General features: G+C 64.5%; 53 protein-coding genes, 1 other RNA gene and 1 pseudogene (2 of these 55 cut by a window edge). 44 read left to right on the top strand and 11 right to left on the bottom strand.

Going from position 1 to position 56,854, the window contains the following annotated elements:
- On the bottom strand, positions 1-297 hold the beginning of the coding sequence (locus LB538_RS03255; RefSeq protein WP_224522879.1) for a hydantoinase B/oxoprolinase family protein. The gene continues 3,336 nt to the left of window position 1, outside the view; only the first 297 of its 3,633 coding nucleotides appear in the window; its start codon is at positions 295-297; its stop codon lies beyond the left edge, outside the window.
- 175 nt (positions 298-472) lie between these two features.
- Between LB538_RS03255 and LB538_RS03250 the strand changes: the two genes are divergently transcribed.
- From LB538_RS03250 to LB538_RS03220, 7 genes are all read left to right on the top strand, one after another.
- Positions 473-685 (top strand): hypothetical protein, encoded by a 213-nt coding sequence (locus LB538_RS03250; protein ID WP_095768981.1) that lies wholly within the window; start codon positions 473-475, stop codon positions 683-685.
- Between the two features lie 131 nt (positions 686-816).
- Positions 817-1,536, top strand: a complete 720-nt coding sequence (locus LB538_RS03245; protein ID WP_224522878.1) for a J domain-containing protein — start codon at positions 817-819, stop codon at positions 1,534-1,536.
- Positions 1,533-2,300 (top strand): N-acetylmuramoyl-L-alanine amidase, encoded by a 768-nt coding sequence (locus LB538_RS03240; RefSeq protein WP_224522877.1) that lies wholly within the window; start codon positions 1,533-1,535, stop codon positions 2,298-2,300. Before LB538_RS03245 ends, LB538_RS03240 begins: the two co-directional genes overlap by 4 nt.
- 185 nt (positions 2,301-2,485) lie before the next feature.
- Entirely contained in the window at positions 2,486-3,187 is a 702-nt protein-coding gene (locus tag LB538_RS03235) for a lytic transglycosylase domain-containing protein (RefSeq protein WP_224522876.1), read from the top strand.
- Between the two features lie 136 nt (positions 3,188-3,323).
- Positions 3,324-3,720, top strand: an RNA gene (gene rnpB / locus LB538_RS03230) — RNase P RNA component class A.
- Between the two features lie 155 nt (positions 3,721-3,875).
- Complete coding sequence (locus tag LB538_RS03225; protein WP_224522875.1) at positions 3,876-4,151, top strand: type II toxin-antitoxin system ParD family antitoxin; 276 nt, start codon at positions 3,876-3,878, stop codon at positions 4,149-4,151.
- Positions 4,148-4,444 (top strand): type II toxin-antitoxin system RelE/ParE family toxin, encoded by a 297-nt coding sequence (locus LB538_RS03220; RefSeq protein ID WP_224522874.1) that lies wholly within the window; start codon positions 4,148-4,150, stop codon positions 4,442-4,444. Before LB538_RS03225 ends, LB538_RS03220 begins: the two co-directional genes overlap by 4 nt.
- 5 nt (positions 4,445-4,449) lie before the next feature.
- Here the strand turns inward: LB538_RS03220 and LB538_RS03215 are convergent, their stop codons facing one another.
- Positions 4,450-5,565, bottom strand: a complete 1,116-nt coding sequence (locus LB538_RS03215) for a cystathionine gamma-lyase (RefSeq protein WP_224522873.1) — start codon at positions 5,563-5,565, stop codon at positions 4,450-4,452.
- A 388-nt stretch (positions 5,566-5,953) separates the two neighbouring features.
- Between LB538_RS03215 and mraZ the strand changes: the two genes are divergently transcribed.
- The 21 genes from mraZ to LB538_RS03110 all read left to right on the top strand — a co-directional run bounded on the left by mraZ (position 5,954) and on the right by LB538_RS03110 (position 31,949).
- Positions 5,954-6,412, top strand: a complete 459-nt coding sequence (gene mraZ, locus LB538_RS03210) for a division/cell wall cluster transcriptional repressor MraZ (RefSeq protein ID WP_140839693.1) — start codon at positions 5,954-5,956, stop codon at positions 6,410-6,412.
- Positions 6,409-7,425, top strand: coding sequence for a 16S rRNA (cytosine(1402)-N(4))-methyltransferase RsmH (gene rsmH / locus LB538_RS03205; RefSeq protein ID WP_224522872.1), 1,017 nt, complete (start codon positions 6,409-6,411; stop codon positions 7,423-7,425). The genes mraZ and rsmH overlap by 4 nt, the downstream gene beginning before the upstream one ends.
- Positions 7,426-7,429: 4 nt before the next feature.
- Entirely contained in the window at positions 7,430-7,825 is a 396-nt protein-coding gene (locus LB538_RS03200) for a hypothetical protein (RefSeq protein WP_095768987.1), read from the top strand.
- Complete coding sequence (locus tag LB538_RS03195; protein WP_224522871.1) at positions 7,822-9,543, top strand: peptidoglycan D,D-transpeptidase FtsI family protein; 1,722 nt, start codon at positions 7,822-7,824, stop codon at positions 9,541-9,543. The genes LB538_RS03200 and LB538_RS03195 overlap by 4 nt, the downstream gene beginning before the upstream one ends.
- Positions 9,544-9,597: 54 nt before the next feature.
- Positions 9,598-11,052 (top strand): UDP-N-acetylmuramoyl-L-alanyl-D-glutamate--2,6-diaminopimelate ligase, encoded by a 1,455-nt coding sequence (locus LB538_RS03190; protein ID WP_224522870.1) that lies wholly within the window; start codon positions 9,598-9,600, stop codon positions 11,050-11,052.
- Entirely contained in the window at positions 11,049-12,482 is a 1,434-nt protein-coding gene (locus LB538_RS03185) for a UDP-N-acetylmuramoylalanyl-D-glutamyl-2,6-diaminopimelate--D-alanyl-D-alanine ligase (RefSeq protein WP_224522869.1), read from the top strand. The genes LB538_RS03190 and LB538_RS03185 overlap by 4 nt, the downstream gene beginning before the upstream one ends.
- A gap of 26 nt (positions 12,483-12,508) precedes the next feature.
- The gene (gene mraY / locus LB538_RS03180) at positions 12,509-13,591 is read left to right on the top strand and encodes a phospho-N-acetylmuramoyl-pentapeptide-transferase (RefSeq protein WP_095768991.1); all 1,083 of its coding nucleotides are present in this window, start codon (positions 12,509-12,511) and stop codon (positions 13,589-13,591) included.
- Positions 13,592-13,601: 10 nt separating this feature from the next.
- On the top strand, positions 13,602-15,002 hold the full coding sequence (gene murD / locus LB538_RS03175) for a UDP-N-acetylmuramoyl-L-alanine--D-glutamate ligase (protein ID WP_224522868.1): 1,401 nt from the start codon (positions 13,602-13,604) through the stop codon (positions 15,000-15,002).
- Positions 15,002-16,153 (top strand): putative lipid II flippase FtsW, encoded by a 1,152-nt coding sequence (gene ftsW, locus LB538_RS03170; RefSeq protein ID WP_140674748.1) that lies wholly within the window; start codon positions 15,002-15,004, stop codon positions 16,151-16,153. Before murD ends, ftsW begins: the two co-directional genes overlap by 1 nt.
- A 6-nt stretch (positions 16,154-16,159) precedes the next feature.
- A complete protein-coding gene (gene murG / locus LB538_RS03165; RefSeq protein WP_224522867.1) occupies positions 16,160-17,284 on the top strand; it encodes an undecaprenyldiphospho-muramoylpentapeptide beta-N-acetylglucosaminyltransferase in 1,125 nt (374 codons plus the stop codon).
- Complete coding sequence (murC, locus tag LB538_RS03160; protein WP_140839709.1) at positions 17,281-18,687, top strand: UDP-N-acetylmuramate--L-alanine ligase; 1,407 nt, start codon at positions 17,281-17,283, stop codon at positions 18,685-18,687. The genes murG and murC overlap by 4 nt, the downstream gene beginning before the upstream one ends.
- A complete protein-coding gene (murB, locus tag LB538_RS03155; protein ID WP_095768996.1) occupies positions 18,684-19,649 on the top strand; it encodes a UDP-N-acetylmuramate dehydrogenase in 966 nt (321 codons plus the stop codon). The genes murC and murB overlap by 4 nt, the downstream gene beginning before the upstream one ends.
- 311 nt (positions 19,650-19,960) lie before the next feature.
- The gene (locus LB538_RS03150; RefSeq protein WP_224522866.1) at positions 19,961-20,887 is read left to right on the top strand and encodes a D-alanine--D-alanine ligase; all 927 of its coding nucleotides are present in this window, start codon (positions 19,961-19,963) and stop codon (positions 20,885-20,887) included.
- Positions 20,875-21,819, top strand: a complete 945-nt coding sequence (locus LB538_RS03145; RefSeq protein ID WP_224522865.1) for a cell division protein FtsQ/DivIB — start codon at positions 20,875-20,877, stop codon at positions 21,817-21,819. Before LB538_RS03150 ends, LB538_RS03145 begins: the two co-directional genes overlap by 13 nt.
- A complete protein-coding gene (gene ftsA, locus LB538_RS03140; RefSeq protein ID WP_224522864.1) occupies positions 21,816-23,123 on the top strand; it encodes a cell division protein FtsA in 1,308 nt (435 codons plus the stop codon). Before LB538_RS03145 ends, ftsA begins: the two co-directional genes overlap by 4 nt.
- Positions 23,124-23,190: 67 nt before the next feature.
- Complete coding sequence (gene ftsZ, locus LB538_RS03135) at positions 23,191-24,852, top strand: cell division protein FtsZ (protein WP_224522863.1); 1,662 nt, start codon at positions 23,191-23,193, stop codon at positions 24,850-24,852.
- Between the two features lie 357 nt (positions 24,853-25,209).
- The gene (lpxC, locus tag LB538_RS03130) at positions 25,210-26,157 is read left to right on the top strand and encodes a UDP-3-O-acyl-N-acetylglucosamine deacetylase (RefSeq protein ID WP_224522862.1); all 948 of its coding nucleotides are present in this window, start codon (positions 25,210-25,212) and stop codon (positions 26,155-26,157) included.
- Between the two features lie 203 nt (positions 26,158-26,360).
- Positions 26,361-27,230, top strand: a complete 870-nt coding sequence (locus tag LB538_RS03125; RefSeq protein WP_095769002.1) for an outer membrane protein assembly factor BamD — start codon at positions 26,361-26,363, stop codon at positions 27,228-27,230.
- A gap of 8 nt (positions 27,231-27,238) precedes the next feature.
- Complete coding sequence (recN, locus tag LB538_RS03120) at positions 27,239-28,912, top strand: DNA repair protein RecN (protein WP_224522861.1); 1,674 nt, start codon at positions 27,239-27,241, stop codon at positions 28,910-28,912.
- A gap of 137 nt (positions 28,913-29,049) precedes the next feature.
- A complete protein-coding gene (gene ligA / locus LB538_RS03115) occupies positions 29,050-31,257 on the top strand; it encodes an NAD-dependent DNA ligase LigA (RefSeq protein WP_224522860.1) in 2,208 nt (735 codons plus the stop codon).
- Positions 31,257-31,949 (top strand): DUF2461 domain-containing protein, encoded by a 693-nt coding sequence (locus LB538_RS03110; protein WP_140839724.1) that lies wholly within the window; start codon positions 31,257-31,259, stop codon positions 31,947-31,949. The genes ligA and LB538_RS03110 overlap by 1 nt, the downstream gene beginning before the upstream one ends.
- A gap of 24 nt (positions 31,950-31,973) precedes the next feature.
- Here the strand turns inward: LB538_RS03110 and LB538_RS03105 are convergent, their stop codons facing one another.
- Positions 31,974-32,732 carry an SDR family NAD(P)-dependent oxidoreductase gene (locus LB538_RS03105; protein ID WP_224522859.1) on the bottom strand — a complete coding sequence of 253 codons (759 nt, stop codon included), beginning with the start codon at positions 32,730-32,732 and terminating at the stop codon, positions 31,974-31,976.
- Positions 32,733-32,910: 178 nt separating this feature from the next.
- Here LB538_RS03105 and LB538_RS03100 point away from each other — a divergent pair, with 178 nt between their 5' ends.
- From LB538_RS03100 to LB538_RS03050, 11 genes and pseudogenes are all read left to right on the top strand, one after another.
- The gene (locus LB538_RS03100; protein ID WP_224522858.1) at positions 32,911-34,320 is read left to right on the top strand and encodes an aldehyde dehydrogenase family protein; all 1,410 of its coding nucleotides are present in this window, start codon (positions 32,911-32,913) and stop codon (positions 34,318-34,320) included.
- Positions 34,298-35,137 (top strand): N-formylglutamate amidohydrolase, encoded by an 840-nt coding sequence (locus LB538_RS03095; RefSeq protein ID WP_224522857.1) that lies wholly within the window; start codon positions 34,298-34,300, stop codon positions 35,135-35,137. Before LB538_RS03100 ends, LB538_RS03095 begins: the two co-directional genes overlap by 23 nt.
- Positions 35,138-35,208: 71 nt before the next feature.
- Positions 35,209-35,793, top strand: coding sequence for a helix-turn-helix domain-containing protein (locus LB538_RS03090; protein WP_095769008.1), 585 nt, complete (start codon positions 35,209-35,211; stop codon positions 35,791-35,793).
- A 199-nt stretch (positions 35,794-35,992) separates the two neighbouring features.
- Positions 35,993-36,658 (top strand): annotated as a pseudogene (locus LB538_RS03085) (ABC transporter ATP-binding protein); the annotation flags it as partial.
- 42 nt (positions 36,659-36,700) lie between these two features.
- Complete coding sequence (locus tag LB538_RS03080; RefSeq protein WP_224522855.1) at positions 36,701-37,855, top strand: ABC transporter substrate-binding protein; 1,155 nt, start codon at positions 36,701-36,703, stop codon at positions 37,853-37,855.
- A 16-nt stretch (positions 37,856-37,871) separates the two neighbouring features.
- Positions 37,872-38,576, top strand: a complete 705-nt coding sequence (locus LB538_RS03075) for an ABC transporter ATP-binding protein (RefSeq protein WP_224522854.1) — start codon at positions 37,872-37,874, stop codon at positions 38,574-38,576.
- A gap of 6 nt (positions 38,577-38,582) precedes the next feature.
- Entirely contained in the window at positions 38,583-39,482 is a 900-nt protein-coding gene (locus LB538_RS03070) for a branched-chain amino acid ABC transporter permease (protein WP_224522853.1), read from the top strand.
- Between the two features lie 15 nt (positions 39,483-39,497).
- The gene (locus LB538_RS03065) at positions 39,498-40,595 is read left to right on the top strand and encodes a branched-chain amino acid ABC transporter permease (protein ID WP_224522852.1); all 1,098 of its coding nucleotides are present in this window, start codon (positions 39,498-39,500) and stop codon (positions 40,593-40,595) included.
- Between the two features lie 22 nt (positions 40,596-40,617).
- The gene (locus LB538_RS03060; protein WP_224522851.1) at positions 40,618-42,012 is read left to right on the top strand and encodes a glutamine synthetase family protein; all 1,395 of its coding nucleotides are present in this window, start codon (positions 40,618-40,620) and stop codon (positions 42,010-42,012) included.
- A 223-nt stretch (positions 42,013-42,235) separates the two neighbouring features.
- Positions 42,236-42,964, top strand: coding sequence for an AzlC family ABC transporter permease (locus LB538_RS03055; RefSeq protein WP_095769034.1), 729 nt, complete (start codon positions 42,236-42,238; stop codon positions 42,962-42,964).
- Positions 42,961-43,257: an AzlD family protein gene (locus LB538_RS03050; RefSeq protein ID WP_140806929.1), complete on the top strand. Its 297-nt coding sequence runs from the start codon at positions 42,961-42,963 to the stop codon at positions 43,255-43,257. The genes LB538_RS03055 and LB538_RS03050 overlap by 4 nt, the downstream gene beginning before the upstream one ends.
- Before the next feature lie 447 nt (positions 43,258-43,704).
- On the opposite strand, the gene LB538_RS03045 is transcribed toward LB538_RS03050, so the two are convergent.
- The 3 genes from LB538_RS03045 to LB538_RS03035 all read right to left on the bottom strand — a co-directional run bounded on the left by LB538_RS03045 (position 43,705) and on the right by LB538_RS03035 (position 47,184).
- Positions 43,705-45,549 carry an aminopeptidase P family protein gene (locus LB538_RS03045; protein WP_224522850.1) on the bottom strand — a complete coding sequence of 615 codons (1,845 nt, stop codon included), beginning with the start codon at positions 45,547-45,549 and terminating at the stop codon, positions 43,705-43,707.
- Between the two features lie 98 nt (positions 45,550-45,647).
- Complete coding sequence (locus LB538_RS03040) at positions 45,648-46,520, bottom strand: 50S ribosomal protein L11 methyltransferase (RefSeq protein ID WP_224522849.1); 873 nt, start codon at positions 46,518-46,520, stop codon at positions 45,648-45,650.
- Between the two features lie 79 nt (positions 46,521-46,599).
- Complete coding sequence (locus LB538_RS03035; protein WP_224522848.1) at positions 46,600-47,184, bottom strand: SCO family protein; 585 nt, start codon at positions 47,182-47,184, stop codon at positions 46,600-46,602.
- Positions 47,185-47,413: 229 nt separating this feature from the next.
- On the opposite strand from LB538_RS03035, the gene LB538_RS03030 reads away from it, so the two are divergent.
- The 3 genes from LB538_RS03030 (at position 47,414) to LB538_RS03020 (ending at position 49,368) form a co-directional block, all read left to right on the top strand.
- Positions 47,414-47,842: a CreA family protein gene (locus tag LB538_RS03030; RefSeq protein ID WP_224522896.1), complete on the top strand. Its 429-nt coding sequence runs from the start codon at positions 47,414-47,416 to the stop codon at positions 47,840-47,842.
- A gap of 64 nt (positions 47,843-47,906) precedes the next feature.
- Positions 47,907-48,575, top strand: a complete 669-nt coding sequence (locus LB538_RS03025; RefSeq protein ID WP_224522847.1) for a DapH/DapD/GlmU-related protein — start codon at positions 47,907-47,909, stop codon at positions 48,573-48,575.
- A 298-nt stretch (positions 48,576-48,873) separates the two neighbouring features.
- Positions 48,874-49,368, top strand: a complete 495-nt coding sequence (locus LB538_RS03020; RefSeq protein WP_224522895.1) for a low affinity iron permease family protein — start codon at positions 48,874-48,876, stop codon at positions 49,366-49,368.
- Positions 49,369-49,376: 8 nt separating this feature from the next.
- Here the strand turns inward: LB538_RS03020 and LB538_RS03015 are convergent, their stop codons facing one another.
- Positions 49,377-50,243 carry an SDR family NAD(P)-dependent oxidoreductase gene (locus LB538_RS03015; RefSeq protein WP_224522846.1) on the bottom strand — a complete coding sequence of 289 codons (867 nt, stop codon included), beginning with the start codon at positions 50,241-50,243 and terminating at the stop codon, positions 49,377-49,379.
- 171 nt (positions 50,244-50,414) lie between these two features.
- Here LB538_RS03015 and LB538_RS03010 point away from each other — a divergent pair, with 171 nt between their 5' ends.
- The gene (locus LB538_RS03010) at positions 50,415-50,696 is read left to right on the top strand and encodes a hypothetical protein (protein ID WP_140626825.1); all 282 of its coding nucleotides are present in this window, start codon (positions 50,415-50,417) and stop codon (positions 50,694-50,696) included.
- Between the two features lie 3 nt (positions 50,697-50,699).
- Here LB538_RS03010 and LB538_RS03005 read toward each other — a convergent pair whose 3' ends face one another.
- Positions 50,700-51,275: a TMEM175 family protein gene (locus LB538_RS03005; protein ID WP_140839754.1), complete on the bottom strand. Its 576-nt coding sequence runs from the start codon at positions 51,273-51,275 to the stop codon at positions 50,700-50,702.
- Between the two features lie 137 nt (positions 51,276-51,412).
- Between LB538_RS03005 and LB538_RS03000 the strand changes: the two genes are divergently transcribed.
- A complete protein-coding gene (locus LB538_RS03000) occupies positions 51,413-52,621 on the top strand; it encodes an MFS transporter (protein WP_224522845.1) in 1,209 nt (402 codons plus the stop codon).
- 31 nt (positions 52,622-52,652) lie between these two features.
- Here LB538_RS03000 and LB538_RS02995 read toward each other — a convergent pair whose 3' ends face one another.
- The 3 genes from LB538_RS02995 to LB538_RS02985 form a co-directional block, all read right to left on the bottom strand.
- Positions 52,653-54,125, bottom strand: coding sequence for an MATE family efflux transporter (locus LB538_RS02995; protein WP_224522844.1), 1,473 nt, complete (start codon positions 54,123-54,125; stop codon positions 52,653-52,655).
- 118 nt (positions 54,126-54,243) lie between these two features.
- On the bottom strand, positions 54,244-55,719 hold the full coding sequence (locus LB538_RS02990) for an esterase-like activity of phytase family protein (protein WP_224522843.1): 1,476 nt from the start codon (positions 55,717-55,719) through the stop codon (positions 54,244-54,246).
- Between the two features lie 273 nt (positions 55,720-55,992).
- Positions 55,993-56,854 carry the 3' portion of a LacI family DNA-binding transcriptional regulator gene (locus tag LB538_RS02985; protein ID WP_224522842.1) on the bottom strand. The gene runs 164 nt beyond the window's last position, so only the last 862 of its 1,026 coding nucleotides appear in the window; its start codon lies off the right edge, out of view — the gene reads right to left on this strand; it ends in the stop codon at positions 55,993-55,995.

The raw sequence follows: 56,854 nt of genomic DNA, 5'->3' as shown, positions 1-56,854 counted from the left end.
CCCCTTGGTGATGAGCAGCAGCACACGGTCGCCCTTGCGCTCGAGCAGCGCATTGGTGGCTACGGTCGTGCCCATTTTGACGTCGCCGATCGCGTCGGCGGAGATGGCAACGCCGGCTTTCAAACCCAACAGGTCGCGGATGCCCTGGATGGCGGCATCCGCATACGCCTCGGGATTTTCGGACAGGAGTTTTCGGGGGTGCAGCCGACCTCGCGGATCACGGCCGATGATGTCGGTGAAAGTGCCGCCGCGGTCGATCCAAAAATCCCATTTCCCAGTTCCTGCGGCTGCCGGCATTCTGCTTATCCATAATCTCTTTGGGCGTATGTTGTGTTAGTTCGCGATTTCGGCGCCAGCAATCGCAAGTTGATGTTACACGTGGAAATGCAACGTTACGAAACCGGCAGATGGCTGATGCATTTCCCCTGCGACCGCTCACCGAAATGTGAGCGTCTGTCGAAGGAGAGATAGCATGAAGAAGCTCATTCTGGCGTCGGTCTCGGCGCTCGCCCTGCTGGGAGTCGCGGCTTGTAGCGACAGTGGCACCGGCACTGACAATACCACCACCCAGAGCACCAATCCGCCGGCCAACGAACAGCCGATGAAACCGGCTTCGCCCGACGCTTCGAAGCCTGCTGAACCGGCTCCGGCAACAAAACCGGCTCCTACCGCGCCTGCGCAGTAAGGGCCGTCCCACAATCGAAGAAGGCCGGCACTGCCGGCCTTCTTTTTGCGCCGTCGATCCCGCGCATCGCCGGTCAACTGCGGCATCGTCCCGGCTTGATAGAACCGCCCGGTTCGCTCTATGAAGCCGACATGTCGATTTGGGACCGCCTTGGCGACTTCATCGCTCGTGTTTCGTCGTCGGCGTCCTCGGGTGTCGCGGACGTCGTTGAAGCTGTGCGCACCGTGTTTTCCGGCGATCCGGACTTGCGCCGGCGCGTAGCCTTTTCGGTGGCGATGATCGCGCTCTCGGCCAAGATGGCCAAGGCCGACGGCATCGTCACGCAGGACGAGGTGCGCGCCTTCCAGGAAATCTTCGAGGTGCCGCCGAGCGAGACGCGCAATGTGGCGCGGCTTTACGACATCGCCAAGCAGGACGTCGCCGGGTTCGAGACCTACGCCCGGCGCATGGCGCAACTCTGCGGTTCCGGCCATGCCAACTGCATGATGCTGGAAGACATACTCGACGGCCTATTCCATATCGCCAAGGCTGACGGCCTGATCCATGAGCGGGAAGGGCAGTTCCTGCATCGGATTGCGGAGATCTTCCGGATCGATGAGGCGCATTACGAGACGATCCTGTCGCGGCACGTCAATCTCGGCGCCGCCGATCCTTACGTCGTGCTGGGCATCGAGCGCGGCAAGCCGTTCGAGGAAATCAGGAAGCGCTACCGCAAGCTGATCTCGGACAATCATCCCGACAGGTTGATCGCACGCGGCTTGCCGCAAGAATTCATCAAGATCGCCACGACCAGGGTCGCGGCGATCAATGCCGCCTATGAAATGATCGAGCGGGGCCTCAGGCACGCATGAGCGGTTTCCTGCCCGACCAGCCAGGTGCCGAGGTCCGGGTGTCGCCGAATTTCGGTCCGCGCCGCGAGACGCTGCGGCCCGACATGATCGTGCTGCACTATACCGGCATGGCAACCGGCGCCGGCGCCGAGGCGTGGCTGTGCGATCCAGCAAGTGAAGTGTCCTCGCATTATCTTGTCCACGAAGATGGCCGCATCATCCAGATGGTGCGCGAGAGCGATCGCGCCTGGCATGCCGGCAAGAGCTCCTGGCTCGGGCGCACCGACATCAATTCCTGCTCGGTCGGCATCGAGATCGTCAATCCCGGGCATTCACTGGGCTACAAGGCCTTCCCGAGGCGGCAGATCGATGCCGTGATCGATTTGTGCGCGGGCATCGTGGGCCGTTATTCCATCCCAGCGACAAGGGTGCTTGCCCATTCCGACGTGGCGCCGGGCCGCAAGGTCGACCCGGGCGAAAAATTTCCGTGGAAGGTTCTGTTCGCGGCCGGTATCGGTCACCTCGTACCGGCGGCGCCGATAAAACCGGGCGCCGCGTTGAAGGCCGGCGACACCGGCTCCGACGTCGAGGCGCTGCAGTCGATGCTGGCGCTCTATGGCTATGGTATTGAGATATCGGGTATTTACGACCGGCAGACGGAAATCGCGGTGGCGGCGTTCCAGCGGCATTTCCGGCGGCGGCTGGTGGATGGCGTGGCCGACAATTCGACGATCCGCACGCTGCAGAGGCTCCTGACTTCCGTCGCGGCAGCCTCTGCCAAATAGTCGCGATAAGGTCATTAAATTACAACCTGTTATTTAAAGTGAATTGCGCCGCCTTCATTGCCGCCAATTCCGCCGCCAAATGCCTCTCCCGCAAGTTGTTGGACGTCTAGCCCCTCTGATGCTCCGATGTTGAATTGACACAACTGCGCGAAGTTCTTCGCGCGGTTCTAACAGAACAGGATTACATGCAGAAATTGACCGTTGTAGCGGCAGCCGTTGCTGCCGGAGTAATAAGCTTTGCCTTCAGTCCGGCAAACAGCGCCCCCTTAAGCCTCAGGGCAGACAATGGCCTTGCCGTCGCCCCTACGACCAAGGCTGCCCCGGCGAACAAAGCGCCAAAGATCAAGAGAGCCCCGGCTAAGGTGCAGAAGGCCGCCGCGACCAGGGCGGCGAAATCGACGGCCAAGCGCGCCAAGCGCGTCAGAAAGACGATCGATCTCACCCCGACAGCCTCGATCCCCACGGGCAAGATCGCTCTGGCGACATCCGCTGCACCCGGCGGCGGCCAGTATTCGTCGATCATTGCCCGCTATGCCGCGAGCTACGGCGTGCCGGTGTCCCTGGCCAGCGCCGTCATCAAGATCGAAAGCAACTACCGGCCGAACCTGGTCGGCAGCGCCGGCGAGATCGGCCTGATGCAGATCAAGCCGGCCACGGCGCGCATGATGGGTTACACTGGTTCGGCCAAGGGACTGTTCGATCCCGACACCAATATCAAATACGGCATGAAGTACCTCGCCATGGCGCAGGGTCTCGGCGGTGGCACCACCTGCGGCACGATCCTGAAATACAATGCCGGCCACGGCGCGACGCGGATGAATCCGATTTCGGCTGCCTATTGCAGCAAGGTGAAGGTGCAGATGGCAGCGCTGGGTTCGCCGGCCTAAGCCTGTCCGGCGAAGCGGATTTGGGCGACGCGTGTCTGTTTCAAGCGCGTCGTTGTCCCAAACCGCTGCGCATTTGGGGGACGGCAACAGCTTTTTCGTTTGCGTTTTCAGGCGGGAATCCCTTTATACGCCCTTGTCAGCTGGCCGGGCGGCCGCGCCCGCGCGTGCCGAAAGGTTGCGGGTGAGGAAAGTCCGGGCTCCATGGAGACACGGTGCCGGCTAACGGCCGGCGGGGGCAACCCCAGGGAAAGTGCCACAGAAAGCAAACCGCCGCGGCTTCGGCCACGGCAAGGGTGAAAGGGTGGGGTAAGAGCCCACCGCGCGACTGGCAACAGAAGCGGCAGGGCAAACCCCACCGGGAGCAAAACCGAATAGGGGCGGTGCGAGGGGAAACCTTCGAGGGCTGTTTCCGGCCCACCGTCCGGGTAGGTTGCGTGAGGCGCGTGGCAACATGCGCCCAAGATGAATGGCCGCCACGTTCTCGCCGCGAGGCGAGGGCCATACAGAACCCGGCTTACAGGCCAGCTGGCATTTTTCTCGTAGCGATAGCTGAACGGGATCGGGAGGTTACGCCGACAGGCGTATCTTCCGATTCAAGCATTCTGCAAGACAGCTTCCGCGGCGTGGTCGAACCTGTCCTTGAGCTGGTGCGATTAAATCGTACCACACGGAAGAGCAGGAGTGCATCATGAGCCAGGTGGGTAAACGCAGTATCACGCTTTCACCGGAACTGGCGGCCGCGGTCGACGATGTCGTCGCGGCGGGCGAATACGCCTCGGCCAGCGAGGTGATCCGCGATGCGCTCAGGCAATGGAAGGAGCGGCGCGACTTGTTCGGCTACAGCGTCGAAGAGCTGCGGAAACTGGTGCAGGAGGGGATCGACAGCGGGCCCGGCCGGTTCGAATCTATGGAAGAGATCAAAGCTGAGGCGCGCAAGCGATTTCGGTCTGGCGGAGCGGTATGACACTTGCTGCGCATCGTTCGAACTTCGTACGCCGAAGAGGATTTGATTGCATCTGGCAATATGTTGCGCGTGATAGCGAAGCCGCAGTGGACCGACTGCTCGATCGCATCGAAAACCGTTGGCAACTCGCCATCTATCCGTCATCTGGTCCCTTACGCGACGATATCACTCCGGGCATTCGCCATCTCATCGTCGGCGAATATCTAACCTTTTACCGCATTGGAGAGGATGCGATCGAAATCCGCGTGCTGCACGGCCGGCGCAAGATCGAGGCTGACGATCTGATTAAGTAGGCGGACTAGGCGCCGATCTTGTCCAGAGATTCCTCGATCGCCTGCCAAAGCTCCTCGACCGGCTCGCAGCCGATGGCCAGGCGAACGAAGCCCGGCGGAACGGCGTCGCCGCGTTTCGAGCGCCGCTCGGCCGATGTGTGCACGCCGCCGAAGGACGTTGCCGATTCGATCAGCGCGCAACCGTCGATGAACGCCTCTGCCTGTTCTTCGGAGGCCAGTTCGAAGGAAATCAGGAAGCCGAAGCGCTCCATCTGAGCGCGCGCCAGATTGTGCGAGGCATCGCCCTCGAGCCCGGGAAAGCGCAGGCCGCTGACGGCGCAATGACCCTTCAGCCGCCGCGCGATGGTTTCAGCCGACGAACACATGCGATCGAAGCGCACTTCCAGCGTTTCGAGGCCGCGATGAACGAGCCATGCTTCGAACGGACCGGGGATGCCGCCGGCCGTCTCGCGCCAATCCTTCACCCTGGCGACAATGTCGGGATCGCGGCTGGCGACATGGCCGAAGAGAACGTCCGAATGGCCATTGATCGCCTTGGTGTCGGCCGAGACCACGATGTCGGCGCCAAGATCGAGCGGGCGCTGGCCGAAGGGCGTCATCGTCGTGTTGTCGACGATCAGGGTTCCGCCCTGCGCATGGACGGCGTTGGCGACGGCGGCGATGTCGCAAATGTCCAGTCGCGGGTTCGACGGACTTTCAACGAAAACCGCCCGGTAGCCGGCGAAGCCGCCATCGAGCATGCTTGCCGTCGGCCTCACGTCATAAGCGACGCCGAGCGGTTTCAGAAAACGTTCGGCCAAGGCCCGCGTCGTGTGATAACCGTCCGACGGCAAGAGGATACGGTCGCCCGATCTGACGAGCGCGAAGAAAGCCGCGGAAATCGCTGCCATTCCCGACGGAAAAATAATGCATTGCGCCCCTTCCAGATGGCCGAGCGCATGCTCGACTGCATGCCAGGTCGGATTACTGAAGCGGCCATATTGATCGAAACCCGTCGCGTCGCCCGGTGCGTGGAAGATCGAGGCCATGGTCAGCGGCAAGGGAATGGGATCACCCTTGGCGAAATCGGCGCTGCGCAAATGGGCAAGTGTCGCGGCGCGTGACTTCGCAGTGTCGGACATCGGCTCGATCCCTTGGGCAGAAAACTTCAACCGACGCTATGCGCGCCGGCTGTGCGCGGCAAGCTGGGTCTTTTTGGGCCAGAGGGTTCTAAACGCTTCGTTAGGCTTAATGGACGATAAAGACGAGACGTGTCTTCAGCCTGCGCTTTCTGGTTGTGGCGCGTTTGTTTGTGATGCCTGTTCCCGTTGACGCCCATAGTGCCCCATGATATCCCATTCAGATCAAGCTTTCGTTCCGCGTCAGGGTGAAGCGTACGCCAATCGGGCAGCCGCGGCGGCTGCGCGTTTGTCGGTTTTCGCCCCGGTGAATGAAGCGATTTGCCGCAAATGCGGCAGGGCGCGGAGAACAACATGAGGGGTGCAGCGGCAACAGCGGCTGTAGCGTTTATTGGACCGGTTTCTGTCAAACACGGTGAGCAAGATCGATGCGAAGGGGCGGGTGTCCGTTCCGGCGCATTTTCGCGCCGTGGTGCAAAAACGCGGCTATTCGGAACTCTACGCGCTACGCTGCCTGGATCTGCCGGCCATGGATGTCGGCGGGCTCGACCTGCTCGACCGCTACGAGCAGCGGATCGCGCTGGAGGATCCCTTTCTGCAGACGGCGGACGACATGTCGTTCTTTTGCCATGGCGACGGGACATTTCTGAAGCTCGACCAGGACGGCCGCATCACCATGACCGATTTCATCCGCGAGCATACGGGCATCTCGAACGAGGTGGCCTTTGTCGGTCGCGGCAATTTCTTTCAAGTCTGGGAGCCCGGACGGCTTGCCGCCTATGGGGCGCAGGCGCGGGCCAGGCTTTTGCAGCTTCGGCAGGGGACGAAGCCCGGAGAGCGATCGGAATGATGGCTGGCCACGGCGATGACCCTCACGCCGTTGGCGGACCGGCCCGTCACATTCCGGTCCTCCTTGCCGAGGTGCTCGACGCGCTTGCGCCGAAGGCCGGCGAGACAGTCGTCGACGGGACATTCGGCGCCGGCGGCTACACCAGCGCCATCCTCGAGCGCGGCGCCTCCGTCGTTGCCATCGACCGCGACCCGGACGCGATCGGGGCGGGCAGGGCGCTCGAACGACAGTCCGGCGGCAGGCTGAGGCTCGTCCAGGCACCGTTCTCAACGCTGGACGAGCATGTCGAGGGCGCCGACGGCGTGGTGCTCGACATCGGCGTTTCCTCGATGCAACTCGACCAGGCGGAGCGGGGCTTTTCCTTTCGCGCCGACGGGCCACTCGACATGCGCATGGCGCAGGCGGGTCTGTCCGCCGCCGACGTCGTCAACACCTTCAAGGGGGGCGACCTTGCCCGCATCTTCGGCTTTCTCGGCGAGGAGCGCCATGCCGGCCGCATCGCGCGCATGATCGAGAGCCGTCGCGAGAAGAAGCCCTTCGAACGCACGCTCGATCTCGCCGACGCCATCGAAACCCATATCGGACGCGGGCCGAAGGACAAGATCCATCCGGCCACGCGTGTCTTCCAGGCGCTGCGCATATTCGTCAATGACGAGCTTGGCGAGCTCGCAAGGGCGCTGCTGGCTGCCGAGCGGGCGCTGAAGCCCGGCGGACGGCTAGCCGTGGTGACGTTCCATTCGCTGGAAGACCGCATCGTCAAGCGCTTCATCGCCGACCGCTCCGAGGCGGCCAGCGGCTCGCGGCACATGCCTGACGCGCCCGTGCGCATTGCGACCTTCCGCAAGGCCGGCGGCGGCGTGACGGCGGGAGAGGCCGAGCTGGACGCCAACCCGCGGGCGCGCTCGGCCAGGCTGCGCGCCGCGATCCGCACCGAGGCGCCGGCGCGCGCCGGCGATTTTTCGATTTTCGGCCTTCCAAAGCTTCCCGCCGTCGAGCGGCCGGGGGAGAGGTGAGCACGTGTTTCGTACCAGCGACATAGTCCTGATCGCCGTCATGGTCTCGGCCGCGGCGCTGACCTACAAAACGAAGCGCGAAGCCGAAGAGCAACAGGCGGCCGTGCAGAAGATCCAGGCGCAGATCCACTACGAGGAAGAGACCATCGATCTCCTCAAGGCGGACTGGAGCCTGCTCACTCAGCCGTCGCGACTGCAGAAGCTTGCCGACGTCTATAAGAGCCAGCTCGGGCTCGAACCGGTCAACGCGCACCAGATCGGCGGGCTCGACGACATTCCGGTGAAACCCGTGACCATCGAAGACCTCTCCTCGCAGCAGCTTGGCGGCATGGCCGACAATTCGGGCAAGGAGCCCTCGGACGGCAAGGATCCGGTGGTCACCGGGAGCACCGTTCAATGATCGGCCTTCCAAGGATCGGCGGCCTGCTGACGCGCCGGAAGAAGCAGGTTGAGGACGGCTCGATCGTCGTCGACGCCGCCCGCAAGGCGACTGGCGGCAAGGCCAAGACGCGCATCGTCATGACCATGGCGGTGTTCTTCACCATCTATTCGACAATCGCCGGCAGGCTCGTCTACCTCGGGCTGCAGAACCCCGATCTTTCGGGCGGCCCGGAGAACCGCGTCACTGCATCACGTCCGGATATCGTCGACCGCAATGGCGAGGTGCTGGCGACCGACATCAAGACCGCGTCGCTGTTTGCCGAGCCGCGCCGCATCGTCGACGCCGACGAAGCGATCGAGAGATTGTCGACCGTGCTGCCGGAGATCGACTACGAGCAGACCTATCGCAAGCTCAAGAGCGGCGCCGGCTTCGTCTGGTTGCAGCGCCAGCTGACGCCGAAGCAGCAGGCCGACATCCTGGCGCTGGGCGTTCCCGGCCTCGGCTTCCGCACCGAAAAGCGCCGCTTCTATCCGAGCGGCGAGACCTCGTCCTATATCGTCGGCCTCACCAACATCGACAACCAGGGCATCTCCGGCATGGAGAAGTATATCGACGAGCAGGGGCTGAGCGACCTGCAGGCGTCGGGGCTCGCCGTGGCCAAGGATCTCAAGCCGGTCAAGCTTTCGATCGATCTGCGCGTCCAGCATGTGGTGCGCGACGAGATCGCCGCCGGCCTGGAGCGCTATCGCGCCATCGGCGCCGGCGCCGTCGTGCTGAACATCAAGACCGGCGAAGTGATGGCCATGGCCTCGGTGCCGGATTTCGATCCGAACAATCCTTACAACGCCCAGGAAAAAGACCGGCTGAACCGCATGTCGGCCGGTCTTTACGAGATGGGCTCAACCTTCAAGAGCTTCACCTCGGCCATGGCGCTCGATTCCGGCAAAGCGACGATGGCGAGCCGCTTCGACGCGTCGCATCCGATCCGGGTCGGCCATCAGGCCATTCACGATTTCCACGGCAAGAACCGCGTGCTGTCGCTGCCGGAGGTGTTCCTCTTTTCGTCCAACATCGGGTCAGCCAGAGAAGCCGAGCTGGTCGGCATCGAGGGGCATCGCGAATTCCTGCACCGCCTCGGGATTCTGGACCGGATGCAGACCGAACTGCCGGAAGTCGCCCGCCCGACCGAACCCAAGGTCTGGAAACAGGTCAACTCGTTCACCATCGCCTTCGGTCATGGCGTGTCGACGACGCCCCTGCAGGCCGCCGTCGGCTGCGCGGCGCTGATGCAGGGCTATCTGATCGAGCCGACATTCCTGGTCCGTAGCGAGGAGGAGGCCATGGCGGTGGCCAAGAGAGTGGTCAGCGACAAGACGGTCGAAGGCATGCGCTACCTCTATACGCTCAACGCCGAGAAGGGCTCGGCCAGAAACGCCAGGGCCCCCGGCTACCGGGTCGGTGGAAAGACAGGAACGGCCGAGAAGGTCATCAATGGCCGCTACTCCAAGGAGTTGAACTTCAACACCTTCGTCGCCGCCTTCCCGATGGACGATCCGCAATTTCTGGTGTTCACGATCGCCGACGCTCCTCATCCGGAAAAGCCCGGGATGACCGACGTCGCCGCCAACAATGCGGGAGTTATGGCTGGCAATATCATCAGGCGTTCTGCGGCCATGCTTGGCGTGAAGCCAGATTTCAGCCATGAAAATGGTGCAACGCTGGTTTCCTATCAGTGATTCTTGGGGCGCGCCGGCAACTGCGCGCTATTTTGTTGCGGTGAACGGGACTCAATGCATCTAAAAGATCTAGCCGGCATCCTACCTGTTGAGGGAACAGCTTCCCCCGACCTGGAGGTGACCGGACTTTCCTCCGATTCCCGCGCGGTCAAGACCGGCGTCGTCTTCTTCGCGCTTGCCGGCAGCAAGGCGGACGGCTCGACCTATGCCGCCGATGCCGCGGCCCGCGGCGCGGCTGCGATCGTCACCGGCAAGGGCGTGAGCGTCTCCAGCCTGTCGATCCCGGTCCTTCCCGTCGATGATCCGCGCCTGGCGCTGGCGCTCAGCGCCGCGCGCTTCTTCGGACGCCAGCCGCAGACCATGGTCGCCGTTACCGGCACCGCCGGCAAGACATCCGTCGCCGCCTTCACCCGCCAGATCTGGGAGCAGGCGGGTTTTGCCGCCGCCTCGATCGGCACGACCGGCGTGGTGGCGCCCGGCCGCAACGAATATGGCTCGCTGACAACGCCCGATCCGGTGGCGCTGCACCGATTGCTCAAGGAACTGGCGGATGCGGGCGTCACCCACGCCTCGATGGAAGCCTCAAGCCACGGTCTCGACCAGCGCCGCCTCGACGGGGTGAAGCTCGCGGCCGGCGCTTTTACCAATCTCGGCCGCGACCATATGGATTACCATCCCACGGTCGAGGATTATCACCGCGCCAAGCTGCGCCTGTTCGACACGCTGCTGCCGAAGGGCGCGCCCGCTATCGTCTTTGCCGACGATCCGTGGTCGGAGCCGACCATCGAAGCCGCGAAAGCGGCGGGGCTGGAAGTGCTGACCGTGGGCCGTCATGGCGATTTCCTGACGCTGAAGCGGGTCGAGCATGAGCGGCATCGCCAGCGCGCCGAAATCGTGGCCGACGGCGTGCTGCACGAGGTCGAGCTGCCTTTGGCCGGTGATTTCCAGATCGCCAACGCGCTGGTCTCGGCCGGGCTTGCTATCGCGACTGGAACACCCGCGGGCAAAGCCTTGGCGGCATTGGAGAAATTGAAGGGCGCGCCGGGCCGACTCGACCTCGTCGGCGCCACCGCGGCCGGCGCTCCCGTTTATGTCGACTACGCCCACAAGCCCGATGCGCTAGAGAATGTCCTGAACTCGGTCCGGCCTTTCACCACGGGGCGCGTCGTCGTGGTGTTCGGCTGCGGCGGCGACCGCGACCGGGGAAAAAGGCCGATCATGGGCGAGATCGCGACCCGGCTCGCCGATGTCGTCATCGTCACCGACGACAACCCGCGCACGGAAGTGCCGGAAACCATCCGCGCGGCGATCCTCGCCGCGGCACCCGGCGCCATCGAGATCGGCGATCGCCGCAAGGCAATCCACGAGGCAGTGGCGATGCTTCGCGCCGGCGACACGCTCATCGTCGCCGGCAAGGGACATGAGGAAGGCCAGACCGTCGGCACCGAAACCTTCCACTTCTCCGACCATGAGGAAGTGCGCGAGGCGCTCAAGGAGCTCGCCGCATGAACCTGCTGTGGACGTCGGAAGCGCTCGTCGAAGCCATGGGCGGCAGGCCGATCGGCTTGCTGCCGGAAGGCATCACCGGCATTTCGATCGACAGCCGCAGTCTGGAACCGGGAAACGCCTTCTTCGCCATCAAGGGCGAAGCGATGGACGGCCATGATTTCGCGACCGCGGCGGTCAAGGCCGGAGCGGCGGTGCTGGTCATCGCCGAGGGCAAGCTGCCTTCGCTTGGCCGGCTGACGGCGCCGATGATCGTCGTGCAGGACGTGCTCGCGGCCCTCGAGAAGCTCGGCGTGGCGGCGCGGGCTCGCTCGAAGGCCAGGATCATCGCGGTCACCGGCTCGGCCGGCAAGACGACCACCAAGGAAGCGCTGCGCCATGTGCTGTCGGCGGTCGGCAAGGTGCATGCTTCGGCGCAGTCGTTCAACAACCATTGGGGCGTGCCGCTGACGCTGGCGCGCATGCCGCAGGACTGCGACTATGCCGTCTTCGAGATCGGCATGAACCATCCGGGCGAGATCCGGCCGCTGGTCAAGATGGTCAGGCCGCATGTCGCCATCGTGACCATAATCGCCGCCGCTCATCTCGGCTTCTTCAAGAATCTCGACGAGATCGCCATGGCCAAGGCCGAGATTTTCGAGGGAATCGAGCCGGGTGGCGCCGCGCTGCTCAACCGCGACGATCCACGCTGGAAGCTGCTCGGCAAAATGGCGAAAGAGGCGGGCGTCGAGCATGTCTTCGGCTTCGGCGAAAATGTCCGCTCGGCGTTCCGCCTTGTCGGCTGCGAGCTTCATGCCGACCATTCCGACATCGCGGTCAAGATCGGCAAGAAAGACCTGACGGCTCGTGTCGGGGCGCCCGGCCGCCATATCGTGCAGAACGTGCTGGCGGTGCTGGGCGCCGCGCAGCTGGTCGGCGCCGACCTCGACAAGGTCGCGGCGGCACTGGCAGATCTTTCGGCCGAGCGCGGGCGGGGCCGGCGCCATATCCTGCATCATCCCAACGGGCCGATCACGCTGATCGACGAGAGCTACAACGCCAATCCGGCGTCGATGGCGGCGGCAATGGCGCTGCTCAACGCCACGCCGGTCGCGGGCGAGGGCCGGCGCATCGCCGTGCTCGGCGACATGCTGGAGCTCGGCAGCCATTCGGCAGATCTCCACGCAGCGCTTGCCAAGCTGATCGTCGGCACGGGCACGCGCAACGTCTTTCTCGGCGGCCCGGAAATGCAGGCGCTGGCCGAGGCCCTGCCGTCAGACATTGCAACCGAGTATCGATCGGGAGCGGAAGAACTGAAGCCGATCGTGATCGCCGCGCTCAGGCCCGGCGACGTGGTGATGGTCAAGTCGTCGAAGGGCATCGGGTTTTCAAAGCTGGTCGAGGCATTGCTCGGCAAATTTCCGGCGGAAGCCACAAACATTAAGCCGGCCTAGGTCGGGCTCCGGGGGACGGAAGGACCATGTTCACACTGCTCGTCGATTTCGCGGACAAGATCTCGTTCTTCAACGTCTTCCGCTACATCACTTTTCGTACAGGCGGCGCGCTGATCACGTCGGCGCTTATCGTCTTCATCTTTGGGCCGACGATCATCAATTCGCTGCGCCTGCGGCAGGGCAAGGGCCAGCCGATCCGCGCCGACGGCCCGCAGACGCATTTCAAGAAGGCCGGAACGCCGACCATGGGCGGGCTGATGATCCTGTCCGGCATCATCGGTTCGTCGCTCTTATGGGCAAACCTGTCCAGCATCTATGTCTGGGTCGTGTTGCTGGTCACCGTCGGCTTCGGCTCGATCGGCTTCTACGACGACTATCTCAAGGTCACCAAGCAGTCGCATCTGGGCTTCTCCGGCAAGGCTCGCCTGGCGATCGAGTTCGTCATCGCCGCCATCGCGGCCTGGGTGATCATGCATAACGGCCAGGCGCCGTTCTCGTCGTCGCTGACCTTTCCCTTCGCCAAGGAATTCCTGATCAACCTCGGCTGGTTCTTCGTGCCGTTCTCCTGCTTCGTCATCGTTGGCGCCGGCAATGCGGTGAACCTGACCGACGGCCTCGACGGCCTGGCGATCGTGCCGATCATGATCGCGGCGGCGTCCTTCGGCGTCATCGCCTATCTTTCGGGCAACGCGGTGTTCGCCGAATATCTGCAGATCCATTTCGTTCCCGGCACCGGTGAGCTCGCCGTCGTGCTCGGCGCGGTGATTGGCGCGGGCCTCGGCTTCCTTTGGTTCAACGCGCCGCCGGCCGCGATCTTCATGGGCGACACCGGGTCGCTGGCGATGGGCGGGCTGATCGGCACCATCGCGGTCGCTACCAAGCACGAGATCGTGCTGGTGATCGTCGGCGGCCTGTTCGTGGTCGAGATCCTGTCGGTCATCATCCAGGTCGGCTATTTCAAGATGACCGGCAAGCGCGTCTTCCTGATGGCGCCGATCCATCACCATTTCGAAAAGCTCGGCTGGACCGAAAGCCAGGTGGTGATACGCTTCTGGATCATTGCCGTCATCCTGGCGCTGGTCGGCCTGTCCACCCTCAAGCTCAGATAGGACTCGCTGCTTGATCCCCGCTGCTTCCTTTTCAGGCAAACGCATTTCGCTCTTCGGGCTTGGCGGCTCGGGGATCGCCACCGCGCATGCGCTGATCGCAGGCGGCGCCGAGGTGCTGGCCTGGGACGACAATCCAGACAGCGTCGCCAAGGCAGCGGCCGCGGGGATTACGACCGGAGATCTGAGCGCGGCCGACTGGCCGCATTTCGCCGCCTTCGTGCTGTCGCCGGGGGTGCCGCTGACGCATCCGAAGCCGCATTGGACGGTGGAGCTGGCGCGCGGCGCCGGCGTCGAGGTGATCGGCGATATCGAGCTGTTCTGCCGCGAACGCAACAGCCACGCGCCGGCAGCACCCTTCATCGCGATTACCGGAACCAACGGCAAGTCGACGACGACGGCGCTGACGGCGCATATCCTGAAGTCGGCGGGCCGCGACACGCAGATGGGCGGCAATATCGGTCGTGCCGTCATGACGCTCGATCCGCCCGAGCCGACGCGGCACTATGTGGTCGAGTGCTCGTCCTACCAGATCGATCTCGCGCCCTCCATCAATCCGACCGCCGGCATCCTGCTCAACCTTACGCCAGACCATCTCGACCGGCACGGCACGATGGCGCATTACGCCTCGATCAAGGAGAGGCTGGTCGCCGGCAGCGACACCGGGATCGTCGGCGTCGACGATTCCTGGTGCGCCCAGATCGCCGACCGACTGGAGCGCGCCGGCCGGCAGGTCATCCGCATTTCCAAGCGCCTGCCTTTGACGGACGGCTATTTCGCCGACGGCACCAATCTGATGGAAGCCGTGCACGGCCGCTACAGCCGCGTCGCCTTCCTCGAAGGCATCGGGTCGCTGCGCGGCCAGCACAACGCGCAGAACGCGCTGGCCGCCGTCGCCGCGTGCCTGAGGATCGGCCTCGATCTCGGCGAGATCCAGGCCGGCCTCGAGAGCTTCCCGGGGCTGGCGCATCGCATGGAGCAGGTCGGCCGCAAGGACCATGTGCTGTTCGTCAACGATTCCAAGGCGACCAATGCCGATGCGGCCGCACCCGCGCTGTCGAGTTTCAACCGCGTCTATTGGATCGCCGGCGGCCTGCCCAAGGAAGGCGGCATCGAGCCGCTGCGCGGCTTCTTCCCGCGCATCGCCAAGGCCTATCTGATCGGCGAGGCGGCGCCAGCCTTCTCGGCGACGCTCGGCGAGGCAGTACCCTACGAAATATCCGGAACGCTGGCGGCGGCGGTCGAGCATGCCGCCAACGACGCGGCAAAGGACACCGGCGGCGAGGCCGTGGTGCTGCTTTCGCCGGCTTGTGCCAGTTTCGACCAGTTCAAGAATTTCGAAGTTCGCGGCGAAGCCTTCAGGCAAGCTGCGACTGCTATTGATGGGGTGAAATCCATCGGAGGGCCACGTTGATGCAAAGCCGTCTCGACAAAAGTCCTGTCGCCACCTGGTGGTGGACGATCGATCGCTGGTTCCTGGCGGCATTCCTGTCGCTGATGGGACTGGGCATCGTGCTGTCTTTCGCCGCAAGTCCGGCTGTGGCCGAGCGCATCGGCCTCGACAGCTTCCACTTCGCCACACGCCAGATCATCTTCACCATCCCGGCGCTTATCGTGATGCTGGCAGTCTCTTTCCTGGAGGCGCGGCAGATAAGGCGCATGTCGCTGGTGATGATCTGCATTATGCTGGTGCTGATGGTGGCGGTGCTCTACATCGGCGTCGAGGTGAAGGGGGCGCGGCGCTGGGTATCGCTCGCCGGTCTTTCCATCCAGCCGTCCGAGTTCCTGAAACCGGCGTTCGTCATCATCTGCGCCTGGCTGTTTGCGGAGCACAGGCGCCAGCCAGACATTCCCGGCAATCTGTTCGCCATGCTTTTGCTGGCGCTGGTCATCTCGCTTCTGGTGGCTCAGCCCGATCTCGGCCAGACCATGCTGGTGCTGGGCACCTGGGGCGTGATGTTCTTCATGGCCGGCCTGCCCTGGTTCTGGATCGTCGCGCTGGGGGCTGCCGGCGTCGGCGGCGTGTTCGCGGCCTATACGGTGTTTCCGCACGTCGCCGCGCGCATCGACAAGTTCATGACCGGCGAAGGCGACACCTTCCAGGTCGATATGGGCCGCGAGGCGCTGATCAATGGCGGCTGGTTCGGCGTCGGCCCGGGCGAGGGCACGGTGAAGCGGGTCATCCCCGACAGCCACGCCGACTTCGTCTTCTCGGTCGCCGGCGAGGAGTTCGGCCTCATAATGTGCTTCTTCATCATGTCGATCTTCGCCTTCATCGTGCTGCGCGGCCTGAGCATCGCGCTCAAGGAGCAGGACGATTTCACCCGCTATGCGGTGGGCGGCCTCGTCACCGTCTTCGGCCTGCAATCGGCCATCAACATGTGCGTGAACCTGCAGCTGATGCCGGCCAAGGGCATGACGCTGCCCTTCATCTCCTATGGCGGCTCCTCGCAGATCGCCATCGCCGTCTCGATGGGCATGGTGCTCGCCTTGACGCGCAAGCGTCCGGAAAAGCGCAAGCAGATGGGCTTCGTCCTTTCGCAGCGCGCAATGCCGGCGGAATGAGGCAGGATGGCGAAGGGTGTCATCCTGCTTGCGGCCGGCGGAACGGGCGGACATCTGTTTCCGGCCGAGGCGCTGGCGCATGAGCTGATCGAGCGCGGCTGGAAGGTGCATCTTGCCACCGACAATCGCGCCGAGCGCTATTCCCGCCATTTCCCGGCAGCCGACATTCACACCATCCCCTCGGCAACGCTGGGTTCGAAGAACCCGGTCGCCATGCTCTCGGCCTTCTGGAAGATCTGGCAGGGCGTGCGGGAGGCCGGCCGTGTAATCGCCAGGATCAAGCCGGAGGCTGTCGTCGGCTTCGGCGGCTATCCGACGCTGCCGCCGCTCTATGCCGCGACAAGGCGAAAAGTGCCGACGCTGATCCATGAGCAGAACGCCGTCATGGGCCGCGCCAACAAGGCGCTTGCCGGCCGCGTGGATGCGATTGCCGGCGGTTTCCTGCCGGAAGGCGCAAGCGCTGACGGCGCAAAGACGGTGACCACCGGCAATCCGGTCAGGCCGCAGGTCCTCGATGCGGCGAAAACGCCTTACGTGATTTCGAACGAGGGCGAGCCGTTCCGCTTCCTGGTGTTTGGCGGCAGCCAGGGCGCGCAATTCTTTTCCGACGCGGTGCCCGCGGCGATCGCGCTGCTGCCGCAAGACCTGCGCAAGCGGCTGGTGATCACCCAGCAGGCGCGCGCCGAGGATGTGGCGCGGGTGAAGGCGGCCTATGCCGATCTCGGCGTCGACGCCCAGGTTTCGCCCTTCTTTACTGACATGGCGGCGCGCATCGGGGCGGCGCATCTGGTGATGTCGCGTTCCGGCGCCTCGACGGTTTCGGAAATCGCCGTCATCGGCCGGCCGGCACTGCTGGTGCCTTATCCGCACGCGCTCGACCACGATCAGGCGGCGAATGCGGCAGCCCTTGCCGCCGCCGGGGGAGCCGAGCTCCATCCGCAGTCGACGCTGTCGGCGGCGCGCATCGCCGAGCTGGTCGGCGGGCTGGTCAAGGACCCGAACCGGCTGGCGACCATGGCCGCCGCCGCCCGCTCGGCCGGGAAACCGAACGCGGCGCGGTTGCTCGCCGATCTGACAGAGGCTATTGCGTCCGGCAAAACGGTTTCGGACTACAGGAGGACGCGCCCATGAAGATGCCGCAGACGATCGGTCTTGTGCATTTCATCGGCATCGGCGGCATCGGCATGAGCGGCATCGCCGAGGTGCTGCACAATCTCGGCTACAAGGTGCAGGGGTCCGACCAAGCCGACGGCGCCAATGTGCAGCGGCTGCGCGACAAGGGTATCGAATGCTTCGTCGGCCACAAGGCCGAGAATGTCGGCGACGCCGAAGTGGTGGTCGTCTCGACCGCGATCAAGAAGTCCAACCCGGAGCTCAAGGCCGCGCGCGAGAAGCTTTTGCCGATCGTGCGCCGGGCCGAGATGCTGGCCGAACTGATGCGTTTCCGCCAGGCGGTCGCCATCGGCGGCACGCATGGCAAGACGACGACCACCTCGATGGTGGCGACGCTGCTCGAGGCCGGCGGGCTCGACCCGACCGTCATCAATGGCGGCATCATCAACGCCTACGGCACCAATGCCCGCATGGGCGACGGCGAGTGGATGGTGGTCGAAGCCGACGAGAGCGACGGCACCTTCCTGAAACTGCCGGCCGACATCGCCGTCGTCACCAACATCGATCCCGAGCATCTCGACCACTATGGCAGCTTCGACAAGGTGCGCGAGGCGTTCCGCCAGTTCGTCGAGAACGTGCCGTTCTACGGTTTCGGCGTGATGTGCACCGACCATCCGGAAGTGCAGGCGCTGGTCGGCCGCATCGAGGATCGGCGCGTCATCACCTATGGCGAGAACGCGCAGGCCGACGTGCGCTTCACCAATCATCGCATGCAAGGCGCGATTTCCGAATTCGATATCGTCATCCGCGATCGCAAGGGGCGGGGCACGACGTCGATAAATGACCTGCGCCTGCCGATGCCCGGCCGGCACAACGTCTCCAACGCGACGGCGGCGATCGCGGTGGCGCATGAGCTTGGCCTCTCGGCCGAGGCGATCAAGAAGGGCCTTTCGTCCTTCGCGGGCGTCAAGCGGCGCTTCACCCGTACCGGCTCGTGGAACGGTGTCGAGGTGTTCGACGATTACGGCCACCACCCGGTCGAGATCGCGGCGGTGCTGAAGGCCGCGCGCAGCGCGACCAAGGGGCGTGTCATCGCCATCGCGCAGCCGCATCGCTTCACCCGGCTGCACGATCTCTTCGAGGAATTCTCGGTCTGCTTCAACGACGCCGACACGGTCATGGTGGCGCCGGTCTACGCGGCCGGCGAGGAACCCATCGAAGGCGTGACTTCCGACGCGTTGGTGTCGCGCATCCGCTCCGGCGGCCACCGCGACGCACGCTATATCGATGGTCAGGCAGCAATCGCGCCCGCCATTCGCGAGCTTGCCAAGCCCGGCGATTTCGTCGTCTTCCTCGGCGCCGGCAACATCACGCAATGGGCTTACGCGCTGCCCAAGGAACTTGGTGGGACGCCCTCATGATGCGCGGCCAGGACCTGATCGATAAACTCGGCGACAAGCTTGCCGGCCTGCGTGGCCGTATCACGCCGAACGCCGAGATGGACAAGATCACCTGGTTCCGGGCCGGTGGCCTCGCCGAGGCGTTGTTCCAGCCGGCCGACGAGGAGGACCTCGCGGCCTTTCTGCGCGCGGTGCCGGAAGAGATACCGGTCGTGGTGGTCGGCGTCGGCTCGAACCTTCTGGTGCGCGACGGCGGCATTCCGGGTTTTGTCGTCAGGCTCTCGGCCAAGGGTTTCGGCGAGGCCGAGACCACCGGGCCGACCACGATCAAAGCCGGCGCGGCGACGCCGGACAAGCGCCTCGCGGCGGTGGCGTATGAAGCCGGCATTGGCGGCTTCCATTTCTATCACGGCATTCCTGGCGCTGTCGGCGGCGCGCTCAGGATGAATGCCGGCGCCAACGGCGTCGAGACGCGTGAGCGGGTCGTCGAGGTGAGGGCTCTGGATCGCAGGGGCAATCTCCATACGCTGAGCAATGCCGATATGGGCTATGCCTATCGCCATTCGTCCGCGCCTGCAGGACTGATCTTCACCTCGGCCATTTTCGAAGGGTTTGCGGAAGACAAGGCGGCGATCAAGGCGGCAATGGATGCCGTGCAGAACCATCGCGAGACGGTGCAGCCGATCAGGGAGAAGACCGGCGGCTCGACCTTCCAGAATCCGGAAGGCACCTCGGCGTGGAAGGAGATCGACAAGGCCGGCTGCCGCGGGCTGATGATCGGCGGCGCGCAGATGTCGCCGATGCATTGCAACTTCATGATCAACACCGGTACGGCCACCGGCTACGACCTCGAATATCTGGGCGAGACGGTGCGGGCGCGGGTGCTCGAGAATTCGGGCATCCGGCTGCACTGGGAGATCAAGCGCCTCGGCAATTTCAGGCCCGGCCATGCGGTGCAGGAGTTTCTCGGGCAGCTTCTTTAGCTTAGGCTTAAGTTCATGTGATGCTTGAACTTCCAGTGATCTGAAACAGCCGTAGAACCGTTGCCTCAAAGACTCACAATTCACTTTTTGCGGCTGTTTTCGCGGAAAGTGAATCTCTCGGAATCATAGGTACTTGCCAGCGAATCAACTCTCTGATTCTCTGCCCTAAAGCGTTTCCTGATTTGAGTCGTTCGACGCGTTAAGCCGCGTTTTCCGTCTGGGGGGCAACCTGCCGGAGGGCTCGGACTCAATGTTTGGAAATGCGGTGCGGGAATATCGGTTGCAGGCCCGGCGTGAGAGGGGATGACGGGATGAAGAAGAAGCATGTGGCTGTCCTCCTGGGTGGATTCTCCTCGGAGCGGCCCGTGTCTCTGTCCTCGGGGAAGGCGTGTGCGGATGCGCTCGAGAATGAAGGCTATCAGGTCACCCGGGTCGATGTTTCGCGCGATGTCGGGTCTGTGCTTGCCGAGCTCAAGCCTGACGTCGCTTTCAACGCGCTGCACGGTCCGTTCGGCGAGGACGGCACCATCCAGGGAATTCTCGAATATCTCGCAATTCCCTACACCCATTCGGGTGTGCTCGCTTCGGCCTTGGCCATGAACAAGGAGCAGGCCAAGAAAATCGCCAAGGCGTCCGGCATTCCGGTCGCGGAGTCGAAGGTGGTCAACCGCTTCGCCGTCCAGAGCAGGCATCCGATGAAGCCGCCTTATGTGGTCAAGCCGGTCAATGAGGGGTCGAGCTTCGGCGTGGTCATCGTGCATGAGGGGCAGTCGCATCCGCCGCAGGTGATCGGCTCCACGGAATGGCAATATGGCGAGATCGTCATGGTCGAGCGCTACATTCATGGCCGCGAATTGACCTGCGCGGTGATGGGCGATGTGGCGCTCGGCGTCTGCGAGATCATCCCGACCGGGCATTCCTTCTACGATTACGATTCAAAATACGTTCCCGGCGGATCAAAACACGAAATCCCTGCTAAAATTTCACCGAATATTTACCAAAAAATACAGACACTGGCCCTCAAGGCTCATCTTGCCATTGGTTGCCGGGGCGTCTCCCGATCGGACTTCCGTTACGACGATCGCCACTCCGAAAACGGCGAGGTTGTCTGGCTCGAGGTCAACACTCAGCCGGGCATGACGCCGACGTCTCTGGTGCCTGAAATCGCCGCGCAAGCGGGACATTCGTTCGGCGATTTGTTGAGTTGGATGGTGGAGGACGCTTCGTGTCTGCGTTGAGGTTGGGGCAGGGTAATGGCGTCGGCGCGGCTGGTCTCGCGCTGTTCGGTATGTCGCTGTCATTCGACCGTTTCGTTTTGCCGCGTCAGCTTCGCCGGCCGATGCGCGTGCTGGCGCGCCTGTGCGGCGGCGAGTATGAGGCGCCGCGCTTTTCGGCGGCGATCCTTTCCGCCGCGCTGATCGCGTCGAGCAGCGCCTATGGCGCCTATCTCGGCGGCTACGGCGACAGCATCGTGCAGGGCGTGACGGCGCGCACCGGCTTTGCCGTCGACCAGATCAAGGTGGTCGGCAACCGCCAGACCTCCGAGATCGATGTGCTGGACCGGCTCGGCCTCGACGGCTGGACCTCGCTGATCGGCTTCGATGCCGAGGCCGCGCGCGAGCGCATCGCGACGCTGCCGTGGGTCGAGGGAGCCGCGGTGCGCAAGATCTACCCGCATACGCTGGAAGTGCGCATCGAAGAGCGTCAGCCCTTCGCGCTTTGGCAGCAGGGCACCTCGGTCTCGGTCATCGAGCGATCGGGCGAGATGATCGCGCCGTTCTCGGGCGGCAAGCAGGCGCTGCTGCCGCTGATCATCGGCACCGGCGCGCCGGCCATGGCGCCGGCCTTCCTCGCCAAGATCGAGCGCTATCCCGAGCTTGCGGCGCGGGTCAAAGGCTACATCCGGGTCGGCGAACGGCGCTGGGACCTGAGGCTTGAGAACGGCATCACGATCAAGCTGCCGGAAGACGGCGAGGACCAGGCGATCGCCGAGCTCGTCAAGATCGACCATGACAACGGATTGCTGACCCGCGACATCGCCGCCGTCGACATGCGGCTTTCCGACCGGCTGGTCGTGGAGCTGTCGCCGGAAGCGGCGACACAGCGCGAAGCAGCGCTCAGCGACAAGCCGAAGTCCCTGGCCAAGCGCAAGGTGGAGAGAAAGATATGAGCTGGCTTGGCGGCGGCGGCGACGCTTCTTCGCGCCGGTCGGGCACGCTCACGGTGCTCGATGTCGGCTCCAGCAAGGTCTGCTGCGTCGTGGCGAAGCTGAAGCCGAACGAGGACGGCAAGCTGCTGCGCGGACGTTCGCATCGCATCCAGGTGATCGGCATCGGCCACCAGAAATCGCAAGGTGTGAAGTCCGGCGTGGTGGTCGATCTCGATCGCGCCGAGCATGCCATCCGGCTTGCCGTCGATGCGGCCGAGCGCATGGCCGGGCTCACCGTCGATTCCCTCATCGTCAACATGACGGCCGGCCGGCTGAAGAGCGAAGCCTTCTCGGCGACGATCAATCTCGGCGGCCATCAGGTCGAGGAAGTCGACATCAAGCGCGTGCTCGCCGCCGGCGCCAAACAGGCGCTCAGGGCGGAGCGCGAGGTGATCCATTCGCTGCCCGTCGGTTTCTCGCTCGACGGCGAGCGCGGCATGCGCGACCCGCGCGGCATGATAGGCGATGCGCTTGGCGTCGACATGCATGTGCTGACGGGCGACGCGGCGCCGATGCGAAATCTGGAGCTTTGCATCAATCGCTCGCATCTGTCTGTCGAGCGCATGGTGGCGACGCCCTATGCCAGCGGGCTTGCCTCGCTGGTCGACGACGAGCTCGAAATGGGCGCAGCCTGCATCGATATGGGCGGCGGGACGACGACCATCTCGGTCTTCTCGGAGGGCAAGTTCGTCCATGGCGACGCGATCGCCATCGGCGGCAACCATGTGACGCTCGACATGGCCAAGGGCCTGTCGACCTCGCTCGATGCCGCGGAACGGCTGAAGGTGATGCATGGCTCGGCGCTGCCCGGCAGCGCCGACGACCGCGACCTCGTCTCGATCCAGCCGATCGGCGAGGAAGGCGATGTGCCGCTGCAGATCCCGCGCTCGGTAATGACGCGCATCATCCGCGCCCGCATCGACGAGACGCTGGAGCTTCTGCGCGACCGGCTGAACAAGTCCGGCTACGGCAATGCCGTCGGCAAGCGGGTGGTGCTCACCGGCGGCGCAAGCCAGCTCGCCGGCCTGCCGGAAGCGGCGCGCCGCATTCTCGGGCGCAATGTGCGCATCGGCCGGCCGCTCGGCGTCGCAGGCCTGCCGGAGGCGGCCAAGGGACCGGCGTTCTCGACCCCGGTCGGACTGATGATCTATCCGCAGATGGCGAGCTTCGAGAGCCATTCGGCGAAAGGACTTTCCGGTTTCAGGATGACCGGAACGGACGGAAAACTGCATCGCATGAGTCAGTGGTTGAGAGACAGTTTTTAATTTGACGGGGACAGCCCCATAGGCGGCCGCAGCGGCGAGGCGGCGGGAAAGGCAAAGGACGGAGACAATGACCATCAATCTGCAGAAGCCGGACATCACCGAGCTCAAGCCACGCATCACCGTGTTCGGTGTCGGCGGCGGCGGCGGCAATGCCGTGAACAACATGATCACAGCCGGCCTGCGCGGCGTCGAGTTCGTGGTGGCCAACACCGACGCGCAGGCGCTGACGATGTCCAAGGCCGAGCGGCTGATCCAGCTCGGCGCGCATGTCACCGAAGGCCTCGGCGCCGGCTCGCAGCCGGAAGTCGGCCGCGCGGCGGCGGAAGAGTGCATCGACGAGATCATCGATCATCTCTCCAACACCCATATGTGCTTCGTCACCGCCGGCATGGGCGGCGGCACCGGCACAGGCGCCGCTCCGGTCGTTGCCCGCGCGGCGCGCGAGAAGGGCATCCTCACCGTCGGCGTTGTCACCAAGCCGTTCCATTTCGAGGGTCAGCGCCGCATGAAGACGGCCGACATGGGCATCGAGGAACTGCAGAAATGCGTCGACACGCTGATCGTCATCCCCAACCAGAACCTGTTCCGGCTGGCCAATGACAAGACCACCTTCGCTGATGCCTTCGCAATGGCCGACCAGGTGCTCTATTCGGGCGTCGCCTGCATCACCGACCTGATGGTCAAGGAAGGCCTGATCAATCTCGACTTCGCCGACGTCCGCTCGGTGATGCGCGAGATGGGCAAGGCGATGATGGGCACGGGCGAGGCTTCGGGCGAGGGCCGCGCGATGGCCGCTGCTGAAGCCGCCATCGCCAACCCGCTGCTCGACGAGACCTCGATGAAGGGCGCCAAGGGCCTGCTGATCTCGATCACCGGCGGCCGCGATCTCACCCTGTTCGAGGTGGACGAGGCTGCGACCCGCATCCGCGAGGAAGTCGACCAGGACGCCAACATCATCCTGGGCGCCACCTTCGACGAAGAGCTGGAAGGCGTGATCCGCGTGTCGGTCGTCGCCACCGGCATCGACAAGTCGGCGGCCGAAATCGCGGCTGCGCCGATCTCGATCCGCGCGCCGCAGAAGCCGGCCGCCCGTCCGGCGGTGGCTCCGGTTGCCGAAATCCGCCCCGCTCCGGTTCAGCCGCAGGCCTATGAGCCGCGCGCGGTCGATCCGGTCGCGGAAGCGATCCAGCTTGCCGAGGCCAACGCCGCCGCCATGGCGCAGCCGCGCCCCGTGCCGGTCGACGACTTCCGGCCGCAGAGCAAGATCTTTCAGGCCCCGCCCGCCCAGCCGCAGCCGCAACCGGTGGTGCCGCAGCAGGTGATGCAGCAGCCCGCGCCGCAGCGCGAGATGCCGCAGCCGTTGGCCGCGGCCCCGCAGCGCATGCCGCGCGTGGAAGACTTTCCGCCGGTGGTAAGGGCTGAAGTCGAAGCCAAGAGCCGGCCCGCGGACCATGAGAACAGCGGTCCGATGGGGCTGATCAAGCGGCTGACCAACGGCCTTACCCGCCGCGAGGAAGAGCCCGCCCGGCTCCAGCCGGCGCAGCCGCGCGAGCCGAAGCTGCGCCAGGCCGCGCCCGAGATGCGCCGTCTCGCCAGCCAGGATCCTGCGCTCTATGCGCCGCGCCGCGGCCAGCTCGACGACCAGGGCCGGCTGACGCCGCAGGCCCGCACAGTCCAGGAAGACGACCAGCTGGAAATCCCGGCCTTCCTGCGCCGCCAGGCCAACTGATCGATACGGCGGACCGCCGATCGTTAACGGTATATAACAGTTGTTAACAGGCAGACGAGAAATCGTCTGCCTGTTGCTTTTGCAAAAGACATTTAAAACAAGGCTTTACGAGCTGTTTCTGACGCATTTCCGTGGTTACACGGGGTAAGAAACCGTGATTTGGAGTCTCCAGGGCGGGCCATTATCTTCGCCACGGACTAAAGTCGGTTTGCCGGGATTCGGGGAGTAGCCCTGCCTGCCGATTATACAGAGCCGCATGCTCTTGCTTATTTTGCCGCATCCTATGCGAGCGCCAGGCCATCAGTCTGGCTGCAAGATACCCAAGGCCGACGGAGCGGACGCAGGCATTCAGGGCGTATGGGGTTACTCTTGCACGACTATCAGACGACAGTGAAATCGCGCGTGACGCTGGCTGGCATCGGCGTCCATAGCGGCAAAACCGTGACCGTTCATTTCCTGCCGGCCGATGCCGATACGGGCATCGTCTTTCATCTTTCGAATGGCGGCGAAGCCCGGGAGCTCCGCGCCCTGGTCGCGGAAGTCGGCGCCACCGATCTCTGCACCATGCTTGGCGATCCGGCCGGCGATCATATCGGCACCGTCGAGCATCTGATGGCCACAGTGTTCGGCCTCGGCATCGACAATCTCATCATCGAGATCGACGGTCCGGAAGTCCCGATACTCGACGGCAGCGCCACGGCTTTCGTCGAAGCCATCGACCAGGCCGGCATCGAGACGCTGGCGATGAAGCGCCGCTATATCCGCATCGTCAAGCCGGTGCGCGTGGAAGCCGGCGCATCCTGGGCGGAATTCCGCCCCTATGACGGCACGCGATTCGAGGTCGAGATCGATTTCGAAAGCCCGGCGATCGGTCGCCAGCAATTCGCCTCCGACATCAATCCCGACATCTTCCGCCGCGACATCGCGCGGGCCCGCACTTTCGGCTTCATGAAGGATGTCGAACGGCTTTGGGCCGCCGGCTACGCGCTCGGCTCGTCGCTGGAAAACTCGCTGGTCATCGGCGACGACAACCGCGTCATCAATGTCGGCGGGCTGCGCTACCCCAATGAATTCGCCCGCCACAAGACGCTCGATGCGATGGGCGACCTGGCACTGGCCGGCGCGCGCTTCATCGGCTGTTTCCGTTCCTATCGCGGCGGCCACCGGATGAATGCCTCGGCATTGCGCCGGCTGCTTTCCGACCGGACGGCCTTCGAGATCGTCGAGACGAGACGTCGAGAGCGCGGCCGTGTCGCCGAGATGATCGCCGTCAGCGGGCCGGTCTACGCGCCCTGGGTGATCTGATTTTTTAACCGTTTTCTGGCTTTGTGGTCAGGCTTGTGTTGCATGGCTGCATCACAGGGCCGCCAAAACGCGCGGCTTTGATCATCGCGTCGGCCTGCCACAAAAATGTGCGATTGGCCGGACATAGCGTTGCCGGGCAAGGGGATAATGGTTTATGGCTTCGGCCCAGGACCGAAACGACGCCGAAGGGGCGGAATCCAAACATGTTTTTTTCGCGAGTTGGTCAATCGGTAACGCCGCGTCGGGGTGTTTTGCTGGCGCTGTCGGTGGTTGCTCCCGCGCTCGTGCTGTCGGCCTGCATGTCCTCCGAGAAGGATGTCAACCTGGCAACCTATGTCGACCAGACCGAGCCGGCCGACGTGCTCTACAACCAGGGCCTGGCCAACATGAATGCCGGCCGCCTCGATGAGGCGAGCAAGAAGTTCGACGCGGTCGACCGCCAGCATCCCTATTCCGAATTCGCACGCAAATCGATGGTGATGGGCGCTTTCGCCGATTATCGCGCCGGCAATTACGACGAGGCGATCGGTTCGGCCAAGCGCTACCTGACCCTCTATCCCTCGACAGACGACGCGGCTTACGCACAGTACATCATCGGCCTCTCCTACTATCGGCAGATCAAGGACGTCACCCAGGACCAGAAGGAAGCGCGCCAGACCATCCAGACCATGCAGGATCTGGTGACGCGCTGGCCGAACTCCGAATATGTCGGCGACGCCAAGGACAAGATCCGCTTCGCCAGCGACCAGCTCGCCGGCAAGGAGATGCAGGTCGGCCGCTACTATCTCGAGCGCCGCGAATACATCGCCGCCGTGAAGCGTTTCCGCACCGTGGTCGAGAACTATTCCAACACCCGCCATGTCGAGGAGGCGCTCGCGCGCCTGACCGAGTCCTACTATGCGATGGGCCTGACCTCGGAAGCGCAGACGGCCGCGGCGGTGCTTGGTCACAATTATCCGGACAGCCCGTGGTACAAGGATTCCTACAAGCTCCTGCAGAGCAACGGGCTTGAACCCCGCGAAAATGCCGGATCGTGGATTTCCAAGGCCGGGAAGCTGATCACCGGCGCCTGAAACTTGCGATGCTGTCCAGACTGTCGATCCGCGATATCGTCCTGATCGAGAAGCTGGACATCGACTTCCTGCCTGGGCTTTCGGTGCTGACCGGCGAAACCGGCGCCGGTAAATCCATCCTGCTCGATGCGTTGTCGCTGGCGCTTGGGGCGCGAGGCGATGCCTCGCTCGTTCGCCATGGCGCCGCGCAAGGCCAGGTCATCGCGGTGTTCGATGTGCCGCGCAACCATCCGGCACGCGCGTTGCTCGCCGGAAACGACATCGAGGATGATGGCGACATCATCCTGCGCCGCGTGCAGACGGCCGATGGCCGCACCCGCGTCTTCGTCAACGACCAGCCCTCCAGCGTCACCCTGATGCGCGATGTCGGCCGCGCGTTGGTCGAGATCCATGGCCAGCATGACGAGCGGGCACTGGTCGACCCCAGCGCGCATCGCGAATTGCTGGACAGTTTCGGCGGCCATCTGGGCGCCGTGCGCGGCACGGGCGAAGCCTGGCGGTACTGGCGAAACTGCGAGCAGGAGCTTTCCCGGCATCGCGCCAAGGTCGAGGCGGCGGCGCGCGAAGCCGATTATCTGCGCGCTTCCGTGGCCGAGCTCGCAAGACTCGACCCGCAGCCGGGCGAGGAAACGGAGCTTGCGGAGTTGCGCGCGACGATGATGCGCGTCGAAAAGATCGCCGCCGAGATCCATGATGCGCAGGATGTGCTGTCGGGGCCGTCCTCGCCCTTGCCGCAGCTCGCCAGCTTGTTGCGGCGGCTGCAGCGCAAGTCCAGCGAAGCCCCCGGCCTGCTCGACGACGTGGTGAAATCGCTCGACGAAGCGATGATCTCGCTCGACGCCGCGCAGTCCGGCGTGGAAGCGGCGCTTCGCGCCACCGAATATGATCCGCAGCGTCTGGAGAAGGCGGAAGAGCGTCTGTTTGCGCTGCGCGCCGCCTCGCGCAAGCACAGTGTCGCGGTCGACGATTTGGCGCAGTTGCGCGACACGATGGTGGCCGATCTTGCCGACCTCGATGCCGGCGAGGAGCGGCTGCACGCGCTGGCCAAGCAGGCCGCCGCGGCGCGCGAGGCCTACGATATTTCCGCGGCGCAGCTGTCGTCGCTGCGTCATGCGGCGGCGGCGGGGCTGACCAAGGCTGTGATGGCGGAACTGCCGGCGCTCAAGCTCGAACGGGCCGAGTTCATCGTCGAGATGGGAAGCGATGCCGAAAGCCGCATGGAAGAAGGCATCGACCAGGTCGAATTCTGGGTGCGCACCAATCCGGGAACCCGGCCGGGACCGATGATGAAGGTCGCTTCCGGCGGCGAGCTCTCGCGCTTCCTTTTGGCGCTGAAGGTGGCACTGGCCGATCGCGGCTCGGCGCCGACCCTGGTGTTCGATGAGATCGACACCGGCGTAGGCGGCGCGGTGGCCGACGCTATCGGCCAGCGGCTGGCGCGGCTGTCGAAACGGGTGCAAGTGCTTTCCGTGACGCATGCGCCGCAGGTTGCGGCACGCGCCGCAACGCATTTCCTGATCTCCAAATCCGGCGGCAAGGACCGCGTCGCCACCGGCATTGCCGAAATGGACCGCGCGGCGCGCCAGGAAGAAATCGCGCGCATGCTGGCCGGCGCCACCATCACCGACGAAGCTCGCGCGGCAGCGGAGCGGTTGCTGCGCGAGAATACGGCTGCCGCATAGAAGGTTGGACCTCTTCGGTTCCAGTCCGAGTCAGCAGATGGCTGCATCGTGCTGTTCAGCAATGATTTGTGCGCAAGCCCACTCCCTGCCGTCAAATCCTGATTTATAGTGGCGCGCCACAATCCAAGGACTGATGCATGTCGGAAAAACCCGTCGATTCGTTGAGTGAAGGCGAAGCCGCGGATGAGCTGAAGCAACTGGCGGCGGAGATTGCCGAGCATGACCGGCGTTATCACACCGAGGACGCGCCGACGATCACCGATGCCGAGTATGATGCGCTGCGCCGGCGCAACCTCGCAATCGAAGAGCGCTTCCCCGATCTCGTGCGCGAGGATTCGCCGACGCGGCGGGTCGGCGCCCCGCCCGCGGAGGGCTTTACCAAGGTGCGGCACGCGGTGCCGATGCTGAGCCTCGCCAAGGCCTATACCGACCAGGACGTCGCCGATTTCATCGAGCGCGGAAGGCGTTTCTTCGACCGCGACAAGGACCTCGACATCGCCTTCACCGCCGAACCGAAGATCGACGGGCTGTCGGCCTCGTTGCGCTACGAGAGCGGCGTGTTCGTGCAGGGCGCGACGCGTGGCGACGGCACGGTCGGCGAGGACATCACCGCCAATTTGAAAACGATTGCCGACATCCCGAAGAAGTTGCAGGGTTCGGGCTGGCCGGAAATCATCGAGATCCGCGGCGAGGTCTACATGACCTATGCCGAATTCGAGGCTTTGAAGCAGCGTTCAGCGGCGGTCGGCGGCCAGGATTACGTCAATCCGCGCAACACGGCTGCAGGGTCGCTGCGCCAGAAGGATCCATCGGTCACCGCCAGCCGCAATCTGAAATTCTTCGCCTATGCCTGGGGCTATACGACAGCGGACCCAGCGCCGACGCAGTTCGATTCCGTACAGAAGTTCAAGGAATGGGGCTTCAAGGTCAGCCCGCTGATGGTGCGGGCGAAGTCCATCGACGACCTGATCGCGCATTACCACCGCATCGAGGAGCAGCGCTCCTCGCTCGGCTACGACATAGACGGCGTCGTCTACAAGGTCGACCAGCTCGAGCTGCAGCGCCGCTGGGGTTTCGTCACCGGCGAGCCGCGCTGGGCGGTCGCCCACAAATTTCCGGCCGAGCAGGCGATGACGACCGTCGAGAGGATCGACATCCAGGTCGGCCGAACCGGCACGCTGGCGCCGGTGGCGCGGCTTGCGCCGGTCACGGTCGGCGGCGTGGTGGTCGAGAATGTCACGCTGCACAATGAAGACTACATCAAAGGTTTCGACAGCAACGGCCAGCCGATCCGCGACGGCATCGACGTGCGTATCGGTGACACGGTGGTCATCCAGCGGGCAGGGGATGTCATCCCGCAGATTGTCAGCGTCGTCATCGATAAGCGGCCCGCTGGCGCGGTGCCCTATGAATTCCCGCATACCTGCCCGGTCTGCGGCTCGCCGGCGACGCGCGAGATCAACGAGAAGACGGGCAAGGAGGATTCGCGCCGGCGCTGCACCGGCGAGATGATCTGCGCCGCGCAGGCGGTCGAAAGGCTGCGTCACTTCGTGTCGCGCGGCGCGCTCGACATCGAAGGCCTCGGTGCCGAAAACATCGACCTGTTCTTCAATTCGGGGCTGGTGAAGACCGCCGCCGATATCTTCACGCTGAAGGACCGAAGGCCCGCCGTCACCAGGGCGCTGGCCGAGCGACGGGAGGAGCAGGCGAGGCTGCGCGAGGAAGCCTCGGGCAAGGCGCGCAAGAATGTTCGCAGCGTCGAGGAGCGTAATTATGAAGGTCTCGACAAGTTGTTTTCGGCCATCGACGCGCGCCGCGAGCCGGAGCTCGACCGTTTCATCTTCGCGCTCGGCATCCGCCATATCGGCGAGACCACGGCGGCCGTGCTTGCCCGCCAATTCTCGACCATCGAGGAGCTGATCCGTATCGGCAAGGAGACGGCGAAGGCCGAGGATCCGCACAGCGTGTTCCCATCGATCAATGGCATCGGCGATACGGTGATCAACGCGTTGCGCGACTTCTTCGGCAATGAGCGCAATGACGACGTGCTGGACGCCTTGCTGACGCAGGTTCATCCGAAACCCTACGTCATGGAAATCTCGGCCGGCAGCGAAGTCTCGGGCAAGACGGTGGTGTTCACCGGCTCGCTGGAAAAGATGACGCGTTCGGAAGCCAAGGCGATGGCGGAGCGGCTCGGCGCCAAGGTCGCGGGCTCGGTTTCGGCCAAGACAGACCTGGTGGTGGCGGGTCCGGGCGCCGGCTCGAAGCTGAAAGTTGCGAGCGATCTCGGCATCGAGGTGATCGACGAGGACACATGGCTGCAGCGGATCGGCAGGGGCGGCTAATGACTGGAGCGTTCAAGGGTTTTGGGCCGAAGGCCATTCCGTTCCTGAAGGCGCTCGACTTCCACCAGAGCCGTGAGTGGTTCCAGGAAAACCGCGACCTTTACGACAGCGAGCTGCATGGGCCGTTCTGCGATCTGGTCGAGACGCTCACAGAGCGTTTCGAGGCGGCCAAGCTCGGCTTGCGCGGCGACCGCAAGAAATCGCTGTTCCGCATCAATCGCGACGTGCGCTTTTCCAAGGACAAGCGGCCCTACAATCGGCATCTCTCGGCGATTCTGTCGCCCGACGGCACCAAGATGGAGCAGGGCGTCTTCTACGTGCATATCGGGCTCGAGCGCTGCTTCGCGGGTGTGGCCTGGTGGCAGCCGGCGCCTGAATTGCTGCAGGCGATGCGCAAGGCGATCGTGACCAAGCCGGCCGCGTTCCGCGGCATGGTCGCATCGCTCAAGAAGGCCGGCCTGGAGCTCGATGCGGAAGACCGCCTGAAGCGGGTGCCGCGCGGTTTCGAGGATGTCGGTGACGAGGATCTCGCCCAGGCGGTGCGCAACCGGCATTTCGTGGTCCGGCACGACATCGATCCGGCGACGATCCATTCGCCGGCGCTGGTCGACGATCTCGTCGGCTTCACGCTTGGCGCCAAGCCGCTGCTCGACTGGGGCCGGGCGATCCAGGGGACGGCTGTCGCGGCCTGACGCCGCCTCCGACTGTCGCCGGGCTTACATCCGCATCAGCAGGCCGCCGTCGACGGCAAGCTCTATGCCGGTGATATAGCTCGCGGCGTCCGAGAGCAGGAAGAGCGCGGCGTTTGCCATGTCCTGCGGCGTGCCGATGCGGCCGAGCGGCGTATAATTCGCCACGGCGGCGCGCTTTTCTTCGGTGTCCCAGCGCGCCTGCAGCGGCGTCAGCGCCATGCCGGGGCAGATCGCGTTGGAGCGGATGCCGTTGCCGGCAAGCTGCATGGCAAGCGACTTCGACAGCGCGCAGACGCCTGCCTTCGAGGCCTGATAGGCATCCTGAGGCTTCGGGTCGCCGCGATACCACTGAATGGTCGAGAAATGCACCATGGCGCCGCCGCGGCCGCCGGCGCGCATCTGCGGAACGACCGCGCGTGCGGTGTGCACGAAGGATTTCAAGTTGATGTTGAAGACCTGATCCCAGACATCGAGATCCATTTCGAGCGCCGATTTGTCGCGGCCGAACCACAATACGCCGGCGACATTGGCGAGATAGTCGATGCCGCCACGCTCGCGGCCCGCCGCACCGATGGTCCGTTCCACGAAGGCCGCGTCGGTCAAATCGCCCTGGGCGAAGGTGAGCCGGTCGTCATACGAGGCGAGGGAGGCCGGACGCGGCTTGATGTCGATGGCGGTGACGGAGGCGCCGGCATCGAGCAGCGCCAGCGCGATCGCTTCGCCCATCCCGCCGCCAGCTCCGGTGACGACCGCATGCCGGCCCGTGAAATCATAGACGACCATTCATCCCCCCTCGGTTCTTGCTGCAAGGCGCGGCGCTATCTCTGCGCCAAGGCGCGATGGCGGGACAATAGGGGCCGACAAAAAATCCATCAAGCCGTATTCGAAAAAATTTGCCAAAATAGAAAATCGCGATATCGTGCCGTGGCTGACAGCTTCCTTTTGGGTGGATTCCAAGACCATGACCCTGCATTCCGGCGCCCGGACCTTCTCGGTGACCTCTCCTGTCGACGGCTCGATCTATGCCCAGCGCAACTATGCGGACGGGGCCGCGATCGAGGCGGCCGTCGCCCGCGCTCGCGCGGCGCTGCCGGGCTGGCGGCGCACGCCGCTGGCCGAGCGCCTGGCGATCCTTCTGCGCTTCGGCGAGGAGATGAAGGCGCGCGCCGCTCCGCTGGCCGAGGCGGTGGCGTGGCAGATCGGCAGGCCCTTGTGGCAAGCCGACGAGACGCCGCGCCTGGCGCTGATTGGCGAGTTGCTTGCAGGCGCTGCACCGGACACGCTGGCCGACATGCCCTATCCGTCGGACGAGAACATCCGCCGCTATGCCAAGCCGGTGGCCGGCGGCCTACATCTTTCGATCTGCGCCTGGAACTACCCGACCGCCATGCTCGGCTATCTGGTCACGTCGCCGCTTGCCGCGGGCAATGTGGTGATCTTCAAGCATTCGCCGCAGACGCCGCTGATCGCGGAGCTCGCCGAGGAGGCTTTTCGCGCGGCCGGCGGGCCGGAAGGGGTCTTCCAGTGTCTGCATCTCGACCATCCAGATGCGGAGCGGCTGATCGCTTCCGGCGTCTTCAACGCCGTCAATTTCATCGGTTCGGTCAATGGCGGCCGGCGCGTGCATGCGGCGGCGGCCGGCAACTTCACCCAGGTCCATCTCGAGCTTGGCGGCAAGGATCCGACCTATGTGCGCTCCGACGCCGACCTCGAGGCGGCGGTTCCGCTGATCGCAGAGGGCACCTATTCCAACGCCGGCCAGTCCTGCTGCTCGGTGGAGCGAATCTATGTCGACCGCCTGATTCACGACCGTTTCGTCGAGGCGCTGGTCGCCGAGACGGCGAAGTGGTCGATCGGCCATCCGATCGCTGAAAAGCCGATGGTCGGCCCGGTGGTGCGCGCGGTCGCGGCCGACACCATCCGCGACCTGACCGAAGGCGCGGTGCGAGCAGGGGCGAAGCGCCTGATGCCGCAGGATGGCGCGCGCAAGGCGGCAAGCCTCGGGACCGCCTATGTCGCGCCGGAGGTGTTGACCGGCGTCGACCACAGCATGCCGATCATGCGCGACGAGCTGTTCGGGCCGGTGGCCTGCGTCCAGGCCGTCGGCGGCGACGACGAGGCGATCGGCCTGATGAACGACAGCGACTACGGCCTCAGCGCCTCGATCTGGACGCGCGATGTCGAACGCGGCGTGGCCTTGCTCGACGAAGTCGAGGCCGGCACCGTCTATCTCAACCGATGCGATCACGCCGACCTTTATCTGCCCTGGGGCGGCATCAAGAATTCCGGTCTTGGCCGCGCCAACGGGCGCGCCGGCCTCATCGAGGCGACGGCGGCGAAGGCTTATCATGTCCGCTCCGTCATCGCCTGACCGCCAGCGGCATCCGGTCGTGCGGGACCTTGAAAAGCTTGGCGACGAGGCCGTCGCGGCGCTTGCCGCGGCCGGGGTGGAACGATTGCTGCCGGATGCGGCCAGCCCCTATCTTCTGATTGCCGAGCATGCCGGCAACGTCGTGCCGGCGCCGTGGCGCGACCTTGGCCTGGCGGAGCCTTATCTCGGCACGCATTTCGCGGTGGACATCGGCGTCGACGCGCTGACGCGCCGGCTCTCGCGAACGCTGCGGGCGCCGGCGGTGATCGCGCGCTATTCACGGCTGTTCCTCGACTATAACCGCCCCGCCGAGGAGTGGGACTTCATGCGGCCCGACCTCGGCGGCATCCCTGTGCCGGGCAATCTCGCTGTGGACGTGGCGGATGCGAGACTGCGCAAGCTCGTCGCCTGGGCGCCGGTCGAACGGGCAATCATCGAAGCCGCTGCCGGCAGGCGCGCGCTGATCTCGGTGCATTCCTTCACGCCGGTGATGGGCGGGGTGAAGCGCAATGTGGATATCGGCGTGCTGTGGCGGGAACAGTCGTCCTTCGTCGCCTCGGTGCTGAAAACGCTCAGGGCCCAAGGCCCGGAAGCAGGCTTCAGAATCGGCGATAATGAACCTTACGACTGGCGCCAGGCTGTCGGCTACACCTTGAACCGGCACGGGCTGCAGCAGGGCCGGCCCTGCCTCTACCTCGAGCTGCGCAACGACTTGCTTGCCGATCCGGAAACTTTCGAACGCGTCAGCCGCGTCCTAGAGGCTGCCTTTGCCACCGTCGCGATATCCCTATGGCCGCAATCAGCCGTAGCCGTCTGAAGGCTGGACGCTCAAATATCGGAACGCTAGAGCTTGTCGAATTGGAAACACGACAGCCAAGGGCGTGGACGATGCAAGGCAATGTGGGCAGCAAGATCCGCGACGCGCGCAAGCAGCAGAACATCACCTTGCGCGATCTCAGCGAGCGCTCCGGCCTTTCCGTGTCCCAGCTCTCGAAGCTGGAGAACGGCAAGGCCAGGTTGACCGTCGATATCGCGCTGATGATTGCCGGCGTGCTGCACGTGCCGGTGGCCTCCTTCCTGTTCAGCCCGAAGCCCGGGCCGCAGGCGCGCCGCTCGATCACGCGCGCCGGCAGCGGCATCCTGCACGAAGGCAACGCCATGGAATTCGAGGTCTTGTGCAGCGATTTCCGCGACAAGACCAACATTTTCTGGCGCGTGACGTTGCGCGCCAGAACCTTCGAGGAAAACGGCGGCTGGCGCAGCCATTCGGGTGAGGAGTTCATCCATGTGTTGAGCGGCAGCCTGCAGCTCCACACGCTCCACTACGACCCGAGCGTCCTGCAGCCCGGCGACAGCATCCTGTTCGACGGCGAAATGCAGCACGCCTATGTGGCGCTCGGCGACGAGCCCGTCATCATGCTGATGTCGAACACGGTGCCGCGCGACGGGCTGCCACCGGGAGCAGGCGTCTGACCGACGGGCCTCAGCCCTTCCGCTCAAGAATTTTTCTAGAATGGAAAAAAATACTTGTTATGGAAAAGTCGGGGGACTAGCATCCTTTTGACCGGCCGACAGGAGAACAGCCAGCGGCCGGGAATGGGAGAGATGACCGATGCTGTCGGTTGAGGCAGTCAGCAAGACATTCGGCGGCGTGCAGGCGTTGCGCAGCGCCTCGCTGACCTGCGAGGCCGGCGAGATCCTCGGTCTCATCGGTCCGAACGGCGCCGGCAAATCCACCCTCGTCAACGCCATTTCGGGCGTGCTCAAGCCGGACAGCGGCAGCGTGCGCCTCGCGGGCGAAGAGATCACGGGCCGCAGCCCAGAGCATTGCGCGCGGGCAGGGGTCGGCCGCACCTTCCAGACCATCAGATTATTCAAGGACCTGACTGTACGGCAGAATGTCGAGGTCGCGCATATCACTTGTCGGGCCGTGCGCCCCGATGCCGCCATGCGCATCGGCGTCGATCAGCTTCTGCAGCAATATGAGCTCGCAGGCTTCGCCGACAGCCCGGCCGGAACGCTGCCCTATGGCAGCCAGCGCCGGCTCGAGATCGCACGCGCGCTGGCGCTTGGGCCGTCGCTGTTGTTGCTCGACGAACCGGCCGCCGGTCTCAACGAGGCCGAGTCGGAGACGCTGGCCATCGCCATCGAAGGCATTCGCCGCGACGTCGGCTGCGCGACCATCGTCATCGATCACGACCTGCGCTTCATCAACCGGCTCTGCGACCGGCTTTGCGTGATGGACCAGGGCCAGGTGATCGCCTCGGGCGAGACGGAAGACGTGTGGCGCGATCCGCGCGTCATCGAGGTCTATGTCGGGCAGTCGGAGACGGCCTGAAGGCCCGGAAGAACAACCGCAATGAGAGGAAGGAGGGGTAGAATGGAAAAGATTTTGCTAGGAGCCGCGGTGCTGACCGCGGGACTGCTGCAGGCCGGGCATGCAGGCGCCGCCGATCTGAAGATCGGGCTTGCGGTCGCCATGACCGGCGCCTACGCGCCCTATAGCGAGGCCGAGGGCGCGCGCTGCATGGCCGACAGGCTGAACAAGGCTGCCGGCGCCAACGACCCCAAGGTCGAACTGATGATTGAGGACAACCGCTCCGATCCGCAGCTTTCGGTCTCGCTCGGCCAGAAATTCCTCGATGCCGGCGCGCAGGTGATCACCGGCGTGCCGTTTCCCGATGCGCTGATCCCGATGGCGCAGACCGCGCAGCCTTATGGCGCCACCGTGTTCTCGGCTCCGAACACGCAGCTCGAGATGCAGCAGGCTGGGCTCGACAACTTCATCGCCGGCGCGGTGCCCGATCCGATCAATGCCTCGGCCACCGCCAACGCGCTTTACGGCAAAGGCGCGCGGACCGTCGCGCTGATGGTGTCACCCGATGCCGGGTCCTACTCGGAGAAGCTGCCGGAGTGGTTCGGCGAGGTGTTCGAACATCTCGGTGGCAAGGTGGTCGGCAAATTCAACTATTCCTACGGCACCACCGACTGGTCCCCGCAGATCGCCTCGATCAAGGCGTTGCCACAGAAGCCGGACGCGATCCATATCTGCGCAGTGCTGCCCGATGTCGGCATCCTGATCCGGCAATTGCGCGCCAACGGCTACGAGGGGTGGGTGGCGGGCTGCGATGCCTTCGACGACAAGTCGCTGGAAGGCACGGTCGGCGATCCGAAGTCGCTGGAAAAGGTGATGTTCGCGACCCATGGCGCGACCGGCGTCGACGGCCCGATCGACAAGTTCCTCGCCCAGTGCAAGGCCGACGGCTACAAGATCAACGGCATCTTCGACGCGCTCGGCGCCGACATGGTGCAGATCAGCTACGAAGCGGCGAAAAAGGCCGGCACCGTCGACCCCGCCGCCTTACGCGAGGCGATCCGCGCGCCTGGCGGCTATCCGGGCACCACCGCGCCGACGATCTCCTTCGCCGAGAAGAAGGGCTATCCGGTCAAAGCCGTGCCGGTGATGGGCTTTGCCGACGGCAAGCGGGTGCTGATCACCGACACGCCGCCGACCTTCGTTCCGGCGCTGAACTAAGCGGGGCCGGGAACACGTGCTGAAGGTCGAGAAGCTTGTCGTGCGCTATGGCGCCGTCACGGCGGTGCGCGAGTTGTCGCTCGAGGTCGGGCAGGGCGAGCTTGTCGCCCTGCTCGGGCCCAACGGCGCCGGCAAGAGCTCGACCATCAACGCGCTGACCGGGCTGGTCACGCCGGCTTCGGGGCACATCGTGCTCGACGGCAAGGACATCTCGCATGTCCGCACCGAGGACCGCATCCGTGCCGGACTGACCGCGACGCCGGAAGGCCGGCACATCTTCTCCAACCTGAGCGTCGGCGAGAACCTGCGGCTAGGAGCCGCGACAAGGCGCGACCCCGCCGGCGTGCGCCAGGATATCGAGCGGTTCCTGTCGCTGTTCCCGGTGCTGTCCGAACGCTTCGGCCAGGCGGCCGGCACGCTTTCGGGCGGGGAGCAGCAGATGCTGGCGATCGCCCGTTCGCTGATGTCGCGGCCGAAGCTGCTGCTGCTCGACGAGCCGTCGCTCGGGCTCGCGCCCAAGATCGTGGCGCGCATCTTCGATTTCATCGGCGAGCTCAAGGCGCAAGGGCTGACGCTGCTGGTGGTCGAGCAGAACGCCAAACAGGCGCTGCGCTTCGCCGACCGCGTCTATGTCGTGAGCTCGGGCACGCTGCGCTATGACGGACCGCCGGCCAGGCTCGCCGACGAGCACGGCCTGTTCAACCTTTATATCGGCGGGTAGGCGGCGATGGATTACGCCTTGCAGCAACTCCTCAACGCGCTCGCCTTCGGTGCGGAATATTCCCTGGTGGCGCTCGGGCTCGCCGTCGTCTTCTCGATCATGGGGCTGGTGAATTTCGCCCATGGCGAGATCATCGGGGTCTCGGCCTACAGCGTGTTCCTGGCTGCCGCGCTCGGGCTGACCTCGCCCTTCGTCGCGGTGCTGCTTGCCGTCGGCATGGCGGCGCTGGCGGCGGTGGTGTTCGAACGCGTCGCCTTCCGGCCGGTGCGCTATGCGCCTACCACCACCGGGCTGCTCACCGCCTTCGGCGTGTCGATCGTGGTGCAGAACCTTTTCATGCTTTTGGTCTCGCCAAAGCCGCAGTCGGTCTCGATCCTCAACGGCTTGAACCAGATGTGGTTCTTCGGCCCCTTCGCCGTCTCCTCGCTGCAAGTGATGGAACTGATCGTGTCGGGCCTGACCATCCTTGCGCTCGTGCTCTTCCTCAACCGCTCGACGCTCGGGCTCGCCATTCGCGCTGCCGCGCGCGACTTCGCCACCGTGCGGCTGATGGGGATCAAGGCAAACCGGGTGATTGCCACGGCGTTTGCGATTTCGGGCGCGCTGGCGGGCATCGCCGCCGTCTTCATCCTGGCGCGGCGCGGCAGCGTCTCACCCGATCTCGGCTTCGGCCTGGTGCTGAAGGCCTTTGTCGCCTGCGTCATCGGCGGCTTCGGCTCGCTGCCGGGTGCTGCGGTCGGCGGCATGCTGCTCGGCTTCATCGAAGTCGGCCTGCTCGTCGCGCTGCCGCAGGAATATGCGGGCTTCCGGGACGCGCTCACCTACGCCATCATCGTCGCGCTGCTCGTCTACCGGCCGGAAGGCCTGCTCGGCCAGCGCATCGAACTCGGCGACAAAGAGATTTAGGGCGGGAGATCTGACGTGGCAGGCTCCGAACTCTCGCAAGCGGTCGAACAGATGGCGGCGCCGGCCGCCACCGCGCAGCCCGGCAACGCGATCCTCCGCTCGCTGATCGGCGGGCTGGTGACAGCGCTGCCGGTGCTGGCGATCGGGCTCCTGGTGCTGAACTTCGCGCCGACCTACTACACCTTCCTCGCACTCGGCGCCTTCGTAAACCTGATCGTCGTGGTCGGCCTGCAAGTGTCCATGGGCAATTCCAACATCGCCAATCTCGGCCACAGCGCCTTTGTCGGGCTCGGCGCCTATAGCGTCGCCATCCTGTCGACGCCGCTTGCCATGAAGAAGCTGTCGATCCCCAACGCGCCGTTCGGCTTTGCGACGCTGGAGCTCGATCCGGTTTCGTCGGCGCTCATTGCGCTCTTGGTGGTCGGCATCGTGGCGCTGGTCAGCGGCAAGGTGATCAGCCGGCTGTCGGGGGTCGCTGCGACCATCGTCAGCCTGGCGCTGCTGATCATCGTCCATTCGGTTTTCCTCAACTGGACCAATCTGTTCAAGGGCAACCAGGCTTTCTTCGGCATTCCGAAAGTGGTCGGCCTGCCGTGGATGCTGGTCTTCGCGGTGATGGCGATCGTGGCGGCGCGACTGTTCAAGGACAGCCGCTGGGGCTTGCAGCTGCGGGCCAGCGCGCAGAGCCCTCAGGCTGCGGCTGCGCTCGGCATCGATGCGAAGAAACTGCGGCTTATGTCATGGGTGCTGTCGGCGCTGATCTGCGGGCTCGCCGGCGTGCTCTACGCCTATTTCGCCGGCACGATCAGCCCAAAACTGTTCTATTTCCAGATGATCTTCAACACGCTGGCGATGCTGATCCTCGGCGGCATGGCAACGGTGACTGGCGCGGTCACCGGCGTCATCGTGCTTTCGATCGGGCTGGAATTCATCCGCAGCATCGAGTCCGGCGTGACGGTCGCGGGTATCCAGATGCCGCAGCTGCTCGGCCTGTCGGGCGTGGCGCTCGGCGTTGTCATCGTGCTTTGCATGGCGTTCCGGCCGAGCGGCATCAGCGGCCGGCATGAGCTCGACGAGCTGCTGTCGCTCCTGTTGCGGCGCAACGCCAAATAGCTTTTCGTGGTGGAGGTTGAACGTGGAATTTGAGGACAGGGTGGCGGCGTATGCGCCGAAGCTCGAGGCGCTGCAGGCCGAGCTTGCATCGCGCGGCGTCGAGTTCGTCGAGGTGCATACCGTCGACACGTCGGGCGTCGTACGCTCCAAGATCGCGCCGCTGAAGCTCTCCACAGCCGGTGAGTCGATCAATGCCATCCTCTATTGCGTCACGCATGGCGACGGCCAGCCGATGGGCGACGTCGCCTTCGCCTCGCCGAGCGCCAATGAGGAGAACGGCTTTCCCAACATCAAGGGTATCATCGATCCGGATACGGTGGTGCAGCATGGCTGGAAGCCGAAATTCGCTTCCGCCATCACGCGCTCCTACATGCTGGACGGCGCCGTCTGTCCGTATGACCCGCGCGGCGTGCTGGCGCGCGTCGAGGAGCGCGCGAGGGCGCTTGGCTATGAGCCGAAATTCGCGCTCGAATACGAGTTCGGCATTTTCCACGCCGACCATGATCTGATGCGCGCCGGCCGTTATCGCGAGCTGAAGCCATGGGGCCATTCGCTGATCAACTACGACCTCGTGCGCAGTGGCGAATACCAGGATTTCGCCGCCGAATTCATTACGCGCATGAAGAGCATCGACATCGGCGTCGCCTCGCTGGTGACCGAATATGGCTACGGCATGTATGAATACGCGCTAACGCCGAAGAGCGCGTTGGCGGCGGCGGATGCCGCGATGCGCGCCAAGCTGCATCTGCGCGAGCTGTGCGCCGAGCGTGGCTTGGTGGCGACCTTCATGACGCGCTTCCAGCCGCCGGGCAAGGAAAGCGCCTGCGGCGCGCACCATCATGTCAGCCTGTGGCGGGACGGCAAGCCGGCCTTCGCGGCTGGACCGAACCGGCTGACGCCGGTCGCCGAGAAATTCCTCGCCGGCGTGCTCAACCGCATGCAGGAGACCCATATTTTCTTCCGGCCGACGGTCAACTCCTACCGCCGCTTCGATCGCGGCGCGTGGTCGCCGGAAGACGTCGCCTGGGGCTTCGAGAACCGCACCGCGCCGATCCGCGCCATCACCACGCCGAACGATGCCGCGTGCCGGTTCGAGCACCGGGCGCCTGGCGCCGACGTCAATCCTTATCTCTCGATCGCCGCGATCCTGGCGGCCGGCTGCGAAGGCATCGAGAAGGATTTGCCGCTCGAGGCGCCGGTGACGAGCAACCTCGCCAACCTCGACAAGCCGAAGCTGCCGCGCACGCTCAACGCTTCTATTGAAGCCTTCGCCGCATCCGATTTCTGCGCCGAGGCGTTCGGCGAAGCGTTCCGCGACAACTACGCCGAAAGCCGCCGCGCCGAGCAGGCGGCCTTCGATGCCTGGGAGGCCTCGCATATCACGGACTTCGAGTGGCAGCGCTATTTCGTCAGCTGAGCTGCCTAAAGATTCCAACGTTTCGCAACCCGGCGATCAGTTCCGCTGATCGCTGGGTCAAGCGAATTGGTGTGACATTGGAGGCGACGCTCTCTAAATCAAGCCGCTCTTAAAGCGCGTGCGCTGAACGAATCCAGGCGACGCGCTTTAAGTCTTTTGTTGATGCATGTCGTTGTCCCAGAACCGCTGCGCACTTCTGGGCGACATGCACGAGGAGCGGCGCATGGCAGCGGAAGCAATCTCTGAAGGCAGAACGGGCGGCGATTTCTGGGACGGCGTGCGGCTTTCAATGCCGGTGGTCGTCGCCTCCGCGCCGTTCGCGATCCTGTTCGGCACGATCGCCGTCGACAATGGGTTTTCCGTCCTCGAAGCCTTCCTGATGAGCGCCATGATCTATGGCGGCGCCAGCCAGATGGTCGGCATCGAACTGTTCGGCCAGCATGTCGCGCCATGGCTGATTGTGCTGTCGATCTTCGCGGTGAACTTTCGCCACGTGCTCTATTCGGCCGGCATCGGCAGGCGCATCGCGCATTGGCCGGTGCTGCAGCAGGCGCTCGGCTATTTCATCCTGACCGATCCGCAATTCGCCATCGCCGAGGCGAGGGCGGAGTCCGGCCGTCCCGTCGGCTTCGTCTGGTATCTGGGGCTAGGCCTGCCGGTCTATGTGTTCTGGGTTATCGAAAGCGGATTGGGCGCGGTGTTCGGCAAGCTGATCCCCGACACGCATGCGCTGGGCATCGATTTCCTTTTGCCGATCTATTTCCTCGGCCTGGTGCTCGGCTTTCGCAAACGGCCGCTCTGGGCGCCCGTCGTCGCCGCCAGCGCCGTCGCCTCGATCATCGCCTATCGAACCGTGGGCTCACCCTGGCATGTCTCGATCGGCGCGGTCGCCGGCATCGTCCTGGCGGTGATCCTGCCGCCGCATCACAGCGGCGTGGGCAAGCGGCCATGAGCACGACCTTCTGGATCATCCTGGCCGGCGCCGTCGCCACCTATCTGACCCGTGTCGGCGGCCACCTCGTCATCTCGCGCTTTGAGACCATCCATCCGCGCGTCGAGGCCGGGTTGAACGCCGTGCCGGCCGCGGTGCTGACGACGCTCGTCGCGCCGGAACTGCTGCATGCCGGGCCGGCCGAATGGGCGGCGCTGATCGTCACTGTGCTGGTGTCGCTGCGCGGCGGCCTGATGGCGATGTTTCTGGCTGGGGCCGCTGTCCTGATTCTGGCGAGGCAGTTCGTCGGATAGCTTTCCATCCTGAATGGCTGGCGCTGCCCCTCATTGTCCTGCCCGTCCTCCGCAGCAGCTTCGGAGGATGAACTGGGCATTTCTCGCTGTGGAGCGCTAGGGGATGCACACATTTCCCAAGCGGCTGGTTTTTGGACGATAGCGTGCATAGCAGCTTGGCGCATGCATTGTCTTACGCTGCGCTGGTCGACCCCCACTCCGTCTCGGCTTCGCCGAGCCACCTCTCCCCCGATCGACGGGGGAGAGGTGAGGCGCCGAGCTTTTTGCCGCCAACGCTCGTCCAGCAAGGCTCCCTTCCTTTCCCTCCGGAGGGGGGAAGGTGGCGCTGCGAAGCAGCGACGGATTGGGGGAACCACGTGGCAATCAAGGCTTCGGCCTGATCAGTCGCGCCAGTCACAGAAGATGTGTGCATGGCGTAGCCGTCGAACCGGGAGACAGAAGCTCACATCAAATCTTGGCGTCGTGGGGCAGCGGCGCGGTAGCTTTCTCCAGCCAGGCCAGCGTTTCGCCGTCGACCATCGGGCCGATCTCGGACAGCACCCGGGCGTGATAGCGGTCCAGCCACTGCAACTCGTCCCGATGCAGCAGGTCGGTGCGGATCAGCCGCTTGTCGATCGGCGCCAGCGTCAGCGTCTCGAAGCCGTGCATGGCGATGTCGCCGCCCTCGATCTGCTCTGCCGGCGTGACCAGGAGCAGGTTCTCGATGCGGATGCCGTAGGCGCCTTCCTTGTAGTAGCCCGGTTCGTTGGACAGCATCATGCCGGCAAGCAGCTTTTCTGTGCCGGTGCGGGCGATGCGCTGCGGCCCTTCATGCACGGCGAGGTAGGAGCCGACCCCGTGGCCGGTGCCGTGGGCGAAGTCGCAGCCATGCTTCCACAGCGCCACGCGGGCAACGACGTCGATCTCCGAACCGCGCGTGCCGGCGGGGAAACGCAGCGTCGAGATGCCGATCATGCCCTTCAGCACGAGGGTGAAGCGCTCGCGCATCTCCTCGCTCGGCTGGCCGATCGGCACGGTGCGGGTGATGTCGGTCGTGCCGTCCTGATACTGGCCGCCGGAATCGAGCAGGAACAGCTCGCCGCTTTCAAGCTTGCGGCTGGTGGCGCGCGAGACGCGGTAGTGCATGATGGCGCCGTTCGGGCCGGCGCCGGAAATCGTGTCGAAGGAGACGTCGCGCAGCGGCATCTGCGTTTCCTCTCCGGTCTGGCGGCGCACCTCCTCAAGCTTGGTGACGACGGCGATTTCGTCCAGCGTGCCGGGCTTCTGGCGATCGAGCCAGCACAACAGCCTGGCGACCGCGGCACCGTCGCGGCGATGCGCGGCGCGGCTGCCGGCGATCTCGGCCTGGTTCTTGGTCGCGCGGGGAATACGCGCCGGGTCGGCCGCCAAGACGACCGTGCCGCCATTGTCCTCGACCAGCATGCGGAGCTTCTCCGCCGCCAGCACCGGATCGAGCGCGATCTTGGCGCCGTCCTTGGCTAGCGCGACGATGGCGGCTTCGAACTCGCCCGGATCATGCGGATCGGCAAGCTGGGTGAGATAGGCTGCGACCTGGCGCGGGAATTTACCCTGGTCCATGAACAATTGATGCTTGCTATCGGCGGCGAGGATGGCGAAGCCGAGCGCCAGCGGCGTATGCGGCACGTCGCCGCCACGGATGTTGAAGGCCCAGGCTATCGAGGACGGATCGGTCAGCACCGCATGGGTGGCGCCATCCTTTTCGATCGCGCCCGCCAGCCGCTTGAGCTTGTCCTTGGCGAGCTCGCCGGCAAGATTCTGCGGATGGATCTCGACAGGCGCGCGGGGCGGGTCCGGCTGATCCGTCCAGATGATGTCGATGGGATTCCTGTCGAGCGGCACCAATGTCGCGCCGGATTGCTCGGCCGATGCCTTCAGCGCCTTGATCTCGCCGATCGTGTGCAGCCAGGGGTCGAAGCCGAGCCTTGCGCCCTTGCCGAGATTGTCCTTGATCCAGCTGGCCGGCGGATTGTCGACAAGGCTTTCGACGGTGAAGATCGACAGGTCGACTTCATTGCGCACCTGCAGCGTGTAGCGGCCGTCGACGAAGATGAAGGCGCGGTCGCGCAGCACGATCGCGACGCCGGCCGAACCGGAAAAGCCGGTCAGCCACTTCAGCCGCGCCGAGCGGTCGGCGACATATTCGCCCTGGTGCTCGTCCGCGCGGGGAACAAGGAAGCCATCCAAACCATGCTCAGCCAGCCATTGCCGCAGCTGCGCCACACGCGGCTTACCGACGGCAGGATCACCAGCGGAATCAAAGGTCTGAAACATTTTTGGCCTCTCTTCGATGCTTGTTGCGAGCGTAGCGCATGACCCCGGAAATCGGAATCGATTTCGGCAGGGCCAGATCGGCTGGATGCAACCCGGCCTCAGCGCTTGAGGTGGATGGTCACCCAGCCCTCGCGATGCAAGGTGCGCACGTGGCGGAAGGCTTGGCCGACATAGGCCGAGATCACCGCGTCGCGCTGCCGGTCGAGGATGCCGGAGAGCACCAGCGAGCCGCCGAGACTGATGTGCTTGGCCATTTCGGGCGCGAGCCGCATCAGCGGCCGGGCCAGGATGTTGGCGACGATGAGGTCGAAAGGTGCGCGCCTGGCGAAGATCGGATGATGGAAGCCGGGCGCCGTCACCGTCTCGACCAGCGCCTTGACGTGATTGAGGCGGGCATTGGCGGCGGCGACGCGGACGGCGACCGGATCGATGTCGGTCGCCAGCACCGGGATATGCGCGAGCTTGGCCAGCGCGATGGCGAGCACGGCGCTGCCGGTGCCGAGGTCGAGCGCTTTGCGCGGCCGCTCGCGCAGCACCACCTGCTCCAGCACTTCGAGGCAGCCGGCGGTGGTGCCGTGGTGCCCGGTGCCGAAGGCAAGGCCCGCCTCGATCTCGATGGCGAGGTCGCCACTGCGACGCTTGGCCCGGTCGTGCGAGCCGTGGACGAAGAAGCGTCCGGCGCGGACCGGCTTCAAGCCTTCCAGCGAGCGCGACACCCAGTCGACGTCGGGAAGGACCTCGCGCTCGATCGCCTTCGGCAGGCCGAGACCGGCGAGGACATCCCTGACCCGCGCCTCGATGGGATCGATGTCGCCATCGGCATAGAGCGACACTTCATGGATATCTTTTTCCTCGTCGAGCTCCAGCACGGCGATCGGCAGGCCGTCATCCTCGAACGCTGCGTCCAGCGCCGCGAAGATGCGGTCGGCTTCAATCTTGTTGGCGGTAAGATGGAGTCTGGTTTGCCCCATCAGAAAGATTCTTGTTTGAACATGATCTTTTCCGAAAACCGGTTCCTACTTTTTGCGGTCGCTGACCTTCGGTTCGGGATCAGGTTTGCCCACCCGCAGCCAGCCGCTTCAGCTTGGCTATCGCGGTGTCGGCGCTCTCCCCATAGGCGATGGTGCCGGCGAAATCGCCCTTGGCGTTGAGCAGCAGCACCGAGGCCGTGTGGTCCATCGTGTAGTCGCCGTCGCCAGTGTCGACCTTCTTCCAATAGATACCGAAGGCCTTGGCCATGGCATGCACCTTGTCCGGCTCGCCGGTGATGCCGGTGATCCGGTCGGAGAAGTTGCTGACATAGGTGTTCATCGTCTCCGGCGTGTCGCGTTCCGGATCGACGGTGACGAAATAGGCGCTGAGGTCCTTGCCGCTGCCGCCCATCGTCTTCAGCCAGCCTGCGAGCTCAAACAGTGTCGTCGGGCAGACTTCAGGGCAATGGGTGAAGCCGAAGAACACGACGCTGGGGTGTCCCCTGAAGGCGGCTTCGGTGATCGGCGCGCCTTTCTGGTCGACCAGCGTGAAGGGCGCGCCGAAGGGCTCGCCGCCATAGTGGCCCCGGTACCAGTCGAATGTCAGCCAGCCGATGCCCGCCGCCATCAGGACGAGAATGCCGACCAGGATTGAGCGCATCATCAGTGAATGTCCGTTGCTTTGGCTGGAAGCCAGTTCGGCGACAGTCTTAGCGGGTCGGCGCCGGGCGCGCAAAGATGTCGCGTTGCCGCAAGCCGCCGGGCGGGCCGATCGGCTTGCAAACGCCACGATCCTGTCCCACCTGACGTCGGCAAACTGAACCGAGGAGGCTTCCTTGCGAAAACTGATCGGCTTGTTCGCCGCCTGTCTTGCCCTGAGCGCCGGCGCGGCCATGGCTGACGAAGTGGGTAAAGTGGGTGTCGACTGGGTCGGCAACGACATCATGGTCGATGCGATCAAGGACCCGAAGGTCGACGGCGTCACCTGCCATGTCGCCTATTTCGACCGCAGCATCATCGACCGGCTGCATAAGGGCAACTGGTTCGAGGATCCTTCCGATTCCTCGATCTCCTGCCGCCAGACCGGGCCGATCACCATCGGCGACATCGACATGGGCGAGGGCGGCGAGGAGGTGTTCAAGCAGGGCCTCAGCCTGATCTGGAAAAAGCAGGTGGTGAACCGCATCTACGACAAGAAGAACGAGACGCTGATCTATCTGTCGCATTCGCGCCAGGTGCAGAACGGCTCGGCGAAGATGTCGGTCACGACCGTGCCGCTTTACGGCCAGAACGTGGTGTGGACCAGGGGCAAGCCGCAATAGGCGATAGGCTTGGCGGAGGCAGGCCGCGCTTGCGGGGCCGTCACCGCCGGCGTAAAGGCCTCTCATGGATCGTCCTGAAACCCTCGTCCTCAAGGATCCCGAGCCGCGCATCCATCCGACCGCGGAGCTGAAGGCATGCAAGCTCGGCCGCTATGCCTCGATCGGCGAGCGGGTGATCCTGCGCGAGGTGAGCGTCGGCGACTTTTCCTATTTCGAACGCCATTGCGAGGCGATCTACACGACGATCGGCAAGTTCTGCTCGATCGCTGCGAACAGCCGCATCAACGCGCTCGAGCATCCGATCGAGCGGCTGACACAGCACAAGGTCAGCTACCGGCCGAACGAGTATTTTCGCTGGCTGGGCGTCGACACGGCTTTTCGCGCGCGACGGCAAGCAAAATCGGTCATCATCGGCCATGATGTCTGGATCGGACACGGCGCGGTGATCATGCCGGGTGTCGCGATCGGCAACGGCGCGGTCATCGGCGCCAATGCGGTGGTGACACATGACGTCGCGCCCTACACGATCGTCGCAGGCGTTCCGGCAAAGCCGCTGCGCCGGCGGTTCTCCGCCACCGTCGCGTCGCGCATCGAAGCCCTTGCCTGGTGGGACTGGCCGCCCGAGAAACTGGCGAGCGCAATCCCCGATATGCAGGCCATGCCGATCGAAGCCTTTCTCGATCGTTGGCAAGAAACGCTCACCGACACGGGCGGAACGCCGTCGAGCACATGACCGGCGCTGTCTGACCGGTCCCCTTCCACTCTCGGAACTAAATGCCCCTTCCGCCATGCGGGGGTGGCGCAGCGGAAGGGGCTGGAGGTAAACCGCCGTGAAGCGGAAGGAACAGGCTTTCGGCCTGCACCGGCACTATTGCAAATAAACGGATAAGGTGTTTTTTCGCGAAACTGCGCTTTCTGCGTGTAGCCGATTGCGTGCACGTGGCGGCACAAAATTCGATCCCGCGGAACCGGAGCGGGCGGCAGCTTGTTTCTTCGCAAATGCCAGCACATCCACGGTTCGAGGGACTTGCATGATCGAGAAGGTTTTCACGCGGATAGCTAACCAGGTGGCACATCTGGCGGGGCTGCCGCCCACCTTCGCCATCTGTGTGGCGATCGTGGTTGTATGGGCGTTGAGTGGACCGCTCTTCGGGTTCTCGGACACCTGGCAATTGGTCATCAACACCGGCACCACCATCATCACCTTTCTGATGGTGTTCCTGATCCAGAACACGCAAAATCGCGATGGCGCGGCGATCCAGGCCAAGCTGGACGAACTGATCAGGGTGAGCCGCGCCCATAACCATTTCATCGGAATCGAACACCTGACGGAGTCAGAGGTGGAGGAGATCCGCTCGAAATGCGAGGCGGCGGCAAAACGGCATGACAGCGAGATCGCCGAAAAGGCGGCCAAGAAGGCCGTCGCCGGAAAGAACGGCACCAGGCATGCGCCGAAGACCGCCGGCGCGGCCACAAAGAAGACCGCGGCCGGGAAGAACGCATCCAAGAAGAAAGCCGCGGCTTGACAGGGCCGTCAGCGGTTCATGAAGGCCGCGAAGGCATCCTTGTGATCGGGATGCCAGCGCGACAGGGCAGGGCGGTTCTCGATGATGTCTCCCATCGCCCAGGCCATTCGCTTTTCGTCGATCGGCCGCGTCACTTCGTTGTCCGGGCAGAGTATGTAGAAGTCGTCCTCCATCAGCGATGTCAGCATGAAGTCGATCACCTGTTCGCCGGTCCAGGCGCCGGCGGGCTTTTCCGTCGCGCCTTCGGTCAGGCCGGTATAGGTGAAGCCCGGGATCAGCAGATGCGCTGACACCTTGGCTCCCGGCTCGTTGCGCAGCGCATGCGCCAGTCCTTCGGTAAAGGTCTTCACGCCGGCCTTGGAGACGTTGTAGGCGAGATTGCCGGGCGGCGTGGTGATGCCCTGCTTGGACCCGGTGTTGATGATCAGGCCCGGCTTTCCGGAGACGAGCATGCGCGGCGCGAAGGCTTCGACGCCATGCACGACGCCCCAGAAATTGATGTCCAGCAGCCGCTTCCAGGCGTCGCGGTTCTCCCACGGCTTGCCCGGATTGTTGCCGACGCCGGCATTGTTCATCAGCACCGACACCGCACTGAAGGCGCCGTAAGCGAGATCTGCGAGCCGGTCGACCTCTTCCGCCCTGGAGACATCGGTCGGGATTGGGAGGACGGCATCCTCGCCGCCGATCGCGGCGACCGCCTGCTTCGCCTGGTCGAGGCGCATGCCGCCGATGTCGGCAAGCACCACCTTCATGCCCATTGCCACGAACCGTTTTGCGGCGGCAAGGCCGATGCCGCTGGCGCCGCCGGTGATGACGGCGACATTGCCGGAGGCGAAGGCGGGCAGGGCGGTCTGGATCTGGGCGTCGCTAGTCATGAGTTCCATCCTTGTTCGGGTCGGGCCGAACTTAACGCCAGGCGCCGCCGAGGCAAGGCCGGTTCGTCCGGTGATTACGGCGAAAGCCGCAACGGGTTGACGGCGAAAGCCGCAACGGGTTGACCATCGCAGCGCACGCCGCGCATGTTGTCCCAAAAAGGAGTTCGGCATTTGACCGACTGGATCGGAATCCTGAAGGAGCAAACCGTCAACGGCGACCAGATGAGCCGCGAGGTGCCTAAGATGCTCGCCAATCCCGACATCAGCGAGACGCAGGTGAAGACGCTGTTTGCGGCGCTGGAGAAGCAGGCGGATTTCGCCGAGAAGCTAAGGCTGGCGCTGGAGAAATTCGGCCATGACTTTCCGATCATCAAGGCAGCCGAGAGGCTGGAGGAGCGCTATGCCGATCTTGCCGCCTCGGCGGCGGAAAAGCTGAAAACCATGCGGAAGTAAGCGTTATTTCTCGACCAACCGTTCGAAGCGCTTGTCCGGCACAAACCAGATGGTCGCTACAAGCACATAGATCGCCACGCTGATCCACTGGTTGAGGAAGCTGAGCAGGACTGCGGCGATATAGAGCGCCAGCGAGATCTTGCCTTTGTTGTCACGGCCGACGGCCTTGGCGAAAGTCGTGTCGGCGCCGTGCAGATGGCGCAACTTGAGGACCAGGATGGTGTAGGCGACGGCGCAAAGCGCGAGGTCGATGCCATAGACGGCGACCGGTACGGGCGCGAAGTGGTTCTCTCCCATGAACGCGGTGGTCACCGGCATCAGCGACAGCCAGAACAAAAGGTTCAGGTTGGCCCACAGCACGCGTCCATCGACCCGCTGCACGGTGTGGAACATGTTGTGCAGGTTGTTCCAGTAGATGCCGACATTGATGAAGGACAGCACATAGCAGAAGAAGACCGGCCACAGCGGCAGAAGCGCTGAGAAATCTTCGCCATGCGGCACTTTCAGCTCCAGCACCATGATGGTGATGATAATCGCGACGACGCCATCGGTGAATGCCTCGACCCGTCCTTTGCCCATGGTTCCTCCTCGTCGGCCGACAAAAGCTACGCGAGGATTTCGCACAAGACCATCCTGTCAGGAGTGTCAGGAGGGCGGTCGGTGGCTGGAACAGCGCCATTATATAGGCGTTGGGCTTGCAACCCCCGGAGGTTGCCATGACCAGCTACGCTCAAACCATGACGCGTGACAATGAGCTTGGCGGCGGCGCCGCAATGGCCGTCGTCGCCGCCATGATCGCCGCGCTTTTTGCCGGCAGCACCGCGCTGACGCCGCTTTACGTGATCTACAAGCAGGCCTTCGGCTTCTCGCAGGTCACGCTGACGCTAGTTTACGCCGTCTATGTGGTCGGCAATCTGGCGGCGTTGCTGTTTTTCGGCCGCCTGTCGGATGTCGTCGGCCGCCGCCCCGCCGCGCTAGCGGCGATGGGCGTTGCCGTGGTCAGCGCGTTGTTTTTCCTCTTCGCCGAAAACCTCGCCTGGCTCGACATCGCCCGTATTCTCAGCGGGCTCGGCATCGGTGTCGGCGCGGGGGCGGGCACCGCCTGGCTGGCCGAGCTGATCGAAGGCAAGGACAAGTCGCGCGCCGCCGTCATCGCCACCAGCACCAACTTTGTCGGTCTCGGGGCCGGCGCGCTCATGTCGGGGCTGCTAGCCCAATATGCGCCCTGGCCGCTCAGGCTGACATTCGCCGTCTATCTCGTCCTGCTTGCGTTGGTGACACTGCTGATCTGGCGCACGCGGGAAACCGTCTCCAGGCCCGGACGGTTCTCCGACGTCTCGCTGAGGCCGCGGCTTTCGGTGCCGGACAACATCCGCGCGCAATTCGTGGCGCCGGCGGTGACCGGTTTCGGCGCCATGTCGCTGGTCGGCTTCTACGCGGCGCTGGCGCCGAGCATCCTGGCGCAGCAGCTGCATGTGACCAATCATGCCGAAGCCGGCGGGCTTTTCTTCGAGCTGTCGATTGTGGCGGCCATCACCATCGTCGCCACCACATGGCTCTCCAGCCGCTCCACCATGCTTGCCGCGCTGGTGCTGATGATCCCGACCGTGGCGCTGATCGTGGCGGCGCAGGTCTATGCCTCGATGGTCCTGATGATCATTGCGACGGCGGTCTGCGGCGTGGCGGCGGCGCTCGGCTATCGCGGCGGCCTGCAAGTGGTGAATCAGATCGCGCCGGCCGACCGCCGCGCCGAGGTGGTGTCGGCCTTCTTCATCTGTTGCTTCTGCGGCAACGCGCTGCCGGTGATCGGCATCGGCATCCTGTCGAGCCTGGCGAACGCAACCATCGCAAGCCTGGCCTTTGCCGGTATGATCGTCGTCTTCTCGCTGGTGGCGCTTGGCTTCGGCGCCAAATACGCGCGGTAGCGGATTTTCACGTTTCCTGTCGTCGCGGATTTTAGCCGTTCGGCGTCTCCGGCAGGAGTTGCGCGCGCTGGCGCGGCACGCCGAGGCCCGTGTCGGGCGGCTCGCCGGCCGCCGGCCGGTCCTCGATCATATGCATCGTGCGCCAGTGGCCGAAGCGGTAATAGGCGGCGGCGAGCGCCAGCGAGGCGATCGAACCTGCCGGAAAGCTCCACCACAGCGCCTCCTGGCCGATGACGCTGCGCATGGAATAGGCAAAGCCGGTGCGAATGATCAACACCGAGATGATCAGGATGATCAGCGGCGGCATGACAGCGCCGGTGGCGCGCACCGTGGCGAACAGCACGATCGTGACGCCGAACAGGATGAACGACCAGGACGCCACCTTGTTGATGTGGGCGGCGATGTCGATCGCGGCGCTGTCGGTGCTGAGAAAGAGGCTGAGCACTGCGCGGTCGAAGACGAAAAGCAGCGCCACCAGCGCGCCGGTCAGCACCAGGTTAAAGCCGACGCCCGACGCCGCGACCCTGCCGATGCGGTCCCAGCGCCCGGCGCCGACATTCTGCGCCGCCATCGAGGAGACGGCGGCGCCGATCGCCAGAGCCGGCATCTGGATGTAGGTCCAGAGCTGCGCGGCGATGCCGTAGGCGGCGGCGACCTGGGAGCCGTAGGAATTGACGATGCCCATCACGGTGAGCGCGGCGGCCGAGATGACGATCATCTGCAGCCCCATCGGAATGCCCTTGAAAACGACGATGCGCAGCAATTTCGGGTCGGGCCGCAGCAGCGAGAGATCGCTGCCCGCCAGCCGCAGCGGGTGTTTGCGCACATAAAGCACGATCAGGATGGCGATCACGCTCACCGTCTGGCCTATGAGCGTCGACGTTGCCGAACCGGCAATGCCGAGCTCGGGGAAGGGGCCGATGCCGCGGATCAGCAGCGGATTGAGCACGACGTCGAGCACGACCGCCAGCGCCATGAAGACGAACGGGGTTCGCGAGTCGCCGGCGCCGCGCAGCACGGTCATGACGAAGGATAAAAGGTTCATCATCGGCACGGCGACGAAGATGATGCGCAAATAGGCGCGCGCCAAAGGCAAGGCATCGGCCGGCGTGCCGAGCCCGGTCAGGATGGCGTCGACCCAGATCCAGCCACAGACGGCGAATACGACCGAGACGAGGAAGAAGAAGGTGGCGCTGGTGCCGACGATGCGCTTCGCCTCGGGCAGGTCGCGGGCGCCGACCGACTGCGCCACCAGGATGGTCGCCGCCATGCCGATGCCGAAGACGGTGCCGAGGATGAGGAACAGCACCAGATTGGCGTTGGAGGTCGCCGTCAGCGCCGCCTCGCCGAGGAAGCGGCCGACCCAGACCGCGTTGATCGAGCCGTTGAGCGACTGCAGCACGTTGGAGCCCAGCACCGGCAGGGCGAACAAAAGCAGCGTGCGCGGAATTGGGCCGCTGGTCAGGTCGCCGGTCCGCTGGCGGGCGGGCTGTTTGTCATCCATGTTGTTATCCATGGTGGTGGGGCCGAAACTGAATCAGGCCCGCGATGCTATCGCAGGCCTGATGCTCATGCATCCCTTCAGAAAAGGGTCGGCTGCCGCGGCAGCCGACCGCATCCCATTACTGAGTGGTGTTTCCAGAAAGGCCGGGCAGGGTGACCTGATAGACCAGGAAGGTGGTGTCGACATCTGCGCCGTCCTCGGCCTTGTACGCAGCGCCGACCTGGAAGCCGTCCTGGGTGAGGAAGTCGTTGTCGTTGGCGACGAACAGGAAATAGTCGTCGGGCAGCTTCGGATCGAGCACCGGCGCCAGCGACATAGCCTCCCACTTCTCCGAGAGGTTGTCCTTGTCGTTCGGCGCGCCATTGTGCAGGCCGAAACGGCCGAGCTCGCCCTTGTCGTTGATGTCGATGAACGGCGTCAGCTTGGCCGGCGTCACCGACGGGTCGAGCATGCCCTTCGGCGCGACCGGCTTGTCGGCGGCGTCGAATGGGCCGTTGGCGATATCGGTGGCGGCCGAGAGGTCGACGATCTCGATCTTGCGATAGAGCGACTCGTCGCCCTTAACGCCCTGGCCGTTGCCTGAGTCGCGCGCCAGCATCAGAAAGCTCTTGTCGGAGAGTGCGACGATCTCGCTCTGAGCGGCCACCTTGGTCTTGCCCTTGGCATCCTTGAATACCGGCAGCGGCACGACATATTCATGCGCCAGTTTGAGATGGGCGAGATCGGAAGCGTCGTAAACCAGCGCGCGGGTGTTCTGGCGGGTCGAGCCGGAATCGCCGCCGTCCTGGCGGGCCGCCGACTGCAGCACGGCAATCAGGAACCTGCCTTCCGGCGTCATCGACATGCCTTCGAGGCCCTGGTTGTTCTGGCGGCCGGTCTCGGGATCCTTCGGATCAGGTTCGGCGGCGCCCGGGCCGGGATTGTCGGAAGCGAAGTTCGGCTTGCCGTGGCGCATCGGCACCAGAGCCGCGGGCGGTTGGGTCGCCGACATCAGACCGCCTTCGGCCGAGAAGCGGTAGATGTTGGGACCATATTCGTCGGAGATGAACATCGTGCCGTCGGGCAGGCGCACGATTGCTTCGTCGTCCAGCGCCAACTTGCCGTTTTCGGCCTGCGGCAGGATCGGCATGTCGCCGGCGGCGGCGCGCACGCCGTTCAACGGATCGAGGCCGGTGGCGTCGGCGCCCTTGTCGTCGGTCAGAAGCATCGTGTCGGCGAGCGTCGCTTTGACGCCCGACTGTTCCTGTCCGGCGGCGGGCGCCGCGCCAGGAGCGGTCGGGGCCAGCTCGACCGAGATGGTGTTGAGGCGCGGGCGATAATCGGTGGTTCCGACGACATTGTAGCCGCGGTCCGGCAGCAGCCAGAGCGAACCCCTGTAGGTGGCCCCTTCACGCGTCCAGGATTTGGTATCGATCGCCATGCCGGAACCTGAACCGAAGGTCTCGCCGAACTTGTCCTTCTGGTTGGCCGGGATGCGGCCGATGCCGACGAGCCCCTTGTTGACGTAAGCGACGCCGTCGGCGAGCGCCGGGGTCAGGGAAGTGAACAAGGCGAGTGCCGCGCCGAGCGCGACGGTCCGGTTGAGATGTTTCATCGATATCCCCTTCTTGACGAGCAGAGCGGCCTGGAAGGAACGCGCATCGGCGATGCGGCGAGCCGGTTCCCGTCGAGCGGTCTAGGACGTGAACGTGATGGTTGCATGACAGTTTCCTTCTCCCCTTGTGGGAGAAGGTGGATCGGCGCGTAGCGCCGAGACGGATGAAGGGTGCTCCAGCGGAGTGAGACGCTGGTGCCATCTGGAGCACCCCTCATCCGTCGCCTTCGGCGACACCTTCTCCCACAGGGGGAGAAGGGAAAGCGCCTCCGCTCAATCGCTCTCTCTTGCGATCAGCTCCAGCGGCCAGACTTCGCGGATGATGCGTGTGCCCTCAGGGCCGGCGAATGCGGGAAGCGAAGCGAGCAGCATCTCGGCCAGCCGCCGGCCCATGGGCTCCAGCGACGGACGGAAGGCGGTAAGCGTCGGCGAGAAGTAGCGGCAGAGCGGCGTGTCGACGATGACGATCACGGCCATGTCAAGGCCCGGCTTGATACCCATCTCGGCCAGCGCCTTGCAGCCGCCGAGCGCCATCGCGTCATTGTTGAAGATGATCGCCGTCGGAGGGTTTTTGGAGCGCATTACTTGCGGCGTCACCTGGTAGCCGCCGGTCTCGTTGATGAAGCCGTCGGCGATCAGGTCGGGGTCGACCTCGATACCGTGCCGCTTCAGCGCCTTGCGGTAGCCGTCGAGGAACAGGTAGCCGAAGTTGAGATCAAGCGAAGGGCGGATAGCGGCAATGCGGCGGTGGCCGCGCGCGACCAGCCGGTCGACGGCTTCATCACCCGCCCTCTCGAAATCGATATCGAGTGAAGGATATGTGTCGCCGCCGGACTGACTTCGGCCAAGCGTGGCGAAGGGAAAGCCGGCCTTGCTGAGATAATCGATCCGATCGTCTTCCCTTCGCGTATTGGCCAACACGACCGCGTCGGCCCGGCGCGTCTCGACCACGCGGCGCAACCGCTCCTGCTGATATTGGCCCGGCTCACCCATGACGACCATCAGATCCAGGTCATGCTCGGCGAGCCGCGCCTGCAGGCCGGTCAGGAACGGGATGAAGAACGGCTCGCCATATTGCTGGTCGCCGGGATGCGGCTGCAGCATGAAGGCGATCGAACGGGTGGCGCCTTGCCTG

The organism is Mesorhizobium sp. Ca11 (genome assembly GCF_020165275.1).
In the GTDB taxonomy this organism is placed as follows: Bacteria; Pseudomonadota; Alphaproteobacteria; order Rhizobiales; family Rhizobiaceae; genus Mesorhizobium.
The sequence above is the reverse complement of the archived record's forward strand: the minus strand, read 5'-3'. Positions and strand labels throughout refer to the sequence as shown.

Coding starts and splice junctions, on each gene's coding strand:
- LB538_RS03250 (WP_095768981.1), top strand. CDS start 473: ATGAAGAAGCTCATTCTGGCGTCGGTCTCGGCGCTCGCCCTGCTGGGA.
- LB538_RS03245 (WP_224522878.1), top strand. CDS start 817: ATGTCGATTTGGGACCGCCTTGGCGACTTCATCGCTCGTGTTTCGTCG.
- LB538_RS03240 (WP_224522877.1), top strand. CDS start 1,533: ATGAGCGGTTTCCTGCCCGACCAGCCAGGTGCCGAGGTCCGGGTGTCG.
- LB538_RS03235 (WP_224522876.1), top strand. CDS start 2,486: ATGCAGAAATTGACCGTTGTAGCGGCAGCCGTTGCTGCCGGAGTAATA.
- LB538_RS03225 (WP_224522875.1), top strand. CDS start 3,876: ATGAGCCAGGTGGGTAAACGCAGTATCACGCTTTCACCGGAACTGGCG.
- LB538_RS03220 (WP_224522874.1), top strand. CDS start 4,148: ATGACACTTGCTGCGCATCGTTCGAACTTCGTACGCCGAAGAGGATTT.
- LB538_RS03215 (WP_224522873.1), bottom strand. CDS start 5,565: ATGTCCGACACTGCGAAGTCACGCGCCGCGACACTTGCCCATTTGCGC.
- rsmH (WP_224522872.1), top strand. CDS start 6,409: ATGATGGCTGGCCACGGCGATGACCCTCACGCCGTTGGCGGACCGGCC.
- LB538_RS03195 (WP_224522871.1), top strand. CDS start 7,822: ATGATCGGCCTTCCAAGGATCGGCGGCCTGCTGACGCGCCGGAAGAAG.
- LB538_RS03190 (WP_224522870.1), top strand. CDS start 9,598: ATGCATCTAAAAGATCTAGCCGGCATCCTACCTGTTGAGGGAACAGCT.
- LB538_RS03185 (WP_224522869.1), top strand. CDS start 11,049: ATGAACCTGCTGTGGACGTCGGAAGCGCTCGTCGAAGCCATGGGCGGC.
- mraY (WP_095768991.1), top strand. CDS start 12,509: ATGTTCACACTGCTCGTCGATTTCGCGGACAAGATCTCGTTCTTCAAC.
- ftsW (WP_140674748.1), top strand. CDS start 15,002: ATGCAAAGCCGTCTCGACAAAAGTCCTGTCGCCACCTGGTGGTGGACG.
- murG (WP_224522867.1), top strand. CDS start 16,160: ATGGCGAAGGGTGTCATCCTGCTTGCGGCCGGCGGAACGGGCGGACAT.
- murC (WP_140839709.1), top strand. CDS start 17,281: ATGAAGATGCCGCAGACGATCGGTCTTGTGCATTTCATCGGCATCGGC.
- murB (WP_095768996.1), top strand. CDS start 18,684: ATGATGCGCGGCCAGGACCTGATCGATAAACTCGGCGACAAGCTTGCC.
- LB538_RS03150 (WP_224522866.1), top strand. CDS start 19,961: ATGAAGAAGAAGCATGTGGCTGTCCTCCTGGGTGGATTCTCCTCGGAG.
- ftsA (WP_224522864.1), top strand. CDS start 21,816: ATGAGCTGGCTTGGCGGCGGCGGCGACGCTTCTTCGCGCCGGTCGGGC.
- ftsZ (WP_224522863.1), top strand. CDS start 23,191: ATGACCATCAATCTGCAGAAGCCGGACATCACCGAGCTCAAGCCACGC.
- lpxC (WP_224522862.1), top strand. CDS start 25,210: ATGGGGTTACTCTTGCACGACTATCAGACGACAGTGAAATCGCGCGTG.
- LB538_RS03125 (WP_095769002.1), top strand. CDS start 26,361: ATGTTTTTTTCGCGAGTTGGTCAATCGGTAACGCCGCGTCGGGGTGTT.
- recN (WP_224522861.1), top strand. CDS start 27,239: ATGCTGTCCAGACTGTCGATCCGCGATATCGTCCTGATCGAGAAGCTG.
- ligA (WP_224522860.1), top strand. CDS start 29,050: ATGTCGGAAAAACCCGTCGATTCGTTGAGTGAAGGCGAAGCCGCGGAT.
- LB538_RS03110 (WP_140839724.1), top strand. CDS start 31,257: ATGACTGGAGCGTTCAAGGGTTTTGGGCCGAAGGCCATTCCGTTCCTG.
- LB538_RS03105 (WP_224522859.1), bottom strand. CDS start 32,732: ATGGTCGTCTATGATTTCACGGGCCGGCATGCGGTCGTCACCGGAGCT.
- LB538_RS03100 (WP_224522858.1), top strand. CDS start 32,911: ATGACCCTGCATTCCGGCGCCCGGACCTTCTCGGTGACCTCTCCTGTC.
- LB538_RS03095 (WP_224522857.1), top strand. CDS start 34,298: ATGTCCGCTCCGTCATCGCCTGACCGCCAGCGGCATCCGGTCGTGCGG.
- LB538_RS03090 (WP_095769008.1), top strand. CDS start 35,209: ATGCAAGGCAATGTGGGCAGCAAGATCCGCGACGCGCGCAAGCAGCAG.
- LB538_RS03080 (WP_224522855.1), top strand. CDS start 36,701: ATGGAAAAGATTTTGCTAGGAGCCGCGGTGCTGACCGCGGGACTGCTG.
- LB538_RS03070 (WP_224522853.1), top strand. CDS start 38,583: ATGGATTACGCCTTGCAGCAACTCCTCAACGCGCTCGCCTTCGGTGCG.
- LB538_RS03055 (WP_095769034.1), top strand. CDS start 42,236: ATGGCAGCGGAAGCAATCTCTGAAGGCAGAACGGGCGGCGATTTCTGG.
- LB538_RS03050 (WP_140806929.1), top strand. CDS start 42,961: ATGAGCACGACCTTCTGGATCATCCTGGCCGGCGCCGTCGCCACCTAT.
- LB538_RS03045 (WP_224522850.1), bottom strand. CDS start 45,549: ATGTTTCAGACCTTTGATTCCGCTGGTGATCCTGCCGTCGGTAAGCCG.
- LB538_RS03040 (WP_224522849.1), bottom strand. CDS start 46,520: ATGGGGCAAACCAGACTCCATCTTACCGCCAACAAGATTGAAGCCGAC.
- LB538_RS03035 (WP_224522848.1), bottom strand. CDS start 47,184: ATGATGCGCTCAATCCTGGTCGGCATTCTCGTCCTGATGGCGGCGGGC.
- LB538_RS03030 (WP_224522896.1), top strand. CDS start 47,414: ATGGCTGACGAAGTGGGTAAAGTGGGTGTCGACTGGGTCGGCAACGAC.
- LB538_RS03025 (WP_224522847.1), top strand. CDS start 47,907: ATGGATCGTCCTGAAACCCTCGTCCTCAAGGATCCCGAGCCGCGCATC.
- LB538_RS03020 (WP_224522895.1), top strand. CDS start 48,874: ATGATCGAGAAGGTTTTCACGCGGATAGCTAACCAGGTGGCACATCTG.
- LB538_RS03015 (WP_224522846.1), bottom strand. CDS start 50,243: ATGACTAGCGACGCCCAGATCCAGACCGCCCTGCCCGCCTTCGCCTCC.
- LB538_RS03005 (WP_140839754.1), bottom strand. CDS start 51,275: ATGGGCAAAGGACGGGTCGAGGCATTCACCGATGGCGTCGTCGCGATT.
- LB538_RS03000 (WP_224522845.1), top strand. CDS start 51,413: ATGACCAGCTACGCTCAAACCATGACGCGTGACAATGAGCTTGGCGGC.
- LB538_RS02995 (WP_224522844.1), bottom strand. CDS start 54,125: ATGGATGACAAACAGCCCGCCCGCCAGCGGACCGGCGACCTGACCAGC.
- LB538_RS02990 (WP_224522843.1), bottom strand. CDS start 55,719: ATGAAACATCTCAACCGGACCGTCGCGCTCGGCGCGGCACTCGCCTTG.